We start from the raw sequence: 57,671 nt of genomic DNA on the forward strand, positions 1-57,671 counted from the left end.
GGTTCTGGCCTACAACCTCAAGCGAGCAATCAAGATCCTCGGCGCAAGTACCCTGATTGCAGAGATGAAGTCGTAGGAGCCGACTCGCGTCTTGTCGAGACGGCCGAGAATTCCGGTAGGAACTGAGTCCGCCGGTCCAACGGATCTTGCGCGCCCCTTCAATGCAGCTGTTTCCACACAGCCTCGACTGACAGCGGCCATCCCGACCGGCGCGATCCAGCATTGCTGCCAGAATCTGTGCACAGACTGCGGCCCAACTGCGGCATCGCGATCTCATGAGAGAGAAAACGAGGACATGACCCAAGAAGACGCCGCGCCCCTGCGTGCTCCGCTAAAGCTGCCAAAGCTGACCTTGGCCGATGGCCGCTACGTCACGCGGGGTGCGCCTCGCAACGGCGGCCTCGCCGTCGTCTATCTAGCCAGTGACACAGAAACGGGCGAGAGCGTGGCCGTGAAGGTGTTCCGGAGCACCGGTGCGCCCGATGACGTCATCGAAGAATCGTTTCGGCGGGAAGTGCAGGCGCTCTCGGAGCTGAAGCACCCCCACGTCATCCGCATCCATGATTTTGGGCACGACAAGGGCCAGGGCTTGCACTACTTGGTCATGGACTGGGTCGCACAGGATCTCAAGGCACGCTTTCTTTCCCACGATCCCCACGAGCCTGCATTCGCCGACTGGGACAGCTACTACGAGGCGGTGGGCCGACCGGTCCTAGAGGCGCTGGCCTTTGCCCACTCCCGGGGCGTCGCCCATCGCGACGTTAAGCCCAGCAACATCCTCGTGACACCCGAGGGCCAGGTCAGGTTGTGCGACTTTGGGATCTCAAAGATACGCAACTTCCTGGCGCCCGGCGTCACGCTGGCCCATTTTGCGTCTGAGCCGTTTTCTCCTCCGGAGCCAGATGACGGCAGCCACAGCTATAGCCGCGACGTCTACGGCTTTGCGGTTCTGAGCCTGTGCCTTCTGGCCACGACGCCTCTCAAGACCAGCGCCGATGTGCAGCGGGCCATCGACACCATTGCGCTCGCCCCAGATGTACGGGAAGTGCTTCGCAGCTGCCTCCATCAAGATGACCCCGCCGAACGGCCACCCATGGCATCGGTACTGCTGGCCCAACTGCTCAAGGCGGCGCCTGTACCGGTGCGACCTTCCCCTGTGGTGCTGCTTTCCATCACGCGAGCCGTGAGAATGACCCTGGAGCATGACTTAGGTCTGACAGGGAATAGTGCGGAGGCCTTTGTCCTCGAGGATTTGGCGCAGGCCACCGGCGAACAGGAGCCAGATCACGCAGAGCGGCCGGAGTGGGGCATGCGGCTGTATGGGGCGAAGTACGGCTACATCGGACGCATGGACGAACTTCGCACAAGGATCGTCCTTGTAAGCGCGCGCGACTACTCCGCATCTGAGCTCGAACGCAAATCGAAGCAAGCTTTCGACCTCGGGGTGCGTTTGGGCTTCGCCGGCGCTTCCACCCACAGTTCTGGCCTTGCTTTCGACTCAATGCGTGAGCAGCTCGCGTCAGCCCAGGAGTTGCGCAAACATCGACTGCTCGAAGAGCAGGAGCGCAAGCTGTTCAACAAATGGCTGGACCTACTGTCCGCGAAGTCGGACCTGGAGAAACAGAGGCGCGTTGCCCTGCGCTACGACAAGCGCGAGGAACATCAGGAGTTCCTCCGCCTGACCTTGCAGGACGGGCAGGAGGCCGCGGCGCTGGCAGACCAGCCAGTGGTCATCAGCGTGGGCAAGCGCGAGGAGTTCCAGGGCATGGTCGTCCGCGCCCTCGACCACATGCTGCTGATTCGCCCAGCCGAGCGCAACCGAGTAAGCATTGCATCATTGCCGGAACAAGGCTCCGTCGAGACTGACTCGACCCGCACGGACATGGCCTTAGATCGCCAGCGCTCCGCGGTGGAGGCCGTTCGCCATGGCCGTTCGGTCAATCCAGAGCTCGGTCAACTGATCGCAAATCCGACAGGGACAACGGTACCACCGCTTCCGGAAGTGGACTTCATTCAGAAGGACATGGATGAAGACAAGCAAGACGCCGTCCGCGCCGCCCTGTCCGCGCCGGACTTGCTGGTGGTAGAGGGGCCGCCTGGCACCGGTAAGACGACCTTCATCACCGAACTGGTGCTGCAGACGCTGCGCGCGCAACCTAATGCGAGGGTGTTGCTGACCTCTCAGACACATGTGGCACTGGACAACTCGCTTGAGCGCATCGTGGCGCGCTCTGGTGGCACGGTTGAAGCGATCCGCATTGGCCAGCGCGAAGATGAGCGGATCGCGGCCTCTACGCGGCGCCTGCTGCTCGACGAGCAATTGCCCGCATGGCGCGAGCAGGCCCTCGCATCGGGCGTCGAGTTTCTTCAGCGCCGCGCCGCGGACGCAGGTGTGCCGCTGCGCGAGATCCAACGCTCTTTGGCGCTGGACGCATTCTTCAGCCTGAAGGTGCGGCTTGAAGCCGTAGTCGTGCGCAGCGAGGACGCCCTGGCCTTGCTGGAGAGCCCGGTAAACAGCCCGCTTTCCGAAGAAGTAGTTCGCCAGTATCGAGAAGAGCTGACTGGCTTAGCTGCTGAACAACGCGAGCTGGAACAGAGCTTGGTGAAGGCGCGCAAGGAGCTGGCGGTGCATTTGTCAGCCGACACAGTGGCCGAGCTCCTCAAGTGCGACCCCGAGGATCTGCCCCACTGGCTCGAGATGTTCGACAGCGGTTCGCCGGCGGCGCCGCAGTTGAAGGAGCTGCTACGCATTCATGCGGACTGGTCGGCCGAGTTCGGACGCAGCATCGAGTTCAAGGCGGCGCTGGTCGCCTCTGCGCAGGTGGTGGCCGGCACCTGCCTGGGCGTTGCGAGCGTGCCGGGGAAGAACGAGCTGACCTACGACCTGTGCATCGTGGACGAGGCCTCGATCGCAACACCGACCGAGGTCCTAGTTCCAATGGCGCGGTCACACCGAATCATCCTGGTGGGCGACAACAACCAGCTCTCGCCGTTCCAGGACCGCGAGCTTGAGCAGAAGGGTTTGCTGGAGACTTACGGCCTCACGCCGCAGGATCAGAAGCTGACGCTCTTCCAGCGACTAACCGATGAGCTGCCCGCCGACCTCCATAAGACACTCACGACGCAACACCGCATGTTGCCCGCAATGGGCAAGCTCGTGTCCGACTGCTTCTACGATGGACAACTCAACAGCGTTGCGCGCGAGCCTGCGGCTCATCTGCACGGCGTGTGGCAACGGCCCGTGATGTGGTTTTCGACCTCCCGTCTGGCGCGGCGTCAGTCGCAGACCTGGGGAACTTCGCACTATAACGACACGGAGGTTGAGGTCATCTTGCGACAACTGGTGCTTCTGGACCAGGCGATCCAGCGCGGCGCGCACAAGGACAACCGGGTCAGCGTCGCGCTCCTGACCGGTTATGGCGAGCAACGCCAGCGTCTGGAGCGCAGCGTACAGACTCGCCGTCATGAGTGGCGCAGCTTCAGCGACATCTACGTCAATGTGGTGGACGCCTTCCAGGGGCGCGAAGCCGACGTCGTGCTGTTTTCGGTCACGCGCTCCGGTGTGGAGCATCTCGGCTTTCTGAAGGAGATGGAGCGCATCAACGTCGCCTTGTCACGCGGCAAGGAGCTATTAGGCATCGTGGGTGACCTGCACTATTGCCAGACCGTGCAGGGCGCAGTAAATCCGCTCAAGGGGGTCATTGACCATATGCGACGCAATCCTGCCGATTGCCATGTCCAGGAGCTGACAGCATGACACTGCAAACGATGCTCAACGAAGCCGCGCGCAGTCGTGCGGGCCAACAGCTTGCCTATTTCAAAGAAGCTGGCCTGCCGGTCTACGTCCTGCAAGTGCGCGTGCTTGTCAAAGAAACGCGCCCATTGCCTCCGATCGAGACAGCCGTGCTGCGCGCGGTCCGCGCGGGCCTGAGCACGCCCGCCGAGATTTACGGTTTCCTGGGCATGTCTGAGCGCGCCCTGGTGCCGGTGCTGGCCGAGCTTAACAAGAAGGAGTTCATACAGTACAGCAAGGCGGCTGGGGATGAGCAGGCTTCGCTCAAGCTGACTGGCCCCGGCCGAAATGCGGTGGCCGAGGCCTGCGCCGTCACTCCGATCGAGCGCACAGTTCCGATCTGCTGGGACGCACTCACGCGCAAGATCATCACGGTGCCGCCCGAGCATTTGAACCGGTCCAGGGACATGACCGAGCTGGGACGTTTCGAGGTGCCCGGCGCGCGTGCGCGCAATTTGCAGCCCTCGGACATCAGCCTGGACGTGCTGCATGGAATCATCGAGCGCCACAAGTCTGCCGCCATCATTCGGCAAGAACTGGTCGCAATCAAAAGCATCGAGCGGCGCGAGCTCAGGTTTCTCGACTGCCTGATGCTGTTCTTCCGCCGCGCGGCGGAGCCAGCGGTCGTAGACGTTGCGTTCTGGCGAGAGGACGGCGCCTCGATGGCGCACGAGCAGGCCTTTCGTCATGCCGGCGGTCCAGATCGTGTGGGGGCGCGGTTGCTGGCGGCAGTTGACCCCGTGCCCCTCACGTCGCCTACATCGTTCCTGAACATGATCGCGGACAAGGCTGCAGAGCAGCAAGTTGCGGCCCCCCAACCAGGGCTCGAGCCGGACGCGGCGGCGGACGACACACTTGAATCACTGCTGTGCCATCAACACCCCGACATCCTTCGCGGAGCGCTTCAGCAGGCCCGTAAGAGGCTGCTGATCATCTCGCCTTGGATCCGCCACCACGTCGTGGACGCTCTCTTCCTGCGCGACCTCGAGGCAGCGTTGCATCGAGGCGTGAATGTGCACATTGGCTACGGCATCGATGACGGCGATCAGCGCAAACCAGGGGCGCCAGCGCCGGCGCCGGCGGGTCAGAATAAGCCGGCGATATCCAAACCGGCGAAACTCGCACTCGATGCGCTGGCCAGACGCTATCGCAATTTCAAGTTTGTCTACATCGGCAATACGCACCGCAAGCTGCTCGTCTGCGATGACACCTTCTCAGTCATCACGAGCTTCAACTGGCTATCCTTTCGCGGGGACCCGAAAGACAAGCCACGTGACGAGTATGGTCAGCTGGTGCGAAAGCGTTACTACGTTGACAAGCACTATGCGGAGGGACTCGCCCTTATCGAGAAGGGCTACAGCGGCGCCGCCAAAACAGCCGAGTCACTGCTGTCCGGTCCACCCGCCCGGCGAGGCCAGCCCACCCCTAGGCCCTGAGCGAATTTCCTGAGTGCGTTGGTGAGGCGAGTCGACTGACAGCCAATGGCTGGCTTAGGGATTTCCGCGCCGGTTGAAGCAGTCCTCGAAGAGGACTTGAGCCGGTGTGCGGAAGCCCAAGGTTTTGCGTGGGCGGGTGTTCAAACCCCAGGCGATGTGATCGAGATGGCGCTGAGAGTGGACGCTCAGGTCTGTTCCTTTGGGCAGGTATCGGACCCTGAAGACCGCCACGTGCTGGCGGCTGCGATCTCTGGGCACGTGGATGCGATCGTGACGTGGAACGAAAAGGACTTTCCCAGGGAAGTGCTGGACCCGTTCGGCATCGAGGTACAGACCCCTGACGAATTCGTCCTCAACCAGTTGATGCTGGAGAAGCTCACCGCCCTTGCGGCTTTGAAGCGAATGCGCAAGCGCTAGGCCCGGCCGCAGCACGACGCGATCGCGTTGGTCGCCCTGCTCGAAAAGCGCGGGTTGCCCCAGACTGCGGCGCACCTGCGCGATGTCGTGGCACTCATCTAGCTGGCTTGGCAGGCGCGCGCGGACTTGGCGCTATGTCATCTGGCGCGGCTTCAAGGGAATCGCGTCGGCACCGATGCGCAGCTTGTCGAGGTAGTCCGCCCAGTGCTGCATCATTTCCCGGCGCGCGGGGAGATGTGCGGTGCGGTTGTACGCACGACCGTTGGCATCCTTGACCGTGTGGGAGAGCTGGTGCTCTATGAAGTCCACGCGCTCGCCGAGCACCTCATCCATGATCGTCCGCGCGGTTGCTCTGAAGCCATGGGCCGTGTGGACTTCGGCGCTGTAGCCCATCCCACGCAGAGCGGCATTGATGGTGTTCTCGCTCATGGGGCGTTCACCCGTCCGTATGCTGGGAAACACAAACCGTCCATGCCCTGTGATCGGGTGGAGGTTGCGCAGGATCTCCACCGCTTGGGCTGCCAGCGGCACGATGTGATCGACCTTCATTTTCATCTTCGGGCCGGCGATGCGCCACTCGGCCGAGTCCAGGTCGATCTCAGCCCATTCCGCGGTGCGCAACTCGCCAGGCCGGACAAACAGCAGAGGGGAAAGCTTCAGCGCGGCAACGGTAGTGGGGTGGCCGCTATAGGCGTGGATCGAGCGCATCAGGTCTCCGACCCGCTTGGGCTCGGTGATGGCGGCGAAGTGCTTGGTGGCTTTCGAGGCCAGAGCTTCGCTCAGATCGGCGGTTACGTCCCTCTCTGCCAGTCCTGACACCACTGCGAAGCGAAACACCTGCCCGCAAAGCTGCTTGACGCGATGGGCGGTATCGATCGCGCCGCGTGCTTCCAGCTTGCGCACAACTCGCTCCAGAATGTCGCGCGGACCGATGGTGGAGATGGGCATCTTGCCGATGAAGGGGAACACGTCCTTCTCGAGCCAGGTCTTGACCTTGAGCTGCGTTCCACTGGCTCGTTTGGCCGCAGTCTTTCCCAGCCACTCGCGCGCAACCGCCTCGAGCGTATTCGCCGCTGCGTCGGCCCGGGCTCTCTTTTCTTCGCGCTTGGCCGCGCTCGGGTCAGTCCCGTCTGCCAGCAGCTCGCGGGCGGCGGCGCGGCGATCCCGAGCTTTGGCCAGCGAGACCTCTGGGTAGGTTCCCAGCGCCAGCGTTTTCCGCTTGCCGGCGAAGGTGTAGTCCATTCGCCAGTATTTCCCAGCAGTCTTCACCAACAGGTACATGCCGGCGCCGTCGGCATATTTGTCGCCGATGACCTTCCCGGTGGGCTTCACCTGCCTAACAAACGTGTCTGTCAGTGCCATCTCCACTCCTTAACGGTATCTCGTCACGGGGATTCCCGGGATACCGGCAAAAGTAACGGTATTTCTGTGCGAAGGGATGCTACGCCGCGCATCGTCGCGAGGCAAAGAAAAACCCGCTACCCTGGGGAAACGTGCGGGTTTTGATGCTTGGTGAGACGCCGTGATTCGGGTCTTTGGTGCCTTCGACAGGAATCGAACCTGTATCTGAGTCTTAGGAGGACCCCGTTCTATCCATTGAACTACGAAGACGGATTGAGGCGAGAGGAGAGGAGACCCCGCTGCGCGCCGCGATTTTATAGGCTTGGCGATGACAGGACGCGCAGGGCCCGCCAGCGCGGGCTAACCCGGATACGAAATCTGCGAAAAGTTGACCGCGATCAAGCAGGCGTGAATCAGTGGCGCGCACCATCGTGCCGGTCCGTATCTCTGCTCAGATCCAAGAACAAAAAAGAGCGAAACACTACACAGGAGACAACCTGATGAAGAAGATCGCTTCGCTCGTTCTGGGCCGTACGAAGGTCGTTGCCGCGGCCGTCCTGGCGCTGGCAGCCGCCACGCCCGCCCTCGCATGGGAACCCACCAAGCCGGTGGAGTTCGTGATTCCCGCCGGCACCGGCGGAGGCGCCGACCAGATGGGGCGCCTGCTGCAGGGCATCGTCATCAAATACAAGCTGATGAAGGAGCCTCTGATCGTCGTCAACAAGTCGGGCGGCGCGGGCGCCGAGGGCTTTCTGGCGGTGAAGGAAGCCAAGGGCGATCCGCACAAGATCGTCATCTCGCTGTCGAACCTGTTCACCACGCCGATGGCTACGGGCGTGCCTTTCAACTGGAAGGACATGACACCGGTCGCCATGCTGGCGCTCGACCAGTTCGTGCTGTGGACCAACGCGACCGAGCCCTACAAGAACGCCGGCGAGTACATCACCGCGGTGAAGACCGCGGGGCCGAGCAAGTTCAAGATGGCCGGCACGGGCTCGAAGCAGGAAGACCAGATCATCACGGTCGCGCTCGAGAAAGCCACCGGCACCAAGTTCATCTACGTGCCGTTCAAGGGCGGCGGCGAGGTGGCGGTTCAGCTGGTGGGCGGCCATGTGAATTCGACGGTGAACAACCCGATCGAGGCGGTGGCGCAGTGGCGCGCGGGCAAGCTGCGCGCGCTGTGCGTGTTCGACGACGAGCGCATGCCGTTCAAGGCCAAGGTCACGGACACGCAGTCGTGGAACGACATCCCCACCTGCAAGGAAGCGGGCGTGCCCACCAAGTACACGATGCTGCGCGGCATCTTCATGCCGCCCGGCGTGACGCCCGACCAGCTCGCGTTCTACAAGGACCTGCTGGTCAAGGTCGCCGCCACGCCGGAGTGGAAGGAGTACATGGAGAAGGGGGCCTTCAACCCGACCTTCATGACCGGCGACGCCTTCGCGAAATGGCTCACCGAGGCCGAGGCCACGCACCGCACGCTGATGGCTGACGCGGGCTTCCTCGCAAGCAACAAGTAGCCGACAGGTCGCGACGGCGGCGCGCGGCACCGCCGGAGTGCCGGCGGCCCGACGGACGGCGTGCGCGCCGCATCTGTCCCTTCTTTCTTTCTCACACACAACCACGATGGGGGCTCCATGGAGCACGACGAAACATCCGAGGGCCCGGCGCGTTCGGGCATCTCCACCCACCTGGTCGAAGCGGCGGTGGCATTGGCGCTGCTGGTGATCGGCCTGGTGGTGGTCTTCGAGGCGCGCAAGCTGGGCGCGGGGTGGACCACCGACGGCCCCGGCGCGGGCTACTTTCCGTTCTTCATCGGCGTGATCATCACGATCTCGGGCGCCGGCATCCTCTACCAGGCACTGCTCGGCAAGAGCCGCAACACCGCGGTGTTCGTCGATTCGGTGCAGCTCAAGCGCGTGCTGTCGGTGCTGGTGCCGGCCACGGTCTACGTGCTGGCGATCACCTTCCTCGGCATCTACCTGGCTTCGGCGATCTACATCGCGCTGTTCATGGTGGTGCTGGGCAAGTACGCGTGGTTCAAGAGCGTGCTTGCCGCGCTGGCGGTCAACACGCTGTTCTTCTTCATGTTCGAGGTCTGGTTCAAGGTGCCGCTGTTCAAGGGCACTCTCGATCCGCTTCGATTCCTCGGCTACTGAACCTACTCACGGAGCACAAGCGAAATGGAAGAAATCAGTGCCCTGATGCAGGGCTTTTCAGTGATCCTCACGCCGATGAACATCGGCCTGATGTTCGTCGGCATCATCCTCGGCGTGTTGATCGGCGTGCTGCCAGGCCTCGGCGGCGCCAACGGCGTGGCCATCCTGCTGCCGCTCACCTTCACGATGTCGCCGACCTCGGCCATCATCATGCTGTCGTGCATCTACTGGGGGGCGCTGTTCGGCGGGGCCATCACCTCGATCCTGTTCAACATACCGGGCGAGCCTTGGTCGGTGGCCACCACATTCGACGGCTATCCGATGGCGCAGAACGGGCAGGCCGGCGCGGCACTCACGACGGCCTTCACCTCGTCGTTCGTGGGCGCCTTTCTCGCGGTGGTGATGATCACCTTCCTCGCGCCGCTGGTCGCCAAGTTCGCGCTCAAGTTCGGCTCGCCCGAATTCTTCGCGGTGTACTTGCTGACCTTCTGCAGCTTCGTCGGCATGGGCAAGGGCTCGCCCTTCAAGATCCTGGCGTCGATGGCGCTGGGCTTCGCACTTGCGAGCGTGGGCATGGACACCGTGACCGGCCAGCTGCGCCTGACCTTCGGCCAGCCCGAGTTGATGCGCGGCTTCGACTTCCTGATTGCGGTGATCGGCCTGTTCGGCATCGGCGAAATTCTGCTGTCGATGGAAGAGGGCCTTAAGTTCTCCGGCAAGAGCGCGAAGATCGATCCCAAGGTGGTGTGGCAAACGTGGAAGCAGCTGCCCAAATACTGGGTGACCTCGATCCGCAGCTCGCTCATCGGCATCTGGATGGGCATCACGCCCGGCGGCGCAACGCCGGCCTCGTTCATGAGCTACGGACTTGCCAAGAAGATGTCGAAGAAGGGTGCCAAGTTCGGCACCGGCGAAATGGAAGGCGTGGTCGCACCCGAGACCGCCGCGCACGCCGCCGGCACCAGCGCACTGCTGCCCATGCTGGCGCTGGGCATCCCTGGTTCGCCTACCGCTGCCGTGTTGCTGGGTGGCCTGCTGATCTGGGGCCTGCAGCCCGGGCCGCTGCTGTTCGTCGAGCAGAAAGACTTCGTCTGGGGCCTGATCGCCAGCATGTACCTCGGCAACATCGTCGGCCTGATCGTGGTGCTCAGCACCGTGCCGCTGTTCGCGTCCATCCTGCGCATCCCGTTCTCGATCATCGCGCCGGTGATCATCGTGATCTGCGCGATCGGCGCCTACACCGTGCACAACGCGATGCTCGACATCTGGTTCATGCTCGGCTTCGGCGTGATGGGCTATCTCTTCAAGAAGCTCGACTTTCCGCTCGCGCCGCTGGTGCTTGCGCTGGTGCTCGGCGACAAGGCCGAAGACTCCTTCCGCCAGGCCATGCTGGTGTCGCAGGGCGACGTGATGGTGATGTTCTCGAACCCGCTGGTCGGCGGCATCACCACGCTGGCGCTGGTGCTGCTGTTCTGGCCGCTGATCTCGAAGGCGCTGGCGCTGCTCAACAGAAAGCCGAAGAAGCCCGACGAGTTCGCGGTCGAACGGCCGGTGGACTGAAACACAACGAGGAGCCAAAGACATGCCTGTGATCGCACTGACCCAGGAGATGGGTTCCCTCGCGAAAGACGTTTCGCTGAAACTCGCCGAGGCCCTCGGCCTCGCCGTGATGCGCCATGAAGTCATCGAGCACGTGGCAGACCGCATGCAGGTCTCCACGAGCCTGATCGGCCGGCTGCGCGGCGGCAAGGCCGGCCTGGTGGAGCGCCTGACCACCGACTCGCGCAGCGTGGCGCTCTACACGGCCGAGGAACTGTTCGCGCTGGCCGACCGTGGCAATGTGGTGCTGCGCGGCTGGGGTGCCACCTGCCTGCTGCGGCCGGTGCCGCACGTGGTGTGCGTGCGCATCACGCGCTCGCTGAAGAAGCGCGTCGAGTGGCTGATGAGCGACCTCGAAACCGACGACGCCGAATTTGCCGAAGCCGAGATCCGCCGCAGCGACCAGGCCCATGCCGCGCGCATGCACGCGCAGTTCGGCGTGACCTGGGGCGACCCGGTGCTCTACGACCTGGTGCTCAACACCGACCGCCTGTCGGTCGAGAGCTGCGTCGAGCAGATCCGCCTGATGGTGAACCGCCCCGAGTTCGCAGAAACGCCGGCGTCGCGTGCGCTGCTTGCCAACATGGCGCTGGAAGCGCGTGTGCGCGCCGCGCTGAAGGAGCATGAGGCCACGCGCGACATCAACGTGACGATCACTGCGAACCAGGGCGAGGTGATGCTGCGCGGCATCGTGCTCAACTCCGACGAGCGGGCGCAGGCCGAGGCGGTTGCTGCGGAGGTGTCAGGCGTCAGTGGTGTCCACAACCAGCTCAGGTTGATGGCCAGTACGAGGCGCTTTGCTTCGGCGAAGCAGACGTAGATTTCCTTCGGGGCGCGATCACGCCGACGGGGTGCCTTGCTCCGCGAATGTCTCCCGGCCTGCGGCCTCCTCCTTTATTTCGCTGCGCAAGGCACCCCATCGGCGTGATCGTTCAGCGCAGCGTTTGATCGGCCCGCACAACGACTGCGTCCATGTGTGAATGGCATCGGGTGCTCCCCGCAGCGAAATAAAGGAGGAGGCCGCAGGCCGGGGGACATTCGCGGAGGGGAGTACCCGGTGTCATTCGCACGCACCCCGAACAAACCCGAACGAACGAAAGAAGCTAAATCTTCCCGCGCTTCCTCAACCGACTAAGGGTTTCTGCTGAGAGATTCAGATACGAAGCCAGCTCCTTGCTCGGAATCCGGTCCTCGAGCTCCGGATGCTTTCGGATGAACCGATGCACGCGCCCTGCCGCATCGAGCAAATGCAGCGTGATCGTGTGCGCCATGATCTCGCTCATGCCCCGCATCACCAGGAACTCGAACAGTTCCTTGGTTTCCGCATGCCGGTTCAGAAAGGCGATCCATTCCTTCAGCGGAAGGCTCGCAACCCGCGCCTTCGTCACGCAGACGATGCCGTAAGGCGTGGGCGTGCCCAGCCGCAGCGCGGCATAGCTCGTTTCCATGTCGTTCTCGTCGGCGAAGCGAAGGATCATTTCCTTGCCCTCCGGGTTGCTCACCACCCGCTTGAGGATGCCGTCGAGGATGAAGTATTGCTCCATCTCCCGCACGCCCTGATGCAACAGGAATTCGCCCTTGTTGCCGTCCACGATGACGAGATGGGTTTCCAGTTCGGCGCGGTCGGCTTCGCTCAGGTCCTTGAGAAGGATGTTCTGCCGGAGCTGGGCACGAATGATGTTTTTCTCCGGGTGGTTTTCCAACAACGTCATGGTCACCGTCTTGCTCGATTTTTTCGCTGCCGGCGCCATTCATCGGGGCGCGCCGTTTTCGGGAAAGTTGACCGAGGTCAACGGCCGAAAGCTTGAGCCCGAATCATAGTCTTGGCTCGGGCCTTGGCCATTCACCCATGCAGAAGGAGAGACATGTCTTCAGTCAGAACAGAGAAAGAGGCAACCACCACGCTGGACGATGCCCTCAAGCCCGTGAAAACCCGCGATGCCGATGGCGAACAAGTGGTTCGCGCCATCAAGAGCTTGACGGAAGACGCGCCGGCCGCCGAGACCATCGACGGCTTCCATCTTGTCATCGATGCGCTCAAGCTCAACGACATCGACACCATCTTCGGCCTGCCCGGCATCCCGATCACCGACCTCACGCGCATGGCCCAGGCCGAAGGCCTGCGCGTCATCTCGTTCCGCCACGAGCAGCACGCCGGCAACGCCGCAGCAGCTGCAGGCTTCCTCACGCAGAAGCCCGGCATCTGCCTGACCGTGTCGGCCCCCGGTTTTCTCAACGGCCTCACCGCGCTGGCCAACGCCACCACCAACTGCTTTCCGATGATCCTCATCAGCGGCTCCAGCGAGCGCGAGATCGTCGACCTGCAGCAAGGCGACTACGAGGAAATGGACCAGCTCGCCATCGCCAAGCCGCTGTGCAAGGCCGCCTTCCGCGTGCTGCATGCTGAAGACATCGGCGTGGGCATTGCGCGCGCCATCCGCGCTGCGCTGTCGGGCCGTCCGGGCGGTGTGTACCTCGACCTGCCCGCCAAGCTGTTCGCGCAGACCATGGACGCAGCAGCCGGCAAGAAGTCGCTCATCAAGGTCGTCGACCCCGCGCCGCGCCAGATTCCCGCGCCCGACGCCGTCAAGCGCGCGCTCGACCTGCTCAAGGGCGCAAAGCGCCCGCTGATCCTGCTCGGCAAGGGCGCCGCCTATGCACAGGCCGATGCCGACATCCGTGCATTCATCGAGAAGACCGGCATTCCCTACCTGCCGATGTCGATGGCCAAGGGCCTGCTGCCCGACACCCACGTGCAGTCGGCCGCGGCCGCGCGCTCCTACGTGCTGCAGGAAGCCGACGTGGTGCTGCTGGTCGGCGCGCGCCTGAACTGGCTGCTCTCGCACGGCAAGGGCAAGACCTGGGCGCAGGAAAAGGGCGCCAAGCAATTCATCCAGATCGACATCGCGCCGACCGAGATCGACAGCAACGTCGCCATCGAAGCACCCGTGATCGGCGACATCGGCTCCTGCGTTGCCGCGCTGCTGGCCGGCATCGATGCCAAGTGGGCCAAGCCGCCGGCCGATTGGACCGGTGCCATTGCCGAGCGCAAGGACAAGAACCTGTCGAAGATGGCCGTCACGCTGGCCGCGCGGCCCTCGCCGATGAACTTCCACAGCGCGCTCAGCGTGATCCGCGACCAGGTGAAGGCGCGGCCCGATGCCATCGTCGTCAACGAAGGCGCCAACACGCTCGACTTCGCGCGCAGCATCGTCGACATGTACGAGCCGCGCAAGCGCCTGGACGTGGGCACCTGGGGGATCATGGGCATCGGCATGGGCTTCTCGGTGGCCGCGGCCGTGGTCACCGGCAAGCCGGTGATCGCCATCGAGGGCGACAGCGCCTTCGGCTTCAGCGGCATGGAGGTGGAAACCATCTGCCGCTACAGCCTGCCCATCTGCGTCATCGTCTTCAACAACAACGGCGTCTACCGCGGCACCGACGTGAACGCCAGCGGCACACCCGACGTGGCGCCCACCGTGTTCGTCAAGAACGCGCGCTACGACAAGCTGATGGAAGCCTTCGGCGGCGTCGGCGTGCATGCCACCACTGCCGATGAACTCCAGAAGGCCCTGGCCGAGGCCGTCGCCTCGGGCCGGCCGACCCTGATCAATGCCGTCATCGATGAGACCGCGGGCACCGAAAGCGGCCGCATCACAAGCCTGAACCCCAGCACGGCGAAGAAGAAGTAACCCGAGTTCCATCATTCAAGGAGATATCCAAATGAGCAGCAGCAACAACAAACCACTCAGCGGCATCAAGATCATCGACTTCACGCACGTGCAAGCCGGTCCCGCCTGCACGCAGATGCTGGCCTGGTTCGGCGCCGACGTCATCAAGGTCGAGCGCCCCGGCGCCGGCGACGTCACGCGTTCGCAGCTGCGCGACATTCCCGATGTCGATGCGCTGTACTTCACCATGCTCAACAGCAACAAGCGCTCGCTGACGCTGGACACCAAGCAGCCCGAAGGCAAGGTCGTGCTGGAGAAGCTGATCCGCGAATCCGACGTGCTGGTCGAGAACTTCGGCCCAGGTGCGCTCGACCGCATGGGCTTCACCTGGGAACGCATCCAGGAACTCAATCCGAAGATGATCGTCGCCTCGGTCAAGGGCTTCAGCGACGGCCACCACTACGACGACCTGAAGGTGTACGAGAACGTCGCGCAGTGCGCAGGCGGCGCTGCCTCGACCACCGGCTTCTGGGACGGCCCGCCCACCGTGAGCGCTGCCGCCCTTGGCGACAGCAACACCGGCATGCACCTGGCCATCGGCATCCTCACGGCCATCATCGGCCGCCAGCAGACCGGCAAGGGCCAGCGCGTGGCCTGCGCGATGCAGGACGCAGTGCTCAACCTGTGCCGCGTGAAGATGCGCGACCAGCTGCGCCTCGACAAACTTGGCTACCTGGAGGAATACCCGCAGTACCCGCACGGCACCTTCAGCGACGTGGTGCCGCGCGGCGGCAACGCCGGCGGCGGCGGCCAGCCGGGCTGGGTGCTCAAGTGCAAGGGCTGGGAGACCGACCCGAACGCCTACATCTACTTCACGGTGCAGGGCCATGCCTGGGCTCCGATCTGCGACGCCATCGGCAAGCCCGAGTGGAAGACCGACCCCGACTACATGACACCGAAGGCACGCCAGCCGCACATCACCGACATCTTCGCGACCATCGAAGGCTGGCTGGCCGACAAGACCAAGTTCGAGGCGGTCGACATCCTGCGCAAGTTCGACATTCCCTGCGCGCCGGTGCTGACGATGAAGGAACTGCTGCACGACCCGTCGCTGCGCGCCAGCGGCTCCATCGTCGAAGTGCCGCACAAGGAGCGCGGCAGCTACTTCACCGTGGGCAGCCCGATCAAGTTCTCGGACCTCAAGCCCGAGATCACTGGCTCGCCGCTGCTTGGCGAGCACACCGACGAAGTGCTGGCGGAGCTGGGCTACAGCAAGGACCAGATCTCCAACCTGCGCGAAGCCAAGGCTGTGTAGGCCGGGTTCGCTGCGGGGGGCTTCACCCCCTGCAGTGAACGACGACATGTAGACAGGTAGCGCCGGGAGGCACGTATGCAAACGAACCTGGATTTCAAGCAGCTCGTCGAAGGCGCCGGCGACGCGATCATGGTGTGCGATGCGGCAGGCGCGATCACGTTGTGGAACCGTGCCTCCGAGCGCATCTTCGGCTTCACCGAAGTCGAGGCGCTCGGCAAGTCGCTCGACCTGATCATTCCCCAGCGCCAACGCCAGCGGCACTGGGACGGCTACAACAAGACGATGGAAACCGGCGTCACCAAGTACGGCGCCGACCTGCTGCGCGTACCGGCGCTGCACAAGGACGGGCACACGCTGTCGATCGCCTTCACGGTGTCGATGCTGTTCTCCGCCGATCACGAGGTCACGGGCATCGTTGCCATCGTTCGCGACGAGACCGCCCGCTTTGCCGAGGAGCGCAAATTGCGCGCCCGTCTGGTAGAAGTCGAAGCCACGATGATCAAAGAAGGAGACAGTCAATGAGCAAAGCACTCGAGGGCGTTCGAATCCTCGATTTCACCCATGTGCAGTCCGGCCCCACCTGCACCCAACTGCTGGCCTGGTTCGGTGCCGACGTCATCAAGGTCGAGCGTGCAGGCGAAGGCGACGCAACGCGCGGCCAGCTGCGCGACATTCCCGGTGCGGACAGCCTCTACTTCACGATGCTGAACCACAACAAGCGCTCGATCACGCTGGACACCAAGAAGCCCAAGGGCAAGGAAGTTCTCGACAGCCTGATCAAGACCTGCGACGTGCTGGTCGAGAACTTCGCGCCTGGCGCACTCGACCGCATGGGCATTACCTGGGCCCACATCCAGAAGCTCAACCCTCGCATGATCGTGGCTTCGGTCAAGGGCTTCGGCCCCGGCAAGTACGAGCACTGCAAGGTCTACGAGAACGTGGCCCAGTGCGCCGGCGGCGCGGCATCGACTACCGGTTTCGAGGACGGCCCGCCGCTCGTGACTGGCGCGCAGATCGGCGACAGCGGCACCGGCCTGCACCTGGCGCTCGGCATCCTCGCCGCGCTGTTCCAGCGCAACAGCACCGGGCGCGGCCAGCAGGTGCTCGCGCCCATGCAGGACGCCGTGCTCAACCTGTGTCGCGTGAAGATGCGCGACCAGCAGCGCCTGGAACGCACCGGCACCATGCACGAGTACCCGCAGTACCCCGACGGCAAGTTCGGCGACGCGGTGCCGCGCGCCGGCAATGCATCGGGCGGCGGCCAGCCCGGCTCGATTCTCAAGTGCAAGGGCTGGGAGACCGACCCCAACGCATACATCTACTTCATCACGCAGGCGGCCGTGTGGCCTGCGGTGTGCAAGGTCATCGGCGAAGAGGGCTGGATCAACGACGAGGCCTACGCCACGCCGGCCGCGCGCCTGCTGCACCTGAAGCCGATCTTCGCGCGCATCGAGCAATGGACCATGACCAAGACCAAGTTCGAGGCCATGGACATCCTCAACGAGTACGACATTCCCTGCGGGCCGATCCTCTCGATGAAGGAGATCGCCGCGGACGAATCGCTGCGCGAGACCGGCACCATCGTCGAGGTCGACCACCCGGTGCGCGGCAAGTACCTGACGGTGGGCAACCCCATCAAGATGTCCGACAGCCCGACGGTGGTGACGCGTTCGCCGCTGCTCGGCGAACACACCGAGGAAGTGCTGCGGCAGCTCGGCTACGGCGCGGACGAGCTGGAGACATTGCGGGCCGAACGCGTGATCTGAGGCACGGCGGGCGCAGACCCGCCCGCCTGCCATCGTGAGTTGAAAGAAAAAGCGCTGCCTGCGGGTGGCGCGGAAGGCCCTTGGGCGCGTGGATTTGGCGCCTTCCATGCATAACTCATGGCGAATGGTTTTTATAAATTCATTTAATTTTTATTTATTGTCCATCGACCCTACATTTTGAACTCGCCGGGATTTTTCATCCGATTCATCAATTCGGCATTCATTCAAGGAGAAGGTCATGGAAAACCATTCACCCATTCAGTACTGGCGCGACGAAATCGAGCGCAATGCCTATAACGCAGCATTCTTCGAATTGGGGCTGCGCTGGCATTGGGACGGCGAAACCTACGACCGCCTGATGGGCCTGAGCCAGAGCGCCAACGAGCGGATCGGCCACTACCTGAAGACCCATCAGCCGCATCTGCTGAAGGCCTACGACGCCGAATTCCTGGCCGAGGCAATCGAGCAGAAGAAGGAATTGCACAGAAAGCGGGAAATGGCTTCGTCGAGCTATTTCAATTGGGCGGAAAGCCACGGCGTCGAGCTCGGTGCCTGAAATTCCTTGCAAATAAACAGCCTGCTGCGACCATGAACATCCACGAATACCAAGGCAAGGACGTGCTGCGCCAATACGGCGTGGCGACACCCCGTGGATTCGTCTGCCGTTCGCCCGACGAGGCGGCAGACGCCGCCACCCGTCTCGGTGGCCGGGCCTGGGTGGTCAAGGCGCAGATTCATGCGGGCGGCCGCGGCAAGGGCGGCGGCGTGAAGCCCGCGTGGTCCGTCGCCGAAGTGCGGCGGCACGCGGACCAGATGCTCGGCATGACGCTGAAGACACCGCAGACCGGCCCCGAAGGCCGCGTGGTGAAGCGGCTGCTGGTCGAGGAGAGCGTCGAGATCGACAAGGAGCTGTACCTCGGCTTCGTGGTCGACCGTAATTCGCAGCGCGTGGCGCTGATGGCGTCGAGCGAAGGCGGCACGGACATCGAGGAGGTGGCCGCACGCACGCCCGAGAAGATTCACAAGCTCTTCATCGATCCGGACACCGGCCTGCGGATTGCCGATGCAGACGGCATCGCGCGCCGCATCGGCATTGCCGAGCGCTCGGTGGTGCAGGCGCGCGTGTTCATGCAGAACCTCTACCAGGCCTTCGATGGCAGCGACGCTTCGCTGGCCGAGATCAATCCGCTGGTGCTCACACGCGACGGCCGAGTGATTGCGCTCGACGCCAAGTTCGACTTCGACGCCAACGCGCTGTTCCGCCAGCCGGAGATTGCCGCGATGCGCGACTTCGACGAGGAAGATCCGGTGGAGGTCGAGGCCTCGAAGTTCGATCTTTCATACATCGCGCTCGACGGCGACATCGGCTGCCTGGTCAACGGCGCCGGCCTTGCGATGGCGACGATGGACGCAATCAAGCTCTACGGCGGTTCGCCCGCCAACTTCCTCGACGTGGGCGGCGGTGCAACGGCGGAGAAGGTGACAGAGGCCTTCAAGCTGATGCTGCGCAATCCGAAGCTCAAGGCAGTGCTCGTCAACATCTTCGGCGGCATCATGAAGTGCGACGTGATCGCGCACGGCGTGGTCACTGCAGCGCGCGAGACCGGCCTCACCGTGCCGCTCATCGTGCGCATGAAGGGCACCAACGAGGACCTGGGAAGGACCATCCTCGCGCAGTCCGGACTGTCGATCATCAACACAGACGACATGGCCGAGGCTGCACAGCGGGCCATTGGTGCGGCTCGGAACTGGATGCGCTAGGTATGAAAGCCTGCTCCCTCATTCGCTGCGTCGTTTCGGGGCACGATCACGCCGACGGGGTGCCTTGCTCCGCGAATGTCCCCCGGCCTTCGGCCTCCTCCTTTATTTCGCTGCGCAAGGCGCCCCATCGGCGTGATCGTTCAGAGCACTGGTTGATCGGCCAGCACAACAGCCGCGTCCATGTGCGAATGGCATCGGGTGCTTCCCGCAGCGAAATAAAGGAGGAGCCGAAGGCGGGGGACATTCGCGGAGGGGAGTACCCGGTGTCATTCGCACCCACCCCGAACAAACGCACGCAGCACAAAACACGATGGAGCAAATGAAATGTCCATCCTGATCAACAAGCACACCCGCGTCATCACGCAGGGCATCACCGGCAAGACCGGCAGCTTCCACACACAGGCCTGCCTCGAATACGGCAACGGCAAACACTGCTTCGTAGCAGGCGTGAATCCGCTGAAAGCAGGCGGCTCGCTGGCCGGCATCCCGATCTTCGGCACCGTGAAAGAGGCAAAGGCCGAGACAGGCGCCACCGTCTCCGTGATCTACGTGCCACCAGCCTTCGCAGCAGCGGCAATCGACGAGGCGGTCGATGCTGAACTCGACCTCGTCATCTGCATCACCGAAGGCATCCCGGTGCGCGACATGATCCGCACCCGCCACCGCATGCAGGGCCGCAAGACGTTGCTGCTCGGACCCAACTGCCCAGGGCTCATCACGCCCGGCGAAATCAAGATCGGCATCATGCCGGGCCACATCCACCAGCGCGGTCGCATCGGTGTCGTCTCGCGCTCGGGCACGCTGACCTACGAGGCCGCGAGCCAGCTCGCGAGCTTTGGCATCGGGCAGTCGACCGTGGTCGGCATCGGCGGCGACCCGGTCGGCGGGCTGCGGCACATCGACGTGCTGAAGATGTTCAACGACGACCCGCGCACCGACGCCGTGATCATGGTCGGCGAGATCGGCGGCGATGCTGAAGAGGAGTGCGCGCGCTGGATTCGCGACCACATGCGCAAGCCCGTGGTCGGCTTCATCGCAGGCGCCAGCGCACCGCCCGGCAAGCGCATGGGCCATGCGGGCGCCATCATTTCCGGCGGCCGCGGCACCGCCGAGGAAAAGCTCGCTGTGATGAAGGAATGCGGCATCCACGTGACGCGCAATCCGGCCGAGATGGGAAAGCTGCTCGCCTCGCTCGTCATCCCCGACTACCTCCCGTTCGACTGACTGACGGTAGGCCGCTCCGAATTTCATCAATCCAGAAAGCAGATAACAACATGGAACAGCAGCAGAAGAAATGGGTCCGCTTCGAGCATGCCGGTGGCATCGGCTTCGGCACACTGGAAGGCGATGCGGTGCACGAGCGCCAGGGCGACATGTTCGGCAGCTCGGAGCTCACGGGCCGCGTGTTCGCGCTGGCCGGGCTGCAACTGCTCACGCCCACCGAGCCGACCAAGGTCATTGCGCTGTGGAACAACTTCCACGCATTGGGCGCGAAGCTGAGCCTGCCGGTGCCGGCCGAGCCGCTGTACCTGCTGAAGACGCCCAATTCATATCTCGCCCCCGGCGCACCCATCCGCAAGCCGCTGTGCGACGGCAAGGTGGTTTTCGAAGGCGAGCTCGGCATCGTGATCGGCAAGACCGCCACCGCCGTCTCCGAAGCCGATGCGCTCGATCACGTGTTCGGCTACACCTGCGCCAACGACGTGACCGTGGCCGACATCCTCAATCGCGACGCATCGTTCGCGCAATGGGTGCGCGCCAAGGGCTTCGACACCTTCTGCCCGATGGGCCCGGTGGTTGCCACCGGCCTCGATCCCGCAACGCTCACCGTGACCACGCTGCTCAACGGCGAGGTGCGACAGAACTACCCGATCAGCGACATGCGATTTTCGGTGCAGCAACTTGTGAGCCTCATCTCGCAGGACATGACGCTGCACCGTGGCGACGTGATCCTCTGCGGCACCTCGGTCGGCGTCGGCTCCATGAAGCCTGGCAGCCTCGTGGAGATCGAGATCGACGGCATCGGCAAGCTCAGCAACCGCTTCGGCTGACACATCGCCGAAGGGTCGCGCAACGAATTCAACTCTTGGGGATCGACATGAAGATTGCAATCATCGGCGCGGGCGCCATCGGCGGACTGGTCGGCGCGAAGCTCGCGCTGGCCGGCGAAGACGTGACGTTCATCGTGCGCGGCGCCAACCTCGATGCCATTGGCAAGAACGGCATCAAGCTGATCTCGGCCGAAGGCGAGGAGCAGGTGGCGCGCAACGTCAAGGCCACCGACCGCTATGACGAAGCCGGCCCGCAGGACATCGTCGTCCTCGCGATGAAGGCCCACCAGGTCGAGGCGGTGGCCAACGACGTGCCCAAGCTCTTCGGGCCCGACACTGCCGTCGTGACGATGCAGAACGGCATCCCGTACTGGTACTTCCACCAGCACGGGGGCGCGCTCGCGGGTACGCCGGTGCGCAGCGTCGATCCCTCGGGGCTCGTTGCCACGAAGATCCCCGCGCAGCGCGTGATCGGCTGCGTGGTGTATCCGGCATCGGAGCTGATCGCGCCTGGCGTGGTCAAGCACATCGAAGGCGACCGCTTCCCTGTTGGCGAGCTCGATGGCTCGGCGAGCGAGCGTGTGAACCGTGTCTCTGCCTGCTTCACCGGCGCAGGCTTCAAGGCACCCGTGCTCGACAACATCCGCGCCGAGATCTGGCTCAAGCTGTGGGGCAACCTGACCTTCAACCCGATCAGCAGCCTCTCGCATTCGACCCTGGTCGACATCTGCCAGTACCCGCCTTCGCGCGAACTTGCCGCCGCGATGATGCGCGAGGCCCAGGCCGTTGCGCACAAGCTCGGCATCGAGTTCCGCGTGACGCTCGAAAAGCGCATTGCGGGCGCGGAGAAGGTCGGCAAGCACAAGACCTCGATGCTGCAGGACGTGGAAGCAGGGCGCGCACCGGAGATCGACGCGCTGGTGGGTGCAGTGGTCGAGCTGGCCCGTCTCACCGAAACCCCGACGCCGCACATCGACACCGTCTACAGCCTGGTCAAGCTGCTCGCGCGCACCATGGAAGACCAGCGTGGCCGCGTCAAGCTCCATGAAATGACAGCAGCATGAGACGCACACGCAGCGCAAAGATCGTCGCCACGCTCGGCCCGGCCACCACCGACGAGCCGGCCATCCGCGCGCTGTTCGAGCGTGGCGTGGACGTGTTTCGGCTCAACTTCAGCCACGGCACGCAGCACGACCACGCGCGGCGTCTGGAAACCATCCGCCGCCTCGAGAAGGAATTCAACCGGCCCATCGGCATCCTGCTCGACCTGCAGGGGCCGAAGCTGCGGCTGGGCACTTTCGAAGGCGGTCGCGCGCAGCTCGACGCGGGCGCGCGCTTCCGGCTCGACATGGACAAGACCAGCGGCAGTGCACGCCGCGCGCCGCTGCCGCATCCGGAAATCTTCGCCGCGCTGCAGGACGGCACCGAGCTGCTGCTCGACGATGGCAAGCTGCGGCTGCGCGTGGACAGCCACGGCGCCGACTTCGCAGAGACCACGGTGCTGGTCGGCGGGCCTATCTCCGACCGCAAGGGCGTGAACGTGCCGAGCGTGCTGCTGCCGATCTCGCCGCTGACGCCGAAGGACCGCGACGACCTCGACTTCGGCCTGTCGATGGGCGTCGACTGGGTTGCGCTCTCGTTCGTGCAACGGCCGGAGGACATCGAGGAGGCGCGCGCCATCATCGGCACGCGCGCCTGGATCATGGCCAAGCTGGAGAAGCCCGCGGCCATCGAGCATCTGGATGCGATCGTCGCGCTGTGCGATGGCCTGATGGTGGCGCGCGGCGACCTCGGCGTGGAACTGCCGCCCGAGCAGGTGCCCGAGCTGCAGCGCCTGATCGTGCGCGCCTGCCGCAAGGGCGGCAAGCCGGTGGTGGTGGCGACGCAGATGCTCGAATCGATGATTGCCTCGCCGGTGCCCACGCGCGCCGAGGTGTCGGACGTTGCAACCGCCATCTACGACGGCGTCGATGCGGTGATGCTCTCGGCCGAATCGGCTTCGGGCAAGTACCCGCTCGAAGCGGTCGCGATGATGGACCGCATCATCGTGCGCGTGGAGGCCGATCCTTCCTACCGCGCGGGCATCGACGCCACGCACGATGCGGCGCTGTCGACCACGGCAGATGCTGTCTGCGCCTCGCTGCGCCAGGTGGCCGCGCTGCTCGCGCCGGCCGCCACCGTGACGTACACCTCCTCGGGCTTCACCAGCCTGCGCGCGGCGCGAGAGCGCCCGGCGGTGCCGATATTGAGCCTCACGCCCGACACCGTCGCGGCGCGCCGCATGGCGATGGTCTGGGGCGTGCATGCGGTGCTGGTCGACGACGTGCACGACGTGGGCGAGATGATCGAATGCGCCTGCCGCACGGCACGCGCCGAGGGCTTCGCGAAGGCGGGCGACGACGTGGTGGTGGTCGCGGGCCTGCCCTTCGGGCAATCGGGCACCACCAACCTGCTGCACGTCGCGCGAATACCGGACTGAAGCGGACTGAAGCGGACTGAGCGCGCGGCGCCAGCGCAGGCGTTGTCGCGCTGTACGATGCCGCTCGACTGCAGCCACCCTCTTTCCCGATGAAGCATGCGACCCTGCGCCAGTTGAAAGTCTTCGAGGCAGTGGCGCGGCTGCTGAGTTTTTCGCGCGCGGCCGAGGAGCTTCACCTCACGCAGCCCGCCGTCTCCACGCAGGTGCGCAAGCTCGAGGAGCACGCGGGCAATGCGTTGTTCGAGCAGTTCGGCAAGAAGATCTATCTCACGCCTGCGGGCACCGAGCTGCTGCAGATCAGCCGCGCGATCATCCAGCAGTTCGAAGCGGCCGAGAACGCGATGATGCAGTTCAAGGGCGTCTCGGGCGGCAAGCTCAACGTGGGTGTGATCAGCGCGGGCGACTACTTCTTTCCGCGCCTGCTGGTCGAGTTCGCGAGCCGGCACCAGGGCGTGACGTTGAACTTCACGGTGCACAACCGGGCGGGGCTGCTGACCCACATCGCAGAGAACCTCACGGACCTCGCGATCATGGTGCGGCCGCCGACCGACCTGGACACCGTCAACCAGCCCTTCGCGCCGCACCCTTACGTGATCGTCGCGGCGCCGAGCCATCGGCTGGTGGGTGTGAAGAAGATCCCGATGGCACGGCTGATGCGCGAGCCCTTCGTGGTGCGCGAGAAAGCATCGGACACCTGGCATTCGATGGAAGACGGCTTTGGCGGCGATCTGAGCGGCATCAACATCGCGATGGAGATCCGCAGCACCGAAACCATCAAGCAGGCGGTGATCGCGGGCATGGGCGTGAGCTTCGTGTCGGCCCACACGGTGAGCCAGGAGATGCGCGCGGGCAGTCTCTGCGTGCTCGACGTCGAAGGCTTTCCGCTGATGCTCAACTGGTACGTGGTGCACCGCCGAAGCAAGCGCCTGCCGCCGGTGGCGCAGGCCTTCAAGGACTTTCTGCTGAGCGACGGGCCGTCGCTGATCTCGCAGATCGTGCCGTTCGGGAACCACAAAGAAAAAGAGCGCGGCGAGTAACTCGCGCGCGCTCTTTGTGGGGGAGGGGTCCGGTGCGGCGGCTCAACGCTGCACGGCCGCCCTGCGGCGTTGCATCAGCGCGGCACGTGCGGCCTTGTAGAAGATCACGATGGGCATTGCGGCGAACAGTTCGCGCATTGCGTCGTTGGCGGTGGACGACGAGGCCGGGGTACGGAGGCTGCTGGAATTCAGTGTGGTGTGGCTCATTGAGGGCTCCAAAGGATTGAATCTAAAAGACCGAAGGGATTACCCTGAATTTTAGGGTTTACCCTAGACGAGAGCAAACGCCATTTTCGCGTTTCTTGACCTAGGTCAATTTTTTCGGAGGCAGACAGGTTCTTGCGTAGGCCTGCAACCCGTCTGCAGGAGCGCTTCCGGAGCACATGAGCGAGCGCGCAACGCGCATCGCAAATTCACGAAGCCCATCGCACTGGCCATCGAAAGTTCGCGCGAAGACTTCCGCTATTTTTTCTTCATCGCACCATGCCGCCGCAATGTCGCTGCAATGCCGTCGCATCGCGCGACGCACATCGCATGCAGCGCGATGCACACACGCATCGCGGTGTGTTTCGACCGGCATCGACACACACAAAGTGCGCACGCAACGAGGCCTCGTGCTAGGGATATCACGGGGGTCCCACGAGGGCGCGATTCGTGTGAACTTGACTGAGGTCAAGAGTTTTTGAGTCGCTCAGTCCGACAGTCATTCACGCGCAGAAAACTGGTGATCCCAATGCCGTGTAGCGATGCCAAGGAAACCTCGTCGCCTTTCGATGCGCACCGATCGCTCGACTGATTGCTCTGTATTCGCAGCCTGTCGGATTTAAACGAAAACACCAAGGACAACTCCATGACTCGGCCCACCTCCACGACCGCGGGTTCCAACCCCGCGATGTATCCCCCGTCCGAAACCTATGGCGCGACCGCGACGCGATCCGAGGCTTACCGATGGGGGCAGTTGCTGATCGGCATCGTCTGCATGGCGATGATCGCCAACCTGCAGTACGGATGGACGCTCTTCGTCAATCCGATCGCAGACAAGCACGGCTGGAGCCGCGCCGCGATCCAGGTCGCGTTCACCATCTTCGTGCTCACCGAGACATGGCTCGTGCCCATCGAAGGCTACCTGGTCGACCGCTTCGGCCCGCGTCCCGTGGTGCTGGTGGGCGGCGTGCTGTGCGGCCTGGGCTGGGTGCTCAACTCGGTGGCCGACTCGCTGCCGCTGCTGTACATCGCGGCGGCCGTTGGCGGCATTGGCGCCGGTGCTGTCTACGGCACCTGCGTGGGCAATGCGCTCAAGTGGTTCCCCGATCGCCGGGGGCTTGCCGCGGGCATGACCGCAGCGGGCTTCGGTGCTGGCTCGGCCCTCACGATCATCCCGATCTCCGCGATGATCAAGTCGAGCGGCTACGAATCTGCGTTTCTGTATTTTGGGATCGGGCAGGGACTCATCGTGTTCCTGCTCGCATGGATGCTGACCCGCGCGCCAAGCCACTCCAAGGCGTCGAACAGCCGCAACGTGCAGCAGGCTGGCCGCGACTACGCGCCGTCCGAGGTGCTGCGCTCGCCCGTGTTCTGGGTGATGTACGCGATGTTCGTGATGGTGGCCGCCGGCGGCCTGATGGCCACGGCGCAGCTTGCGCCCATCGCCAAGGACTTCAAGATCATGGACGTGCCGGTCAACATCATGGGCCTGGTGCTGCCCGCGCTGACCTTCGCGCTCGCCATCGACCGCGTGCTCAACGGCCTCACGCGGCCCTTCTTCGGCTGGGTGTCCGACAAGATCGGCCGCGAGCAGACCATGTTCATCGCCTTCGCGATGGAGTCGGTCGGCATCCTGATGCTCTACCACTACGGCCAGAACCCGATCCTCTTCGTGATCCTGACCGGCATCGTGTTCTTCGCCTGGGGCGAGATCTACAGCCTGTTCCCGTCGACCTGCGCCGACACCTTCGGATCGAAGTACGCGGCGTCGAACGCAGGCATGCTCTACACCGCGAAGGGCACGGCCTCGCTGCTGGTGCCGCTGTCGAGCGTGCTCGCGGCTGCCACCGGCAGCTGGCAGGCGGTCTTCATCGTGGCCAGCGCGGTCAATGCGCTCGCGGCGCTGATGGCGTGGTTCGTGTTGCGGCCGATGCGCCGCAAGCACATCGAGGCGAGCCGCGTCGTCGAATAAATAGACCACCATCGGCTTTCCGTCAGCCGGTACCATCCGGCTTTCTTCCGCCCACGCAGCCCTGCCATGAAGATGGCAGGGCTTTTCGCCGATGCACAGGAGCCCGCAGTGACGATCTACCGACTTGACGCGCATGAACCGGTCATCGACGCCAGCGCCCGCGTGGCCGAGAGCGCCAGCGTGATCGGACAGGTCGTGCTCGCAGCCGGCAGCCGCGTCGGCGCGAATGCGGTGCTGCGCGGCGACAACGAGCCCATCACCATCGGCCGCGGCAGCCATGTGCAGGCCGGCGTGATGCTGCATGCCGACCCGGGCTATCCACTGACCATCGGCGACGACGTGACGGTGGAGCCGCACGTGATGCTCCATGGCTGCACCGTCGGCGACGGTGCCGTGGTCGGCGAGCACACCATCGCGCTCAACGGCTCGGTGGTCGGCCGTGCGTGCATCGTCGAGTCCGGCTCGCTGCTGACCGAGGGCAAGGTCTTTCCCGACCGCTCGCGCATCGCGGGCAGGCCCGCGAAGGTCACGGGCGAGGTCGACGACGCCGAGGCCGAGGCGCTTCTGATCAGGGCGCGCGGCAGCGCCGGTCCCTTCGCCCGCTAGGGCCTTTCCGCACCCTCCCGAAACCCTGCCCGCCCGCAGGGTTTGTGCGCATTGGCACCGTGCTTGTTTCGGCGGAAATTGACTTGCGTCAAGGCCCCCGGCGCCCGATTCATCGACATTGATCCTCAAGCGGATGGCCGCGGGATTCACGTCGAATTTCATGACGTTGGTCCCGCGACAGAACCACGATGAAAACAGCTCCGCTTGCAAGCAGACAGCAATGCAGCAGCGGCGCCGGAAACGGACCAGATCGGACGGGATCATGAAACTACAACAAGCGCAGCAGGGGCACGAGGTACCGCATCCGGCCTCCGGCCCCACCGACAAGGAAGACGAACTCGTCGCCGTGCATCGCAGCCTGCTGCAGCATGCGGACGAACCAGGCGCGCTGCTGCCGATCCTGCACGACGTGCAGGACGCGCTGGGCTACATCCCCGCGCACACGGTGCCGGTGATTGCCGACGCGCTGAACCTCTCGCGTGCGGAGGTCCATGGCGTCGTCACCTACTACCACCACTTCCGTGCCGAGCCGGCTGGCCGGCACGTGATCCAGATCTGCCGCGCCGAGGCCTGCCAGGCGATGGGCGCCGACGCCTTGCTCGCCCACGCCGAACTGCGCCTGGGATGCAATGCGCACGGCACCTCGAAAGATGGCGCCTTCACGCTGGAGCCCGCGTTCTGCCTCGGCCTGTGCGCCTCGTCGCCCGCGATGACGCTCGACGACCAGCCGCATGCGCGCATGACGGCCAAGAGCTTCGATGCATTGGTCGCGCAGACCAGCGGAGGCCGCGCATGAGCACCATCACCGTCTACGTGCCGCGAGATTCGGCCGCGCTCGCGGCGGGCGCGGATCGCGTGGCCCGATGCATCGCGAAGGAAGCTGCGGCGCGCGGCCTCATGCTCGAACTCGTGCGCAACGGTTCGCGCGGCATGTTCTGGCTCGAACCGCTGGTCGAGGTGAACACACCGAGCGGCCGCATCGCCTACGGACCTGTGACGCCCGACGACGTGGCCGGCCTGTTCGATGCCGGCTTCCTCACCGGCGGCAAGCACCCGCTGGCTCTCGGACTGACCGAAGACATTTCCTACCTGAAGAAGCAGGAGCGCCTGACCTTCGCGCGCATGGGCATTACCGACCCGGTGTCGCTGACCGACTACCAGGCCTACGAAGGCTTTGCCGGCCTGCGCCGCGCGCTGGCCCTCGCACCCGAGGAAATCGTGCAGCAGGTGCTCGACTCGGGCCTGCGCGGTCGCGGCGGCGCGGCCTTTCCGGCCGGCATCAAGTGGAAGACGGTGCTGGGCACGGCGGCGGCGCAGAAGTACATCGTCTGCAATGCCGACGAGGGCGACTCGGGCACCTACTCCGACCGCATGACGATGGAGGGCGACCCCTTCATGCTGATCGAGGGTATGACCATCGCCGGCCTCGCCACCGGCGCCACGCAGGGCTACATCTACGTGCGTTCGGAATACCCGCACGCGATAGCGACGCTGAACGAGGCCATCCGCATTGCCGAGGCAGCGGGCTTTCTCGGCGACAACATCCTGCGTTCAGGCAAGCGCTTCTCGCTCGCGGTGCGCAAGGGCGCGGGCTCGTATGTGTGCGGCGAGGAAACGGCGCTGCTCGAAAGCCTCGAAGGCAAGCGCGGCATCGTGCGCGCCAAGCCGCCGCTGCCGGCCATCGAAGGCCTGTTCGGGCAGCCCACGCTGATCAACAACGTCATCACGCTGGCCAGCGTGCCGCTGATCCTGGCGCGCGGCGCGGCCTTCTACCGCGACTATGGCGTGGGCCGTTCGCGCGGTACGCTGCCGATGCAACTGGCCGGCAACATCAAGTACGGCGGCCTGGTCGAGAAGGCCTTCGGCGTCACGCTGCGCGAGCTGCTGTACGACTACGGCGGCGGCTCGGCCTCGGGCCGGCCGATCAAGGCGGTGCAGGTCGGCGGGCCGCTGGGTGCCTACCTGCCCGAATCGCAATGGGACCTGCCGCTCGACTACGAGGCCTACGCGGCCGTCGGCGGCACGGTGGGCCACGGCGGCATCGTGGTGCACGACGACACGGCCGACCTGTCGAAGCTCGCGCGCTATGCCATGGAGTTCTGCGCGCTCGAGTCGTGCGGCAAGTGCACGCCCTGCCGCATCGGATCGACGCGCGGCGTCGAGGTGATCGACAAGATCCGCAACAACCAGAACCGTCCGCAGCAGGTGATCTTGCTGCGCGACCTGTGCAACACGATGGTCCACGGCTCGCTGTGCGCCATGGGCGGCATGACGCCGTTCCCGGTGCTCTCGGCACTCGACCACTTCCCGCAGGACTTCGGTCTCGTGGTTCCCGATCGCGAAGCTGCCTAGGCGGTTGCGGCGCAGCAGCAGGAGTAAGAAAGACATGTTGGACCATCTCAAGGAAACCGATTACGGCACCCCCAAGCGCGAATCCACGCGCGAGGTGACGCTGGAGATCGACGGCAACGAAGTGACGGTGCCCGCGGGCACTTCGCTGATGCGCGCGGCTGTGGATGCGGGCATCCAGGTGCCCAAGCTCTGCGCCACCGACAGCCTGGAGCCCTTCGGCTCCTGCCGGCTGTGCCTGGTCGAGATCGAAGGCCGCAAGGGCTTTCCGGCCTCTTGCACCACGCCTGCAGAAGCCGGCATGAAGGTGCGCACCCAGACGCCCAAGCTGCAGGACCTGCGCAAGGGCGTGATGGAGCTCTACATCTCCGACCATCCGCTGGACTGCCTCACCTGCTCGGCCAACGGCAATTGCGAGCTGCAGGACATGGCGGGCGTTACCGGCCTGCGCAACGTGCGCTACGGCTTCGACGGCGCCAACCACCTGAAGAGCGAGAAGGACGAGTCGAACCCGTACTTCAGCTACGACCCGTCGAAGTGCATCGTGTGCAACCGCTGCGTGCGTGCCTGCGAGGAAACGCAGGGCACCTTCGCGCTGACCATCAGCGGCCGCGGCTTCGAGTCGCGCGTGTCGCCGGGCCAGGACGAGGCCTTCATGGATTCGGAGTGCGTGAGCTGCGGTGCCTGCGTCGAAGCCTGCCCCACCGCCACCCTGCAGGAAAAGTCGGTGATCTGGCTCGGCCAGCCCGAGCACAGCGTGATCACCACCTGCGCCTACTGCGGCGTGGGCTGCGCCTTCAAGGCCGAGATGAAGGGCAACGAGGTCGTGCGCATGGTGCCGTGGAAAGACGGCAAGGCCAATGAAGGCCACTCCTGCGTCAAGGGCCGCTTCGCCTGGGGCTATGCGACGCACCAGGACCGCATGCTCAAGCCGATGATCCGCAAGAACATCACCGACCCGTGGCAGGAAGTGAGCTGGGACACCGCACTCAACTACGCCGCGAGCGAGTTCAAGCGCCTGCAGGCCAAGTACGGCAAGGACTCCATCGGCGGCATCACCTCGTCGCGCTGCACCAACGAGGAAACCTACCTGGTCCAGAAGCTGGTGCGTGCCGCCTTCGGCAACAACAACGTCGACACCTGCGCACGCGTGTGCCACTCGCCCACGGGCTACGGCCTGAAGCAGACGCTGGGCGAATCGGCCGGCACGCAGACCTTTGCCTCGGTCGACAAGGCCGACGTCATCATGGTGATCGGCGCCAATCCGACCGACGGGCACCCGGTGTTCGCATCGCGCATGAAGAAGCGGCTGCGCCAGGGCGCGAAGCTGATCGTGGTCGATCCGCGCCGCATCGACATCGTGAAGTCGCCTCATGTAAAGGCTTCGCACCACCTGCAGCTCAAGCCCGGCACCAACGTGGCCGTGGTGACGGCGCTGGCCCACGTCATCGTCACCGAAGGGCTTATGGCCGACGACTTCGTGGCCGAGCGCTGCGACACGGTTTCGTTCAAGGAGTGGAAGTCGTACGTCGAGCAGCCCGAGCAATCGCCCGAAGCCACTGAAAAGGCGACCGGCGTGCCGGCGGCCGAGCTGCGCGCCGCTGCGCGTCTGTTCGCCACGGCCGGCAACGGCGCCATCTACTACGGCCTGGGCGTGACCGAACACAGCCAGGGCTCGACGACGGTGATGGGCATCGCCAACCTCGCGATGGTCACCGGCAACGTCGGGCGCGAAGGCGTGGGCGTCAACCCGCTGCGCGGCCAGAACAACGTGCAGGGCGCGTGCGACATGGGCTCGTTCCCGCACGAACTGCCGGGCTACCGCCATGTGTCGGACAGCACCACGCGCGCCTCGTTCGAGGCTGCCTGGGGCGTGCAGATCAACCCCGAGCCGGGTCTGCGCATTCCCAACATGTTCGACGCCGCCATCGGCGGCAGCTTCAAGGGCCTGTACTGCGAAGGCGAGGACATCGTGCAGTCCGACCCGAACACGCAGCACGTGGCGGCCGCGATGATGGGCATGGAGTGCGTGGTGGTGCAGGACATGTTCCTCAACGAAACCGCCAAGTACGCCCACGTGTTCCTGCCGGGCTCCTCGTTCCTCGAGAAGGACGGCACCTTCACCAACGCCGAGCGCCGCATCTCGCGCGTTCGCAAGGTGATGCCGCCCAAAGCCGGCTATGCCGACTGGGAAGTGACCGTGAAGCTGGCGCAGGCCCTCGGCTATCCGATGGACTACAAGAGCCCCGAAGAAATCATGGACGAGATTGCCGCGCTGACGCCGACCTTCCACGGCGTGAGCTACAAGCGCATCGACGAGCTCGGCAGCATCCAGTGGCCCTGCAACGACGAGGCGCCCGACGGCACGCCCACGATGCACATCGACCACTTCGTGCGCGGCAAGGGCAAGTTCATCGTCACGCAGTACGTGGCGACGGACGAGAAGGTCACGCGCAAGTTCCCGCTGCTGCTGACCACCGGGCGCATCCTCTCGCAGTACAACGTGGGCGCGCAGACGCGCCGCACCGACAACAACCAGTGGCACAGCGAAGACCGGCTGGAGATCCATCCGCACGACGCCGAGGAACGCGGCGTGAGCGACGGCGACTGGGTGGGCATCCAGAGCCGCGCGGGCGAGACGGTGCTGCGCGCCACGGTGTCAGAGCGCATGCAGCCGGGCGTGGTGTACACCACCTTCCACTTTCCCGAGTCGGGCGCCAACGTCATCACCACCGACAACTCCGACTGGGCCACCAACTGCCCCGAGTACAAGGTCACGGCAGTGCAGGTGATGCCGGTGATGCAGCCTTCGGCCTGGCAGCAGGAGTACAGCCGCTTCAACCAGACGCAGCAGGACTTGCTTGCCGCCGCATCGGCGCAGCAAAGCGGCGAGACGGTACCGGCAAAGTGAGAGTGCTCGCCGCATGAACCTGGTTACCGACGCCGTTCAGTTCTGCGAAGGCGCGCAGCTGCTGCCCGTGCGCGGAGTGCGCGGCGGCCGGCCGTTCGACGTGCAGGACTGGGTGGCCGAGGAAGTGCCCGTGGCGCTCGAATACAACGGCATCTCGCATGCGGTGATGCTCGCGACGCCGCTCGACCTGGAAGACTTCGCGCTCGGCTTCTCGCTCAGCGAGGGCATCCTCGAAGCGGCGCACGAGCTTTACTCGGTGGAAGCCGAGCCGTCGGCGCTCGGCGTCACGGTGCATCTGCAGGTGTCGAGCGCGGCCTTTGCGCGCCTCAAGCTGCGCCGCCGCTCGATGGCCGGGCGCACCGGCTGCGGCCTGTGCGGCACCGAGAGCCTGACGCAGGTGTCGCGCGAGCTGCCGGTGCTGCGCAGCGATGCTGCCGCGCAGTTCGACCGCGAGGCCATTGGCCGTGCGATGTCGCAGCTGCCATCGCAGCAGACGCTGCAAGAGGCTACCGGTGCCGTGCACGCGGCCGCCTGGTGCTCGGCGGAAGGCGAAGTGATGTGGCTGCGCGAGGACGTGGGCCGCCACAACGCGCTCGACAAGCTGGTGGGCGCGCTCGCGGCCAACGATGTCGATGCTTCCACCGGCTTCATCGCAGTGACCAGCCGCGCGAGTTTCGAGATGGTGCAGAAGGCCGCGATGGCCGGCGCACCGCTGCTCGCCGCGGTGTCGGCGCCGACCTCGTTCGCGGTGGCCACGGCGCAGCGCGCGGGCCTCACGCTGGTGGGCTTCGTGCGGCAGCAGGACCTGGGCGTCTACAGCCATCCGCAGCGGCTGCGCACGGCAGACCCGCAACGCGTGCGCTGACGCTTCATCAACAAACAACTCATTTTCTCGAAGGCCCCATGGAGCACGATCATTCGGCACAGCTGGTCAAGATGGCCAATCAGATCGGCACCTTCTTCCAGGCGCAATCGCCGAGCGATGCCGGCGCTGCCACGCAGGCGATTGCTGGGCACCTGAAGTCGTTCTGGGCGCCGAGCATGCGCATCCAGCTGATACGCGACTTCGACGCCGGCAAGACGCCGCTGCTGATGCCTATCGTGGCATCAGCGATTCGCGGCCATCGGGCGACGCTGCTGCCTGCTGCGCCATGAGCAGCGACTCGTAGTACAGGCACAGCGGCATCGCGACGAACACCATGCCCGCGACGTAGATCACGAGGCTGGTGACCGGGAACTGCATCTCCTCCCAGTACGGTATGGAAGCCACCGCCGCGATGACGGCGATCAGCGTGATCACGCCGCGCAGCGTGCCGCGCATGAGCGCGATGCGCGAGAGCCCCGGTGGGGCGTATGTCCGAGGGCCTTGAGCAAAGCTCTGAAGGCCCTCGCCCTTGTCTCCATCTTTTTTCATCGTCGTCGCTCCTCGGTGAAGGCGAAGACGGTTCTTATCACGCGCGCAAGACGCGGGTCAAGACCGAAGTCCGGCTACTGCGGGACAACCCCGCGCTCAGTCGTACTTCACGGTGTAGATCAGGTCGAGCCCGCTCGTCTGCCCCGCCTGCCCGCGCAGCGTGAGCCGCGTCGTCAGGTCGTAGAAGATGAAGATCGTGCCGAAGGTGCCGCCCAGGCTGCGTTCGTAGGTGAGGTAGAAATCTTTCGACAGCCGCTTGCCCAGCGTGACCGCCGACTCGCGCAGGTCGCCGCCGCTGCCCGGCCCCTTGAAGCCGAGTTCGTCCAGCCCGAAGCGGCTGGCCAGGCTGCCGCCGCTGCCACTGCCGCCGATCCTGCCGAGCAGCGAGAGCGCGGCCTGCTGCAGCAGCGCAGACTCGCCGCCGCTGGTGGCTGAGGCGCGGCCCAGGATCACCCATGACAGCGTTTCGGCATCGGACAGCGCGGGCTCCGAATAGAGCTTCACGCGTGGTGATTGCGCGGTGCCGGTGATCTGCACGCCCGCGCGCTGCGACAGGTTCGGGCGGATCGCCAGGACGTCCAGCGCCGGGTTGTCGAACGGCCCGTTGAAACGCGCCACGCCGGTTTCCACGTCGAGCTGCTGGCCGTAGGCGCGGTACTGGCCTTTCACGGTCTTCACCTCGCCGGTGATGCGCGGCGGGGCATTCAGCCTCGTGCTGCGGATCTCCAGGTCGCCTTCGAGCCGCGTGGTGATGCCGCGGCCCTGCACCGCGAAGTCGTCGCCAAGGTCGAAGTTGATGACGATATCCGGCGGCTTGGCGGTCTGCGGCTTGGCAGCCTGCGCGTCGGCCTGGGCGGATTCGCGCTGCGCCGTCTCGGTGGCCTCGCGGTCCTTGGCGGCGGAGCGCACGACGACGTCGCTGCCCAGGCTGGGCGCGGTCTCGTCGGGCAGGATGATGACAGCGCGGTCGGTCTTGAGCTTGCCGCGCACGTTGAACTGGCCGTTGTCGAGCCGGGCCTGCACATCGCCCGAGAGCGTGACCTGCCGGTCGGTGCGCACCAGCACGCGCAACGCGCGCAACTGGCCCTGCAGGGCCATGCGGATGCCCGAGGCCGTGCCGCTGGCGGGGCCCCAGCTGAGGTCGCCGCTGGCCGAGAGCGTGCCGCCGTCGCTGCGGGCCTCGCTGGCCGAGGTGCTGCGGTTGCCGCTCTGGCCGGCGATGCGCGTGGAGCTGCCAGTGCCGCCCTTGAGCGTGAATTCGGTGATCTCGATGCGCTCGCCGCTGAGCGTGGCGCGCAGGCGGCCATCGCGCAGGTCCAGCCCTTCGACCGGTGCGCGCAGCGCGAGCTTGTCGGCGCCCAGCGTGCCGTTCCAGCGCGGCACGGCGCGGTTGCCCGACAGCGTGGCCCCGGCGTCGAGCGTGCCGGCAATGCGCCAGCCCGGCGGCGCGAGCATCGACCACACGCCGAGGTTCGGCAGCGCGGCCTTGATGGTGCCGCCCAGCGGTGCGTCGGGCGCCCACTGCCAGCCGCCGGCGCGCTGCTGCACGCGGGTGTTGATGTCGGCGTCGATCTTGCCGGCGCGTTCGCTGTCCCACGCGAGCACGGCGTGCACCGCGTCGCCTTCGGCATCGAGCCGCAGTTCGGCCTGGCGCAGGCCGGCCGGCGTGCTGGGCGCGTCGCCGTTCCCGGAGGAGGAGTTCATCGTGCGTTCGCTCGCAGTGCCCGTTCCGGTGCTGGTGATGCGCGTGACGAGCGCGGCCTCGCCGGCCTGCACGCGGATGTCGCCGCTCTGGCGCCCGATGCGGGCCTTGGCGCGCAGCGTGTCGCCGGCGTCGATGTCCCAGTCGCCGTTGAACATCAAGTCGCCGCTGATGCCGTATTCGCCCAGCGTGGTATTGGCGCCGAACGCGCCGGCCCAGGCCATCGGCAGGCCCTGCAGCTGGCCCTTGGACTGCACGCGGAACACGCGGTTGGGCGCCGCGCCGCTCTGGCTGAAGCGCAGCGGCTGCCAGTCGATGCGCACGGTGCCGGGCACGGGGCCGCGCAAGGTGGCCGCGGCGGCGGACGCTTCGACGTCGAGGCGGGGTGCATTGCCGCTGGTGGTGCGGATGGTTGCGGTGACTTCGCGGCTCAGCTCCAGCACCCACGGGTCGCCGGGGCGGGCGCTGTCCTGTGCCTGCAGCTTCAGGCTGGCCAGCGCCGCGCGCCATTGGCCGGCGCCGGCGATGCCACCGCTGGCGCGGGTGTCGATGTTGAACTTCTGCGTGCCGGTGGTGGCTTCGCCCTTCAGCGTGAGCGAGGCCTGTGCGAGGCTGCCTTCGAGATCGGCGCGCAGGTCGCGCAGTTGCACAGCGGTTGCCGTACCGCCAGGTGTGGCCGAGGGCAGGCTCAGGTCGAGCCGCGGCACGCCGAGCACGGCCTTGAGGCTGGGCTCGGCGCCGCGCTGCGCGGGCGCGTTGGCGTTCTGCAGCCGGCGCTGGATGGTCTGCCAGCCACCTTGCCAGCTGGCGTCGAGCTTCGCCGAGCCCTTTGCGCTGGCGTTCGCGAATACGCCGGACAGTCCCGGCAGGCTTTGCACCCAGCGCTGTACGACGTCGGCATCGTCGATGCTGGCTCTGATGTCGCCACCGCCCGCAGACGGTGCAATGCGGCCATCGACCTGCGCGCTGCCGCCCGGCAGCACGAGGTTGAGCTTGCCGCTGGCGGCCTGCTCGGCCACGCGCACCTGCAGCCGGCCATCGACGCTGGCGCGCTGGGCCTCGATGCGCAGCGTGCGCAGGTCGAGCACCTGGTCTTTCCACTGTCCCTGGGCCAGCGCGCGGTCGAGCGCGAAGCCGGGCAGGGCCTTGCTGCCGGCGCCGCGGCCTTCGGCACGCAGCGCGGCGTCGAAGGTGATGGTGCTTTCCTTCTGTTCGGCCTTGATCTGGCCGCTGACGGGCGCACCCGAGAGTTCGGTGTACAGCGCGCCGGGCCGCACGCCGCGCACCGTGGCCTGCGCCTGCCACGGCGACGGCGCGGGGCTCCATTTGCCGGCCGCGTCGATGCGTCCGCCGCCCGCGCGCACGGTGGCTTCGGGAACGCTCCAGCTCGTGCCGTCGAAGCCGACCTTGGCCTGCACCTGTTCGAGCGGCAGTTTCTCTTTGTCCCACGGGCCGGGCACGGCGTTGCGGATGTCGGCCGAGGCCTTCCATGCGGTGGGCCCGGTATCGGCGTCGGGCTGCAGTTCGACCGTGCCGGTGAGCTGCGTCTGGGGTGCGCCGGGCCACAGGCTCGACGCATCGACGTTGCGCAGGTCGGCCTTCGCGTCGATCACCGGCTGGGGCAGCCAGGGCGCGATCTGTGCCTGCAGGCTGGCTTCCATCGGCGCATCGGCGTTTTCTTCGGCCGGCTTCAGCTCGGCCGCGACCTGCAGCCGCGCGGCGGTGCCGGCGAGCGTGCCCTTCACGGTGGCGGTGGCCAGCACGTCGATGTTGTGGTCCTCGGCCAACGGCGCCTTCACGCGGCCGTCGAGCGATGCGTCGATGGCCATCGGCGCGGGGCCTTGCAGTTTCACGCGGGTGCTGTAGTGGCCGTCGGCGATGTCCACGCCCTTGACCTCGAGCACATGCTCGGCGGCCTTGTAGCTGTAGCTGCCCGAGAGGTTGAGCGCCTGCAGAGCGGGCGGGCCGGCCCAGCGCACTTCGTCGATGCGGAAGGGCAGCTCGACCTCGATCGGCAGCGCGAGCTGTTCGAGCGGCTCGGTGGGCTTGTCGCTGGGCGGGCCGCGCTTTTCGATGAGCACCTGCTTCGCGTGCACCTCGCCGAGCTGCACCTTGCGTTGCAGCAGCGGCGCGAGCTGCCAGCCGATGGTGGCCTCGTTCACTTCGACGGCGATGCTTTCGCTCTGGTACTTGAGCCAGCCGATGTGGCCGCCGGTGCGCAGCGAGCCGCTCACGTCGCGGCTTTCGAGCGTCTGCCCGGCCGGCAGCCGCTGCGCCGCCTGCGCGATCGCGAAGGCGAGCGAGGTGTTCGAGCCCAGCCACCACCACGCACCCGCGACCAGCAGCACCACGGCGAGCAGCAGGCCGGCCACGGTCCAGGCCAGGGCGCGCATTGCCCGGCGCGCGCGCGAGCGGCGGGGGGCGAGGGGCGTTGGCGTGGGGTCTGCGTCGGTCTGCATCGAAAAAAATCAGAAGGTGAAGCCGAGGCGGAAGTGCAGGCGGAATTTCTTCGAGTCCACGCCGTAGGCCAGGTCGGCCTGCACCGGCCCCACGGGGCTGCGCCAGCGCGCGCCCACGCCCACGCCCACCTTGGGCTTGAGCTCGCCGGGCTTGTCGGCCACGGCGCCGGCATCGGCGAACACCACGCTCTCCCATTCGGTGAGCTTGCCGTTGTAGACGAAGGGGCGCTGCCACTCCACGCTGGCCACGCCGAGGTAGCGGCCGGCAACGGTCTGGCCGTCGGCGCGCACGGTGCCGATCTGCTTGTAGCTGTAGCCGCGCACGGTGGTGTCGCCGCCGGTCAGGAACATCAGCGTGGACGGGATCTGCGCGCTGTCTTTTGCCGACACCGCGCCGGCCTCCACGCGCAGCTGCAGGCGGCTGCGGCGCGCGCGTGCTTCCTTGTCGTCCGCTGCGCCCAGCGGCAGCACGCCGAGCCAGCGTGCGTAGGTGCGCGTGAAGGGCGTCTGCTCGCCGGTGAGCGTGTAGCCCGCGGCCACTTCGAGTGCGAGACCGAAGCCGCGCGAGGGCGACGCGTTGTCGTCGAAATAGCGGCCGGTCCAGCCCCAGTTGGCCGTCACGGCAGAGGCCGAGGGCGGTGCGTTGATGCCGCGGTTCTGCGCGTAGTCGTACTGCAGGAAGTAGCTGCGGTCGATGTGGTCGCCCGACTTGCTGCGCCCGCCTCGCAGGCGTCCGCTGTCGACCACGTAGCTGCCCGATTGCTCGCTCTTCAGTTCGGCGCCCGAGAACCATTGCCAGCCCCGGTCGTCGGGAATCGCCTTCCACTCGGTGCCGAGCGACTTGATGTCGTTGTCGACCGACAGCCGCGAGACGGAGCGCCAGCCCAGCAGCGGAATCTGGTTGTGGATGTGGTCGATCGACAGGCGCGGGCCGTTGTCGGTGGTGAAGCCCACGCCCATCACCACCTTCTGCAGCGGTGCCTCGCGCAGCTGCGCGATCACCGGCGCGGCCAGCGGGTTGCCGCTCTCGGTGTCGAGCGTGAGGAACACCGAGTCGTAGTAGCCGCTGCTGGCCAGGCGCTGCTGGGCATCGAGCAGCTTCTGCTGGTCGTAGTCGGTGCCGCTGGGCAGGCGGGCGATGCGGCGCGCGCCGTCGGGGTCGTAGCGCTGGATGCCGTGCAGCAGGAGCGGACCGAACTTGTAGGCCGGGCCCGACTGGTAGGTGACGCTGAGGCGGGCCTCGCTGCGGTCTGCGTCCACTTCGGCGCGGCTGATCTCGATGCTGCCGGTGGGAAAGCGCTTGGCCGTCAGGCTGCGCAACGCGGTGGTCTTCGCATCGTCCCAGGCCTGCTGGGTGAAGGGTTGGCCGGCGCGCAGGGCCCAGTTGGTGCGGATCGAATCGCGCTGCGCCTCGGCGGTTGCGTCGTTTGCGATCGGGCCGCCGTAGCTGATCTGCACGTTGCTCACCTTGGTGCTCTCGCCGGGCGAGACGGTGATGACGATTTCGCGCGGGGCCTTGGTGCTTTCGGGTGTCTCGTTGAGTTCGAGCGTCAGCGTGGGCGAGAAGTAGCCCATGGTGCCGAGCAGCTCGCGTGCATTGGCTTCGGCGGCCACCATGAGGCGGGAGATTTCGGTGGCGCCGAGGTCGTCGAGCTCGCGGTAGCGCTGGATCTCGAGGTGCAGCTTGAGGTAGTCGCGCACGGCCTCGGGGCCGCGCACATCGACGGTGAAGGCGTCGCGCTTGTCGGTTTTTTTCTTGTCGTCGTCCTTGCCGTCGTCAGTGGCGGCAATGCTGTCGGCAGCACCGCTGCGCACGAGGCCGGCCGCGGGCTTGTTGTCTTCGGGCGCCTCTTTCTTCGGCAGCAGGCTGCAGCCTTGCAAGAGCAGGACGCCGGAAAAAAGCAAAGCCGGCCACCATGCCGGCGAAGAAACTGAAACCACCCTGACCATGGGCGGATTCTGACAGCAAGATTCGCCGGTTCCTGAAGCGTCCGGATACAGATGGCTTCGTCCTACTTGGACAGCATGCGCATCGCGTCTTCGAGGCCTCGCAGGGTCAGGGGGTACATGCGGTTGGACATGAGCTGCTGCATCACCGCGATGCTCTGGCGGTACTGCCATACGCCTTGCGGCTCGGGGTTGATCCACGCGAACTTCGGAAAGGTGTGCGTCAGGCGCTGGATCCACTCGGCGCCGGCCTCTTCGTTGTTGTATTCGACGCTGCCGCCGGGCTGCAATATCTCGTAAGGGCTCATCGTGGCGTCGCCGACGAAGATGAGCTTGTAGTCCTTGTTGTACTTGCGCAGGATGTCCCAGGTCGCGAACTTCTCGGAGAAGCGGCGCTTGTTGTTCTTCCACATGAAGTCGTACACGCAGTTGTGGAAGTAGAAGAATTCGAGGTGCTTGAACTCGGTCTTCACGGCCGAGAACAGCTCTTCCACGCGCTGGATGTGCTCGTCCATCGTGCCGCCCACGTCCATCAGCAGCAGCACCTTGACGTTGTTGTGGCGCTCGGGCCGCATCTTGATGTCGAGGTAGCCGGCATTGGCCGCGGTCGAGTGGATGGTGTCGTCGAGGTCCAGCTCTTCGTCGTGGCCTTCGCGCGCGAACTTGCGCAGCCGGCGCAGCGCAACCTTGATGTTGCGCGTGCCAAGCTCCTGCGTGTCGTCATAGTCCTTGTAGGCGCGCTGGTCCCACACCTTCACTGCGCTCTTGTTCTTGCCGGCCCCACCAATGCGGATGCCTTGCGGGTTGTAGCCGCCGTTGCCGAAGGGCGAGGTGCCACCGGTGCCGATCCACTTGCTGCCGCCCTCGTGGCGTTCCTTCTGCTCCTCGAAGCGCTTCTTGAGCGTTTCCATGAGCTCGTCCCAGCCCATCTTCTCGATCTTGGCTTTTTCCTCGGCGGTGAACTCACGTTCGAGCGTTTTCTTGAGCCAGTCGAGCGGCACTTCCTTCGTGAAGTCGGTCAGCATCTCCACGCCCTTGAAGTAGGCGGCGAAGGCGCGGTCGAACTTGTCGTAGTGCTTCTCGTCCTTCACGAGCGCGGTGCGCGAGAGGTAGTAGAAGTCGTCGATGCCGTAGGCGCCGTCGGAGTTGGGGCCCACCACGTCGGCCTGCAGGGCCTCCAGCAGCGTGAGGTATTCCTTGACCGACACCGGCAGCTTGGCCGAGCGCAGGGTGTAGAAGAAGTCGATGAGCATGGGGCGGGTCCTAATTTCGTCTTCGGAGTTGCCTTGGAACGCAAGTCAACGTGCGGCGAAGTGCATCTGTGCCAGCACGGGGTTCTGAAGATGTCTCACGCATGGAAAGGTGTAGGCGCCTATGACGGATTCGTCATCCCACCTCGACCAACGAAACGGGCCGAACTTTGCATCGGCTTCTTTGATGACTGAGAGTTTTCTTGAGTCAATTTTCGATTCAATCAGCGCGACTGTGGCTGCGTCAACATTGGCGCCTTGACTCTTGGCGCCTAGAAACCAGTAATAGGCGGCAATGAAATCATTCTCGGTGGCAGCCTTGCGAAACAGTCGTTCGGCGAGTTGCAGCTGTGCCCCCTGATGGCCGTGTGCCGCCGCAAACTCCAGCCACCACGTATTCTTGGACTCTGATTTCGGTATCCCGAGGCCTTGGTCGTACATCTCAGCTACCAGCTTGACCGCATGAGGGTTTGCCCGCCGGGCGGACAGTTCCAGCCATGGCAGGCTTTTCTCGTAGCTTTGGGGAACGCCGTCGCCAAAATAGTACGCAATGCCGATGAGCCATGGCGCGGGGGCAGATCCCCGTTCGCTCAACTGGCGAAGCAATTCGAAAGCGCGCTGCGTATCTTTCGGACGCTCATCGCCGCAGTACAGAAGCATGGCGAGGTTGCCGATGGCTTCCTCTTTCCCCTTTTCCACGGCCCTTTCATACCAAGCCTCCTTTTGCGCAGTGCTCGGCGCAGTCATGGCGTTCATGAACTGGCTTCTTGCGATGCCCGCGTTTCCCATGATCTGGTGGTACTGCGTGGCAATGTCTGGAGACAGGCTCTGTGCAAGCGCGTACTGCGAAAACATCCAGCCGAAGGCAAACGCCAGAAGACATCGCTTGAGATTGGCGTAGCGGAATGGGTTCAGCATGAGGACGGTCGTGCGGAAAATTGGCGGAGAAAAACTGCTACGGATCAAAGCGACTCCATTACGGTCGCATCCTCTTTAGCTTCGCGGCTTGTCGAGCAGGTACAGCAGCTGGGCCTTCACTTCGGGCCATTCGCCCGCGCGCAGGCTGTACATGACGGTGTCGCGGATGGTGCCGTCGCGGCGCATCACGTGGCCGCGGATCACGCCGTCTTTCTTCGCGCCCAGGCGCTCGATGGCGCGCTGCGAGGCGAAGTTGAAGTTGTCGGTGCGCCAGCCCACGGTGTTGCAGCCGAGTGCGTCGAAGGCATGCGTGAGCATCAGCAGCTTGCAGGTGGTGTTGACGTGCGTGCGCTGGCAGCGCGCGGCGTACCACGTGTAGCCGATCTCCACGCGCTTCACGCCCGGCAGGATGTCGTGGAAGCTGGTGCTGCCGAGCACGGTGCCGGTGGCCTCGTCGGTCACTGCGAAGGCGAAGCGGTCGGCGGTCTTCAGCGCGGTCTCGATGTAGGCGCGCGTGTCCTGCGGCTCGGGCACTGAGGTGACGCGCAGCTTCCACAGTTCGCCGTCGGCGGCCGCGGCGCGCAGGCCTTCTTCATGAGCCAGCGACAGCGGCACCAGCGCGATGCCGCGGGCCTTCAGCGTGACGGGTTCGACGAACGCCATTTCAAACTCTCTTGTGTTTTCAGCCTTTGGGATCGCCATACTTGCGCACGTACCAGGCGCGCGCCAGTTGCACCCCGCCACCGCCGCCCAGGCCGATCAGCAGGATCCCGAAGATTTCCTTGTTGCCGTAGCCGGCGGCGCCGAAGGCATCGAGGCCCAGCAGCAGCCCCAGCCCGCGGCCGAGCAGCGCACCCAGCACGAACAGCACTGCCTGGGCAATGCCCAGCTTCATCAGCTGCCCCGTGGGATGCGGCGTCTGGCTCATGGACTCAGCGGTTGTTGCGTTGCATGAAGACGAGCTTCTCGAACAGCGTCACGTCCTGCTCGTTTTTGAGCAGCGCGCCCACCAGCGGCGGCACGGCGACCTTGTCGTCCTTGCTCTGCAGCGCTTCGAGCGGAATGTCTTCGGCCACCAGCAGCTTGAGCCAGTCGAGCAGCTCGGAGGTCGAGGGCTTCTTCTTCAGGCCGGGCAGGTTGCGCACGTCGTAGAAGGTCTTCATCGCGGCCGTGAGCAGCTCTTGCTTCAGGCCAGGGAAGTGCACGGCGACGATGTGCTTCATCGTCTCGGCATCGGGGAACTTGATGTAGTGGAAGAAGCAGCGGCGCAGGAAGGCGTCGGGCAGTTCCTTCTCGTTGTTCGAGGTGATGAACACCACGGGGCGGTGCTTGGCGCGGATGAGTTCGCGCGTCTCGTAGCAGTAGAACTCCATGCGGTCGATTTCGCGCAGCAGGTCGTTCGGGAATTCGATGTCGGCCTTGTCGATCTCGTCGATGAGCAATGCCACCGGCTGGTCGGCCGTGAAGGCCTGCCAGAGCACGCCCTTGATGATGTAGTTCTGGATGTCCTTGACGCGCTCGCCGCCGTCGACGTCCTTCAGTTGCGAGTCGCGCAGGCGGCTCACGGCGTCGTATTCATACAGGCCCTGCTGCGCCTTGGTGGTCGACTTGATGTGCCACTGCAGCAGCGGCAGGCCGAGCGACTGGGCCACTTCCTCGGCCAGCATGGTCTTGCCCGTGCCGGGCTCGCCCTTGACGAGCAGCGGGCGCTTGAGAGTGATGGCCGCATTGACCGCGAGCATCAGGTCCTGCGTGGCGACGTAATTGTCTGAGCCCTGGAATTTCATGAGTGAGATGAGTGAGACGGAGGCTGGGGTGGAGAAAAGAACACACTCGACACGCGTTGTGCAGCCTCAGGGTTGGCCTGCACAGGGTTCCAGGGGACCCCTGCATATAATCGAATGTTGATTCGAAAAACTGTACTCTCCACGAGATTGTGCGCGCAAAATGAACAAGTTGTTGACCACGATGTTTGCCCTTGCTGTCGCTTGCGTGACGGTCTCGGCTGAAGCCCAGCAAGTCACTGGCAAGGCCCAGGACGGAGCAAAGAAGGTTGCGATGTGCGTGGGCTGCCACGGCATCATTGGCTATCAGGCCAGCTTCCCGGAGATCCACAAGGTGCCGATGATCGCCGGCCAGAGCGCCACGTACATCACGGCCGCGCTCACCGCGTACAAGGGCGGCGACCGCAAGCATCCCACCATGCGTGCCATTGCCGACACGCTCACCGACCAGGACATCGCCGACCTCGCTGCCTACTACAGCCAGTTGGGCCTGAAGGACGGCAGTGCACCGCCGGCCACGCTGGCCAAGGCCACGCCCTCGAATGTCGAGGCGCTCATCACCCGCAACGCCGACAACAACTGCACCAAGTGCCACGGCGCCAACTTCAACACGCCGAACGACGGCACCGTGCCCAAGCTGGCCGGCCAGCATGCCGACTATCTGTTCGTCGCGCTCAAGTCGTACCGCGTGAAGAACAACCCGCACCTCGGCCGCTCGAATGCGGTGATGGGCCAGCAGGTCGAAGACAAGAAGTTCACCAACGCCGAGCTCAAGACGCTGGCCAGCTACATCAGCTCGTTGCCCGGCGAACTGAAGACGGTGCCCGAATCGCGCATTCACCACGGCGCCGAATAAGCGCTTCGCTCATAACAAAAAAGCCCGCTGCGAGCGGGCTTTTTTGCGTCCGGGATTTCCCTGAGATCAGACGTCGAAGAAGGCAGTCTCGTCAGTGCCCTGCATGCGGATGTCGAAGCGATACGTCACTGCGCCGCCTTGCTCCACGCGCTCGGCGATCAGCGTGTGGCGGCGATCGGCCGGCACGCTCTGCAGCACTGCGTCTTTCGCGTTGGCTTCGGCTTCGTCGCTGAAGTACACGCGCGTGAACGCATGCAGCAGCAGGCCGCGCATCAGCACGATCACGTTGATGTGCGGTGCTTCGCCGGGCGATTCGGCGCCGGGCTTCACGGTGTGGAACACGAAGCGGTTGCCTTCACCAGTGCCTGTGCCGACGCGGCCGAAGGCGCGAAAGCCCATGGCGCGCGCCTCGTCGGGCGTCTGCGGGTAGCGGCCTTCGCCGTCGGGCTGGCTGATCTCGACCAGCGCGTCGTTGATCGGGTTGCCGTCGCCGTCGATCACCCGGCCTTCGAGGCGGATGCGCTGGCCTGTGGCCTTGTCGAGCGCCAGCACGGCGTCGAAGGGCTGGTCGAAGTCGTAGCCGTACTGCGTGGCGGTGAGGCCGTAGGCGAAGTAGGGGCCCACGGTTTGCGAGGGGGTCTGGCCGAAGTCGGCTTCCTGTGCGGTCATCAACATGGTGTGTGTCTCCTGGCTCAGCGGTTCTCGAAAGGCGTTTCGTCTGCGCCGCGCAGCACGATGTCGAACTGGTAGCCCAGTGCGTAGCCCTCTTCGGTGATGTCGAGGCTGAAATCGGCGATGAGACGGTTGCGGTAGCGCTCGGGCGTGCCGGTGATCATCGGGTCGTACTGCATCAGCGGGTCGCCGGGGAAGTACATCTGCGTGACCAGGCGGCTCGCGAAGCTCTGGCCGAACAGCGACAGGTGGATGTGCTGCGGGCGCCATGCGTTCGGGTGATTGCCCCAGGGGTAGGCGCCGGGCTTGATGGTGAGAAAGCGGTAGCGGCCTTCGCTGTCGGTCAGGCAGCGGCCCGCGCCCAGGAAGTTCGGATCCAGCGGCGCGTCGTGCTGGTCGACCTTGTGCACGTAGCGGCCGGCGGCATTGGCCTGCCACAACTCGACCAGCGTGTTGGCCACCGGGCGGCGGCGCTCGTCGAGCACCTGGCCGGTGAGGATCATGCGTTCGCCCAGCGGTTCGCCGTTGCGGCGCGCGTTGCGCGTGAGGTCGTTGTCGAACTCGCCGATGCTGTCGTGGCCGTACACCGGCTGCTGCAGTTCGCCGAGCGAGGCCTTCAGCGGAATCAGCGGCTTCTGCGGGCCGCGCTTCACGGTCGACTTGTAGCCGGGGTAGACATAACTGGGGTGGGCTTCCCAGTCGCGCGGGGTGAGGATGGGCGAGGGGCCCTTGGTCTTGGTCAACATGTACGTTGTCTCCTGTCGTGGGACGAATCCGGAAGCCGCCACTTTAGAAGCGGCATCCGATGATGTAAATTGAAGATTGCTCCGTTCTCAATAACCAGAAGGCATTGAAAGACTCCGCCGATCTTCGCCAGGACTTCGTGCGCAATGTGCAGTTGCGGCACCTGCGCTGCCTCGTTGCCGTAGCGCAGGAGCGCCACCTCGCGCGCGCGGCCGAACGGCTGGCGCTGAGCCAGCCGGCCGTGTCGAAGACGCTCTCCGAGCTGGAGTCCATCGTCGGCACGCGGCTGGTCGAGCGCAGCAAGGCCGGCCGGCGCGGCGTGCAGGGTCTCACGGCCGCCGGCGAGCAACTGCTCGCGCATGCGCTGCGCGTGCTCGAAGCGCTCGATGCCAGCGCGCAGGCCGTGGCGCCGGCGGCAGGCGGGCGCGTCGAGCGCTTGCGCATCGGCGCGCTGCCGAGCGTGGCGCCGGCCCTGCTGCCGATGGCGCTCGCACGGCTGCGCGACAGCCGGCCCTCGGTGCAGATCGTGGTGAAGAGCGCCGCCAACCCCACGCTGCTCGACGAGCTGCGCGCCGGCGAGCTCGACCTGGTGGTCGGCCGCATGAGCGATCCGCGCTTGATGGGCGGCCTGAGCTTCGAGCTGCTGTACACCGAGCCGCTGGTGTTCGCCGTGCGCGCGGGCCATCCGCTGGCGCTGAAGGCGGCGTCGGTGCAGGCGGTGCTGGCTTATCCGCTGGTGGTGTACGGCGAGGGCACGATCCCGCGCCACAACACCGAGAGCTTCCTGTCAGCGCGCGGCCTCGTGTTGCCGGCTAACGCATTGCAGACGCTCGACGTGGCGGTGGCGCGCGCGCTGGTGGCGGTGTCCGATGCGGTGTGGATCACGCCGCTGGGCGCCGCGCGCGGCGAGCTGGCGGACGGTCGCCTCGTGCGGTTGCGCATCGAGACGGCTGGCACCGAAGAGCCGGTCGGGCTGCTGCAGCGCAGCGATGCCGAGCCTTCGGCGCTGCGCGGCGCCATGGCAACGCTGCTGCGCGAGGCTGCGAAGCAGCAGGGCGCGGTGCCGCAGCGGCCCAGGAAAACGTCCCGCGGCTAACTGACTAGTCTTTCGTGGCCCTGCGCTGTACGCAGGCCACGTAGCCCTCGCCATCCGGCGGCCTGCCCGCGCGCTGGCTCTCCCACATCATCTGGCCCAGGCAGTCCATCGCCTCGTGATGCGCATGCAGCAGCGAGCCGCGGCGCGCTGCCAGCAGCTCGACGGCCTGGCGAATGCCGCGCGGCTGGTCGATGGAGCACTGCTCGCTGATCGACAGATGCATCGACAGATGAAGGAACGGGTTCTCGCGCCCGTTCGATCCGTCGTAGACACGCGCCACCGCCGCGTCGGCATCGACGAGGTCCTCGTGGTACTCGGGGTGCTCGTCGATCCAGCCGGCCGCGATGGTCTCTAGCGCTTCCATCGGCAGGCCCTGCCGGTGCTTGGCGTACACGTCGCAGAAGAAGCGGCGCACGTCTTCCTGGGAGGGGTTGAACATATATATAGATAGATAGAGCAGAAGAAAAAGAGGGATGGGAGCCGTGTGTGGGGGCCGTGTGTGCGAGCCGTTTCGCAGGCGGCTTCGGGAGCTTGGGATGTGTCGGATGTTCCGGGTACAGGGCGTTACATCGTTACGTAACGAATCGCCAAATGACCTTCTTACGAGCTGTTTCCATACCCTGGTGGAAACCCCCGCTTAAAGAAAAATCTCCATACAAATCAACAGGTTGCATTGCCATGGACCGCTTTGGCATGGGGCGCGAAAAAAGCGGCACGCTAGTTGCCCCTTAGTAGGCATCTTTTGTCACAGAGGCTGCCATGACCGCTCAACAAGCATCGACCAATTCGACCGAAGGACTTGCCGCCGCTGGCGTCGCTCCTGTGGTCATTGCCCAGGCCACCGTCACTCCGCTGGGCGCTCCTGCCTCGCTGGGTTCGGCGGCGCCCGCCGCAGCTGCTGGCCCGTCCAGCATCGGCACATTATCGAATGCCACGCCGGGTGTCGCAGTGATGCGCGACGGTGTCAGCATTCCCGTCGATGGCAATCAGACTCTGATGGCCGGCGACCGCGTGATCGTTCCGCAGGACGGCCACGCCAATGTTCTCTTCCCCGGATCGGCCACCAACAAGGCCCCGCTGGCCGGTGTGTTCACCGGCGGCACCGACGCCACCATCGGCTCGACCAAGCTGCCGGGCGGCCTCGAACAAGTGAATGTGGATGTCGCCTCGGGCGACCTGCAAGTGACCCCGCCGGACAGCGACGCAGATGCCGCGGCCCTGGCCGTGACCAAGAAGCTCGCTGCCGGCAGCGGCATCGGGCTGGGTGAATTCGCTCTCGGCGCCCTGGGCGCCGCAGCGCTTGGCGCCGCCCTCAGCGGTGGTGGCGGCGGCAGCGACAGCGTTGTTCCGCTGCTCGTCGGCTCGGGCAATCCGACCACGCCCACCACGCCGGGCGACTCCGACGCGGATGCCGACTCGGATGCAGATGCCGACGCCGACGCGGATGCGGACGGTGATGCGGATGCCGATGCCGATGCTGATGCTGATGCTGATGCTGATGCCGATGCCGATGCCGATGCAGACGCAGATGCAGACGCAGATGCCGACGCAGATGCAGATGCCGACGCAGACGCAGATGCAGATGCAGATGCAGATGCCGATGCCGATGCCGATGCCGATGCCGACGCTGACGCTGACGCTGACGCCGACGCCGACGCCGACGCCGACGCTGATGCCGATGCCGACGCCGACGCTGATGCCGATGCCGATGCCGATGCCGATGCCGATGCCGATGCCGATGCCGATGCCGACGCAGACGCCGACGCCGACGCAGACGCAGACGCAGACGCAGACGCAGACCACCTCCTCGATCCAGGCGATGGCGCCGTCGGTCACGTCACCGACAGCCTCGGCAATGCGCTCGGCCTTGGCGACTCGCTCACGCCGGTCAACAACGTGGTCGACGGCCTGACCGACACGCTCGACGACGTGCTGGCTCCGGTGCTCGGCAGCGAGTTCACGCCGAACGATCCCAACCAGTTCGACCCTATCGACAACACCGTCGGCAGCGTGACCGGCCTGCTGGGCGACTCCCTGAGCCCGACGCTCGACAACCTGCTGGGCGAGGGCGCCACGACCGCCATCCTCGGCACGGTGCTGGGCCAGGTCGACTACCTGACCGACGCGCTGGACAACGGCCTGACCAACCTGATCGGTGACCACGGCATCATCAGCGGCCTGACCGACGCCCTCGGCCTCGGCGGCCTCACCGACCAGCTGGTGGGCGACGACGGCCTCCTGGGCGGCGTGCTCGGCAACGTGCTCGGCGACGGCAGCCTGGTGTCAGGCCTGCTGGCTGAAGATGGCCTTGTCGGTGGCCTGCTCGGTGAAGACGGCCTTGTCGGCGGCCTGCTGGGCGAAGACGGCGCCGTGGGTGGCCTGCTCGGCAATGTGCTGGGCAGCGACGGTCTCGTGGGCGGCCTGCTCGGCGACGGCGCGGTGGGCAGCCTGACCGGCGGCCTGCTGGGTGACGAGGGCCTGCTGGGTGGCCTGCTCGGCGACGGCAGCGCACTGGGCGGTGTTCTGGGCGACGACGGCCTCGTGGGCGGTCTGCTCGGCGGCGACGGCGCCCTCTCGGGTCTGTTGGGCAGCAGCGGCCTCACCGGCGAGCTGCTGGGCCACGGTGGCCTGGTCGACAGCCTGCTCGGCCAGGACGGCGCGATCTCCGGCCTCATCTCCGACAGCCCGCTGGGCGGCCTGCTCGGTGGCGAAGGCGGTCTCCTGGGCGGCGCGCTCGACGGCCTGCTCGCTGACGACGGTCTGGTCGGCGGCTTGCTGGGTGACGATGGCCTCGTCGGCGGTCTGCTCGGCGGCGATGGACTCCTGGGCGGCGTGCTGGGCGGCGACGGCCTGCTGGGCGGTGTGCTCGGCGACGACGGCCTGCTCGGCGGCGTGCTGGGCGACGATGGTCTGGTGGGTGGCCTGCTCGGTGGCGATGGCCTTCTGGGCGGCGTGCTGGGCGATGACGGTCTGGTCGGCGGCCTGCTGGGCGGCGACGGCATCGTGGGCGGCCTGCTCGGTGACGACGGTCTGGTGGGTGGTCTGCTGGGCGACGATGGCCTGCTGGGCGGCGTGCTCGGCGGCGACGGCCTCGCTGGCGGCCTGCTCGGGCCGGATGGCCTGGTCGGCGGCCTGCTTGGCGAAGACGGTCCGGTCGGTGGCCTGCTGGGTGATGACGGCCTGCTTGGCGGTCTGCTCGGCGATGTGCTGGGTGGCATCGGCGGTGGCGGCACCCCGGGCACCGGCGCGGCGCTGCTCGACCCGGCCGACGGCGTGCTCGGCAACCTGGCCGACGGCCTGAACACCGGCCTGCTGGGCGGGCTCGGCCTGGGCAACGTACTCGGGCCGGTTGTCGGCGTCGCGGACGGCCTGACCGACACGGTCGACGGCCTGCTGGGCCCGGTGCTCGGCACCAGCTTCACGGAGAACGACCCCAACGTGCTCGACCCGGTCGACGGCCTCGTTGGCCAGGTTGCGGGCGGCGTGAGCGGCCTGCTGAGCCCGCTGACAGATCAACTGCTCGGCGCGAACACGACAGCCGCGCTGCTGAACGGTGTCACGGCTCAAGTCGACTACCTGACGGACGGCGTGGCCAACCTGCTGGGGGGCGATGGCCTGCTCGGCGGCGTCTTGGGTGACGACGGCCTGTTGGGTGGCGTCCTCGGCGGTGACGGCGGCCTCCTTGGCGGCGTCCTGGGTGATGACGGCCTGCTGGGCGGTGTGCTCGGCGGCGACGGTGGCCTGCTCGGCGGCGACGGCGGCCTCCTTGGCGGCGTCCTGGGTGACGACGGCCTGCTGGGCGGCGTGCTCGGCGGCGACGGCGGTCTCCTCGGTGGCGTCCTGGGCGACGACGGCTTGCTGGGCGGCGTACTCGGCGGCGACGGCGGCCTCCTTGGCGGTGTCCTGGGTGACGATGGCCTGCTGGGCGGCGTGCTCGGCGGCGACGGTGGCCTGCTCGGCGGTGTCCTGGGTGACGATGGCCTGCTGGGCGGTGTGCTCGGCGGCGACGGCGGCCTCCTTGGCGGTGTCCTGGGTGACGACGGCCTGCTGGGTGGCGTGCTCGGCGGTGTTACCGGCGGCGACGGCGGCCTGCTCGGCGGCATCCTCGGCGACGACGGCTTGCTGGGTGGTGTGCTCGGCGGCGTGACCGGTGGCGACGGCGGTCTTCTCGGCGGCATCCTCGGTGACGACGGCTTGCTGGGTGGCGTACTCGGCGGCGTGACCGGTGGCGACGGTGGCCTGCTCGGCGGCATCCTCGGTGACGACGGTCTGCTGGGTGGCGTACTCGGCGGTGTGACCGGTGGCGACGGTGGCCTGCTCGGCGGCATCCTCGGTGACGACGGCTTGCTGGGTGGCGTACTCGGCGGTGTGACCGGTGGCGACGGCGGCGTGCTCGGCGGCATCCTCGGTGACGACGGCCTGCTGGGCGGCGTGCTCGGCGGCGTGACCGGTGGCGACACCGGTGGCCTGCTCGGCGGCATCCTCGGTGACGACGGCCTGCTGGGCGGCGTACTCGGCGGTGTGACCGGTGGCGACACCGGTGGCCTGCTCGGCGGCATCCTTGGCGACGACGGTCTGGTGGGTGGCCTGCTTGGCGGCGTGACCGGTGGCGACGCCGGTGGCCTGCTCGGCGGCGTACTCGGCAACGATGGCCTGGTAGGCGGTCTGCTCGGCAACGACGGCCTCGTCGGCAGCCTCCTGGGTCAGGACGGTCTGGTGGGTGGCCTGCTCGGCGGCCTGACCGGCGCCGACAGCCCGGTGGCCAACATCCTGCAGCCGGTGACCTCGGTCGCCAGCGGCCTGACCGACACCGTGGCCCCGATCGTCTCGAACGCGACGAGCGCGGTGCACGACGTGACGGCTCCGGTGACCGACATCCTGGCCGGTGCCACGACGGCGACCGCTCCGGTGGCAGACGCTGTCAGCAGCGTGGTGAACGGTGTCGAACATGCAGTCACCCCGCTGGTGACCGATGTCGTGACCCCGATCACCAGCCTGGTCGAGCACGCCGCGTCGCCCGTGACGAACATCCTTCACGGTCTGCTGGGCTGATCACTAAAAGACAAAGAAGGAAGAGGGGCGAGGGAGCTAGTAGCTGCTGCAGCACCAGGGACAGGCCACCACCGGCCTGTCCCTCGAAAGGACCGATATGAAAAAGAATTTCCGCACACTGACCATCGTCGCCCTCGGCGCAGCCCTCGTGGGTTGCGCGGCCCCGAAAGCGGGCCGCGACGATGCAACGTACTACTACTCGAACAAGGCCGCCACCGCGGTGCCGAAGGTGGAGCCGGCACCGCCGCCGCCGCCGCAGAACGGACCGGTCGGCGTGCCGAAGATCGTCTACTTCGACTTCGACAAATACAACATCAGGCCGGGCGATCGCAACATCGTCGAGGCGCATGCGAGCTTCCTGCGCAACCGGCCGGCGAGCCGGGTCGTGATCGAAGGCCACACCGACCAGCGCGGCGGCCGCGAGTACAACCTCGCGCTGGGCCAGCGCCGTGCCGATTCGGTACAGCGCACGCTCACGCAGCTCGGCGTACCCGCCGAGCGCATCGAAGCCATCAGCTGGGGCCTGGAAAAACCAGCGTCGCTCGAAACCACCGAGGAGGGCTATCAGCTCAATCGCCGAGCCGAATTCAGCTACCGCTGAACCGGATCACCGCGATGACTTCGACGACGGCGGTTTCCGGCCCACGCACACGTCATCAAAGCGAGAGCAGATGACGGGCGCGGCCGGTCTCCCGCATTCGTCCGGAGCCGAATGATGTCCTTCCCAGACCAGCTCCACGCCTGCCACGAACGCCTGGTGTCGGTGTGCGCGGCGCTGCCTGCCCCGTACCCGGCGTTCACGCTGTTCTTCTCCGTGAGCGATGGCTCGCAGCGCGCACACGTCGTGCACGCGCGGGCCGCCGATTTCGAGACCGCCTGGCGCGAAGGCGCCGAGCATGCCGAGCGCTGGGTGCGCGAGCGCGGCATCGTGTCGCCGTGGCTGCGCATCGACTGGGTCGAGGGCGCGAGCCCGATGGACTGGGCCCAGTTCAAGACACAGCTCACCGCCGTCAAGCGCAACTACTTCCGCCTCGGCCTGGCCTTCGACAAAGACTTCGCGCTGGCCTTCACCGAGCAGGAGCTCAACGCCAACGCCATGCTGTGCGGCGATTCGACCATTCCGCATTCGGTGGTGAACGCGCGCAACTTCGAGGTCTACGGCCAGGCGCGTTTCCAGAGTTCGCCGCCGCTGGACATGCCCTCGGACCAGCCGGTCTACCTGCTCGCCACGGTGGGCGTGTTCTGCCAGCCCGACGGCGTGGTGCACAAGCTGGTGGGCACGGGGCTCGACGCGGGCCGGCGGCAGTTGCCGGCACTCAACCCGCAGTCGGTGCTCGACCTCGTGCGCAGCGGCTCGTCGTACCTGGCGCGCCAGGTGCAGAGCGACGGCCTCTTCGTGTACGGCTACTTTCCGTGCTTCGACCGCCGCATTCCGACCTACGACGCGATGCGCCATGCGAGCGCGCTCTACGCAATGATCGAAGCGTGGGAGCTCACGCGCGACGAAACGCTGCGCGCGGCCATCGACCGCTCGCTCGACCATCTCACGAGCTCGCTGATCCGCGACTACACGCTGCTGGACGGGCGCGCGGTGGCGTTCCTGGTAGACACCGGCGGGGAGATCAAGCTCGGCGGCAACGCGGCCTGCGTGCTCGCACTGGTGAAGTACTGCGAGCTGACGGACACGCGCCGCTGGCTGCCGCTGCTGGAAAAGCTCGCGCTCGGCATCGCCTCGCTGCAAGACCCGGCCACCGGCCGCTTCAACCACGTGCTGCATGCGGCCGACCTCACGGTCAAGCAGGCCTCGCGCATCATTTACTACGACGGCGAAGCGGCCTACGGCCTCATGCGCCTGTATGCCCTCACGCGCGACCCGCAATGGCTGGCCGTGGTCGAGAAGGCGTTCGATCATTTCATCTCCAGCCAGCACTGGCAGGCGCACGACCACTGGCTCAGCTGCTGCGTGTACGAACTCACGCACTGGAGCCCGCAGGAGAAGTACTTTCGCTTCGGCCTGCAGAACGTGGCGGGGTATCTGGACTTCGTGCTCGACCGGAAGACCACCTTCCCGACGCTGCTCGAACTCATGCTGGCCGCGCAGCAGATGCTCCAGCGGCTCGAGGGCATGCCCGCGATGCGGCACCTGCTCGACGAGCTCGACGTCGAGAAGTTCTACCGCGCGCTCGACTACCGCGCGCACTACCTGCTCAACGGTTTCTTCTGGCCCGAGATGGCGATGTACTTCCGGCGGCCTTCCACCGTCGTCGGCTCGTTCTTCATCCGCCATCACTCGTTCCGCGTGCGCATCGACGACGTCGAGCAGTACGTGTCGGGCTTCGTCGCCTATCACCGCTACCTGGTGGAGCGGCGCGCCTCGCCCGGAGCGGCCGGCACTGGCGGCGGCGGCAGCACCGGCGTGGGCGGCGCGCGCGACGACGGCGCCGTCTGGACTGCGAGCGAGATGGCACGCGTGACCGGCGGCGAATGGGTCGTCAAGCCCGAGGACGGCTGGCGCGCCACCGGCGTGGCGCAGCGCTCTTTCATGCGCAAGGGCCGCGTGGTGTTCGACCACCAGACGCGGCCGTCGAAGACACCGCTGGCGGCCGTCACGCTCAAGGGCGTGCTGCAACCGGCGGCAGCCGTGCTGTGCACCGACCCCAAGCCGCACCTCGACAAGCGCGTGCCCGTGCTCAAGGTGTCGAACGTGCTGCAGGCCGTGCTGGAGCTGGGCGACCATGCGCGCGCCGAGTTCACCGGCCGCGTGTGCGGCGTGCTCGGCAGCGGCGCGACGAACGGCGCGGCAAGCGGCACCGTCGCCGCCATGCTGGCCGGCGCGCTCACCGTGTGGGGCGAGGTCGGCCAGCCCGAGGGCAACGTCAGCCTGCCATCGGGCATTGCCTGGAACATGACCTGCATGCCGCGGCACGCGGCCTACTGGGTGCTGGAGATGGGCACCTCGCACATGCCGGCGTCGGCGCAGCTGGTGCGGCCTTCGCTGGTGGTGGTGACGGGGCTGTCGGCCGCGTCGCAGAAACACCGCGGCCCGTCGGAGGCCGCAGCGCGGCTCGACAGCCGGATCTTCCAGGCCATGGCCCCGGGCGACAGCGTGGTGCTCAACCGCGACATGCCCGAGTTCGCGACCTTCGCCGAAGCGGCGATGGCGCAGCAATTGCAGATCGTGACCTGCGGCGAGCACAAGGACGCCGACGTGCGCCTGCTCGCCTTCGACCATGGCGAAGTGCAGGCGCTGGTGGCGGGCGAGCCCTTTCAGCTGCGGCTCAATGCGCCGGGGCGCCACATGGGCGCGAGCGCCATCGCCGCGCTCGCGGCCCTGCAGGCCATGCGCCTGCCGCTGGCGGTCGCGGTCGAGCCCTTCGCGCATTTCGAGCCGCCGGGTGGACGCGGTGCGCTGCACACCATTCACATCGGCGGCGGCAGCTTCAAGCTGATCGACGAGACCTACGACGCCAACCCGAGCTCGATGCGCGCGGCGCTGGAGCTGCTGTCGCAGGCGCCCTGCGAGCCGTCGCGCCGCGTGGCGATCCTCGGCGACATGCAGGAGCTCGGCCCCGCCGCGCAACGCCACCACCTCGACCTCGAAGCCGAGTTGCTGGCCTCCCAGCCCGACCGCGTGCTGCTGTGCGGCCCGCTGATGCGGGCGCTGCACACGCGCATTCGCACCAAGGTGCGCTCGCACTGGTTCGTCGACGTGTCCGATCTGTCGACCGCGCTCGGCAGCCTGCTGCAGCCCGGCGACTGGGTGCTGGCGAAGAGTTCAGCGGGCGTCGGCCTGTCCCGGTTGGCCCGGGTTTTGAAAGCACTGCCATGAGATGGAACGTACTTGCGAATTCGCCCTTCGAACATGAGGTGCCGCTGCGTCGGCAGCCGTTGCGCCGCTGGTGGCTGGGCTGGCTGCAACTGCTGTGCGCATGGGTGCTTTGCATGCTGCTGTGCGCCAACATCGCATTGGTGTTCGCAGAGGGTTTGCCCCAATCAAACAGGGAGGCCAAAGCAGGGAGTCCGGCCGGTTGCGCGGTCAAGGGAAGCGCCGCGCAACCGGAGCCGGTTCATGGGAGGCGAAAGCTGTCGTGTTGATGTGCACGGCGAGTGAATTTTTGCCTTGTAACAGCCGGGTAACAGTTGATAATGACGCAGGCGTCATTGCACGACGGATCGGCTCTTTCCCATGATCAAGTTCCTCTTGCCCAGTCAATTGGTTGCCGACACGCCAGACGAACCTGGCGCCAGTCCCTATGCGGGCGCCTTGAACGCCGCATTCCGAGCGGCCTACCCGCTGGTGAAGAGCGCGGCATGGCGCTCGCTACCCATCAGCCTGTTCGGGCTGCTGCCCTCGATCTTCCTGCTGCAGGTGTATGACCGCGTGCTCTCGCGCAGCGGTACCTCGACGCTTGCCGCACTGGTCAGCGGCATTCTGTTTTTCCTGTGCATCGAGTTCTGGCTGCGCACGCGCCGCTCGCGGCTGCTGCGCAATGCGGGCGCCATCATCGACCACGGTGTGTCGGGCGCGCTGCTGAATTCGATGCTGGGCCGCCCGCTGCGCGCGCTCGAAGCACGGCCTGCTTCTGTGTGGCACCTGTACTTCCGCGACGTGGCCTCGGTGCGCGGCACCGTCACCGGCGGGCTCGCGCAATCGATCTTCGACCTGCCGATGGCCATCTTCGCGCTCATCGTCATCGGCATCGTCGCGCTGCCGGTGTTGCCGGTGGTGGCGCTGTTCCTGGCCATCATGTCTTTCCTCGCGTGGTGGTGGGCCGACGAAGTGCGCTCCGGCCGCGTCGAGGAAGTGCAGCGCGGCCGTGGCCTTGAGCGCGTCACGGCCGAGATCTGCAACGCGCGCGAAACCCTCAAGGCCCAGGCCAACGACGCGCCGACCATCGAGATGTGGCGCA

At 65.9% G+C, this 57,671-nt stretch carries 45 protein-coding genes and 1 tRNA gene (1 of these 46 running past the window's edge); 31 read left to right on the forward strand and 15 right to left on the reverse strand.

Going from position 1 to position 57,671, the window contains the following annotated elements:
• Positions 1-295: 295 nt before the first annotated feature.
• The 3 genes from BLV60_RS22450 to BLV60_RS22460 all read left to right on the forward strand — a co-directional run bounded on the left by BLV60_RS22450 (position 296) and on the right by BLV60_RS22460 (position 5,646).
• Positions 296-3,757: a serine/threonine-protein kinase gene (locus BLV60_RS22450; protein ID WP_093057504.1), complete on the forward strand. Its 3,462-nt coding sequence runs from the start codon at positions 296-298 to the stop codon at positions 3,755-3,757.
• Positions 3,754-5,229: a phospholipase D-like domain-containing protein gene (locus tag BLV60_RS22455; protein ID WP_093057505.1), complete on the forward strand. Its 1,476-nt coding sequence runs from the start codon at positions 3,754-3,756 to the stop codon at positions 5,227-5,229. Before BLV60_RS22450 ends, BLV60_RS22455 begins: the two co-directional genes overlap by 4 nt.
• Positions 5,230-5,394: 165 nt before the next feature.
• On the forward strand, positions 5,395-5,646 hold the full coding sequence (locus tag BLV60_RS22460; RefSeq protein ID WP_256329453.1) for a PIN domain-containing protein: 252 nt from the start codon (positions 5,395-5,397) through the stop codon (positions 5,644-5,646).
• Between the two features lie 132 nt (positions 5,647-5,778).
• On the opposite strand, the gene BLV60_RS22465 is transcribed toward BLV60_RS22460, so the two are convergent.
• Together BLV60_RS22465 and BLV60_RS22470 are read right to left on the reverse strand one after the other, a co-directional pair.
• Entirely contained in the window at positions 5,779-7,008 is a 1,230-nt protein-coding gene (locus tag BLV60_RS22465; RefSeq protein ID WP_093057506.1) for a tyrosine-type recombinase/integrase, read from the reverse strand.
• A 174-nt stretch (positions 7,009-7,182) separates the two neighbouring features.
• Positions 7,183-7,257, reverse strand: a tRNA-Arg gene (locus BLV60_RS22470).
• Between the two features lie 230 nt (positions 7,258-7,487).
• Between BLV60_RS22470 and BLV60_RS22475 the strand changes: the two genes are divergently transcribed.
• The 4 genes from BLV60_RS22475 (at position 7,488) to BLV60_RS22490 (ending at position 11,565) form a co-directional block, all read left to right on the forward strand.
• On the forward strand, positions 7,488-8,507 hold the full coding sequence (locus BLV60_RS22475; RefSeq protein ID WP_093057507.1) for a Bug family tripartite tricarboxylate transporter substrate binding protein: 1,020 nt from the start codon (positions 7,488-7,490) through the stop codon (positions 8,505-8,507).
• A 117-nt stretch (positions 8,508-8,624) separates the two neighbouring features.
• Positions 8,625-9,146, forward strand: coding sequence for a tripartite tricarboxylate transporter TctB family protein (locus BLV60_RS22480; RefSeq protein ID WP_093057508.1), 522 nt, complete (start codon positions 8,625-8,627; stop codon positions 9,144-9,146).
• A gap of 24 nt (positions 9,147-9,170) precedes the next feature.
• Positions 9,171-10,706, forward strand: a complete 1,536-nt coding sequence (locus BLV60_RS22485) for a tripartite tricarboxylate transporter permease (protein ID WP_093057509.1) — start codon at positions 9,171-9,173, stop codon at positions 10,704-10,706.
• 22 nt (positions 10,707-10,728) lie between these two features.
• Positions 10,729-11,565 carry a cytidylate kinase family protein gene (locus tag BLV60_RS22490; RefSeq protein ID WP_093057510.1) on the forward strand — a complete coding sequence of 279 codons (837 nt, stop codon included), beginning with the start codon at positions 10,729-10,731 and terminating at the stop codon, positions 11,563-11,565.
• 283 nt (positions 11,566-11,848) lie between these two features.
• Here BLV60_RS22490 and BLV60_RS22495 read toward each other — a convergent pair whose 3' ends face one another.
• Positions 11,849-12,457, reverse strand: coding sequence for a Crp/Fnr family transcriptional regulator (locus tag BLV60_RS22495; protein WP_093057638.1), 609 nt, complete (start codon positions 12,455-12,457; stop codon positions 11,849-11,851).
• 153 nt (positions 12,458-12,610) lie between these two features.
• Here BLV60_RS22495 and oxc point away from each other — a divergent pair, with 153 nt between their 5' ends.
• The 11 genes from oxc to BLV60_RS22550 all read left to right on the forward strand — a co-directional run bounded on the left by oxc (position 12,611) and on the right by BLV60_RS22550 (position 24,825).
• Positions 12,611-14,437 carry an oxalyl-CoA decarboxylase gene (oxc, locus tag BLV60_RS22500; RefSeq protein ID WP_093057511.1) on the forward strand — a complete coding sequence of 609 codons (1,827 nt, stop codon included), beginning with the start codon at positions 12,611-12,613 and terminating at the stop codon, positions 14,435-14,437.
• 31 nt (positions 14,438-14,468) lie between these two features.
• Complete coding sequence (frc, locus tag BLV60_RS22505; protein WP_093057512.1) at positions 14,469-15,731, forward strand: formyl-CoA transferase; 1,263 nt, start codon at positions 14,469-14,471, stop codon at positions 15,729-15,731.
• Between the two features lie 75 nt (positions 15,732-15,806).
• Complete coding sequence (locus tag BLV60_RS22510; RefSeq protein ID WP_093057513.1) at positions 15,807-16,253, forward strand: PAS domain-containing protein; 447 nt, start codon at positions 15,807-15,809, stop codon at positions 16,251-16,253.
• Positions 16,250-17,497, forward strand: a complete 1,248-nt coding sequence (gene frc, locus BLV60_RS22515) for a formyl-CoA transferase (protein ID WP_093057514.1) — start codon at positions 16,250-16,252, stop codon at positions 17,495-17,497. Before BLV60_RS22510 ends, frc (BLV60_RS22515) begins: the two co-directional genes overlap by 4 nt.
• A gap of 238 nt (positions 17,498-17,735) precedes the next feature.
• A complete protein-coding gene (locus tag BLV60_RS22520; protein WP_093057515.1) occupies positions 17,736-18,053 on the forward strand; it encodes an HAD family hydrolase in 318 nt (105 codons plus the stop codon).
• A gap of 32 nt (positions 18,054-18,085) precedes the next feature.
• The gene (gene sucC / locus BLV60_RS22525) at positions 18,086-19,258 is read left to right on the forward strand and encodes an ADP-forming succinate--CoA ligase subunit beta (RefSeq protein ID WP_093057516.1); all 1,173 of its coding nucleotides are present in this window, start codon (positions 18,086-18,088) and stop codon (positions 19,256-19,258) included.
• Positions 19,259-19,582: 324 nt separating this feature from the next.
• Positions 19,583-20,482 (forward strand): succinate--CoA ligase subunit alpha, encoded by a 900-nt coding sequence (gene sucD / locus BLV60_RS22530; protein ID WP_093057517.1) that lies wholly within the window; start codon positions 19,583-19,585, stop codon positions 20,480-20,482.
• Positions 20,483-20,532: 50 nt separating this feature from the next.
• Positions 20,533-21,309 carry a fumarylacetoacetate hydrolase family protein gene (locus BLV60_RS22535; RefSeq protein ID WP_093057518.1) on the forward strand — a complete coding sequence of 259 codons (777 nt, stop codon included), beginning with the start codon at positions 20,533-20,535 and terminating at the stop codon, positions 21,307-21,309.
• 47 nt (positions 21,310-21,356) lie between these two features.
• Positions 21,357-22,373, forward strand: coding sequence for a 2-dehydropantoate 2-reductase (locus tag BLV60_RS22540; protein ID WP_093057519.1), 1,017 nt, complete (start codon positions 21,357-21,359; stop codon positions 22,371-22,373).
• Positions 22,370-23,788, forward strand: coding sequence for a pyruvate kinase (gene pyk / locus BLV60_RS22545; protein WP_093057520.1), 1,419 nt, complete (start codon positions 22,370-22,372; stop codon positions 23,786-23,788). Before BLV60_RS22540 ends, pyk begins: the two co-directional genes overlap by 4 nt.
• Positions 23,789-23,877: 89 nt before the next feature.
• Positions 23,878-24,825 (forward strand): LysR family transcriptional regulator, encoded by a 948-nt coding sequence (locus BLV60_RS22550; RefSeq protein WP_093057521.1) that lies wholly within the window; start codon positions 23,878-23,880, stop codon positions 24,823-24,825.
• 42 nt (positions 24,826-24,867) lie between these two features.
• Here BLV60_RS22550 and BLV60_RS34470 read toward each other — a convergent pair whose 3' ends face one another.
• Positions 24,868-25,032: a hypothetical protein gene (locus BLV60_RS34470; RefSeq protein WP_176928890.1), complete on the reverse strand. Its 165-nt coding sequence runs from the start codon at positions 25,030-25,032 to the stop codon at positions 24,868-24,870.
• Between the two features lie 685 nt (positions 25,033-25,717).
• Here BLV60_RS34470 and oxlT point away from each other — a divergent pair.
• The 7 genes from oxlT (at position 25,718) to BLV60_RS22585 (ending at position 34,022) form a co-directional block, all read left to right on the forward strand.
• Entirely contained in the window at positions 25,718-27,001 is a 1,284-nt protein-coding gene (gene oxlT / locus BLV60_RS22555; RefSeq protein WP_371127396.1) for an oxalate/formate MFS antiporter, read from the forward strand.
• 66 nt (positions 27,002-27,067) lie between these two features.
• Positions 27,068-27,607 carry a gamma carbonic anhydrase family protein gene (locus BLV60_RS22560; RefSeq protein WP_256329454.1) on the forward strand — a complete coding sequence of 180 codons (540 nt, stop codon included), beginning with the start codon at positions 27,068-27,070 and terminating at the stop codon, positions 27,605-27,607.
• Positions 27,608-27,869: 262 nt separating this feature from the next.
• A complete protein-coding gene (locus BLV60_RS22565; protein WP_218132242.1) occupies positions 27,870-28,403 on the forward strand; it encodes a formate dehydrogenase subunit gamma in 534 nt (177 codons plus the stop codon).
• Positions 28,400-29,959, forward strand: a complete 1,560-nt coding sequence (locus BLV60_RS22570) for a formate dehydrogenase beta subunit (protein ID WP_093057523.1) — start codon at positions 28,400-28,402, stop codon at positions 29,957-29,959. Before BLV60_RS22565 ends, BLV60_RS22570 begins: the two co-directional genes overlap by 4 nt.
• Positions 29,960-29,993: 34 nt before the next feature.
• Positions 29,994-32,867 (forward strand): formate dehydrogenase subunit alpha, encoded by a 2,874-nt coding sequence (fdhF, locus tag BLV60_RS22575; RefSeq protein ID WP_093057524.1) that lies wholly within the window; start codon positions 29,994-29,996, stop codon positions 32,865-32,867.
• Positions 32,868-32,880: 13 nt separating this feature from the next.
• The gene (gene fdhD, locus BLV60_RS22580; RefSeq protein ID WP_093057525.1) at positions 32,881-33,732 is read left to right on the forward strand and encodes a formate dehydrogenase accessory sulfurtransferase FdhD; all 852 of its coding nucleotides are present in this window, start codon (positions 32,881-32,883) and stop codon (positions 33,730-33,732) included.
• A 38-nt stretch (positions 33,733-33,770) separates the two neighbouring features.
• Positions 33,771-34,022: a formate dehydrogenase subunit delta gene (locus BLV60_RS22585; RefSeq protein ID WP_093057526.1), complete on the forward strand. Its 252-nt coding sequence runs from the start codon at positions 33,771-33,773 to the stop codon at positions 34,020-34,022.
• Here BLV60_RS22585 and BLV60_RS22590 read toward each other — a convergent pair.
• The 8 genes from BLV60_RS22590 to BLV60_RS22625 form a co-directional block, all read right to left on the reverse strand.
• Positions 33,964-34,281, reverse strand: coding sequence for a hypothetical protein (locus tag BLV60_RS22590; protein ID WP_093057527.1), 318 nt, complete (start codon positions 34,279-34,281; stop codon positions 33,964-33,966). The two genes, BLV60_RS22585 and BLV60_RS22590, sit on opposite strands and share 59 nt — an antisense overlap.
• A 96-nt stretch (positions 34,282-34,377) precedes the next feature.
• On the reverse strand, positions 34,378-38,442 hold the full coding sequence (locus BLV60_RS22595; RefSeq protein ID WP_093057528.1) for a translocation/assembly module TamB domain-containing protein: 4,065 nt from the start codon (positions 38,440-38,442) through the stop codon (positions 34,378-34,380).
• Between the two features lie 9 nt (positions 38,443-38,451).
• The gene (locus tag BLV60_RS22600) at positions 38,452-40,392 is read right to left on the reverse strand and encodes an autotransporter assembly complex protein TamA (RefSeq protein WP_093057529.1); all 1,941 of its coding nucleotides are present in this window, start codon (positions 40,390-40,392) and stop codon (positions 38,452-38,454) included.
• Between the two features lie 62 nt (positions 40,393-40,454).
• Positions 40,455-41,642 carry a vWA domain-containing protein gene (locus BLV60_RS22605; RefSeq protein ID WP_093057530.1) on the reverse strand — a complete coding sequence of 396 codons (1,188 nt, stop codon included), beginning with the start codon at positions 41,640-41,642 and terminating at the stop codon, positions 40,455-40,457.
• Between the two features lie 45 nt (positions 41,643-41,687).
• Entirely contained in the window at positions 41,688-42,557 is an 870-nt protein-coding gene (locus BLV60_RS22610; protein WP_093057531.1) for a tetratricopeptide repeat protein, read from the reverse strand.
• A gap of 75 nt (positions 42,558-42,632) precedes the next feature.
• Positions 42,633-43,220, reverse strand: coding sequence for a GNAT family N-acetyltransferase (locus BLV60_RS22615; protein WP_093057532.1), 588 nt, complete (start codon positions 43,218-43,220; stop codon positions 42,633-42,635).
• A gap of 19 nt (positions 43,221-43,239) precedes the next feature.
• A complete protein-coding gene (locus tag BLV60_RS22620) occupies positions 43,240-43,485 on the reverse strand; it encodes a hypothetical protein (protein WP_093057533.1) in 246 nt (81 codons plus the stop codon).
• A 4-nt stretch (positions 43,486-43,489) separates the two neighbouring features.
• Positions 43,490-44,344, reverse strand: a complete 855-nt coding sequence (locus BLV60_RS22625) for an AAA family ATPase (RefSeq protein ID WP_093057534.1) — start codon at positions 44,342-44,344, stop codon at positions 43,490-43,492.
• A 160-nt stretch (positions 44,345-44,504) separates the two neighbouring features.
• On the opposite strand from BLV60_RS22625, the gene BLV60_RS22630 reads away from it, so the two are divergent.
• Positions 44,505-45,197, forward strand: a complete 693-nt coding sequence (locus BLV60_RS22630) for a c-type cytochrome (protein ID WP_093057535.1) — start codon at positions 44,505-44,507, stop codon at positions 45,195-45,197.
• Between the two features lie 66 nt (positions 45,198-45,263).
• Here BLV60_RS22630 and pcaG read toward each other — a convergent pair whose 3' ends face one another.
• The gene (gene pcaG / locus BLV60_RS22635) at positions 45,264-45,872 is read right to left on the reverse strand and encodes a protocatechuate 3,4-dioxygenase subunit alpha (protein WP_093057536.1); all 609 of its coding nucleotides are present in this window, start codon (positions 45,870-45,872) and stop codon (positions 45,264-45,266) included.
• A 17-nt stretch (positions 45,873-45,889) separates the two neighbouring features.
• Positions 45,890-46,615, reverse strand: coding sequence for a protocatechuate 3,4-dioxygenase subunit beta (pcaH, locus tag BLV60_RS22640; protein WP_093057537.1), 726 nt, complete (start codon positions 46,613-46,615; stop codon positions 45,890-45,892).
• 104 nt (positions 46,616-46,719) lie between these two features.
• Between pcaH and BLV60_RS22645 the strand changes: the two genes are divergently transcribed.
• The gene (locus tag BLV60_RS22645) at positions 46,720-47,709 is read left to right on the forward strand and encodes a LysR substrate-binding domain-containing protein (RefSeq protein WP_093057538.1); all 990 of its coding nucleotides are present in this window, start codon (positions 46,720-46,722) and stop codon (positions 47,707-47,709) included.
• A gap of 4 nt (positions 47,710-47,713) precedes the next feature.
• On the opposite strand, the gene BLV60_RS22650 is transcribed toward BLV60_RS22645, so the two are convergent.
• A complete protein-coding gene (locus tag BLV60_RS22650; RefSeq protein WP_093057539.1) occupies positions 47,714-48,148 on the reverse strand; it encodes a DUF1841 family protein in 435 nt (144 codons plus the stop codon).
• A 320-nt stretch (positions 48,149-48,468) separates the two neighbouring features.
• On the opposite strand from BLV60_RS22650, the gene BLV60_RS22655 reads away from it, so the two are divergent.
• The 4 genes from BLV60_RS22655 to BLV60_RS22675 all read left to right on the forward strand — a co-directional run.
• Positions 48,469-52,761 carry a hypothetical protein gene (locus tag BLV60_RS22655; protein ID WP_256329461.1) on the forward strand — a complete coding sequence of 1,431 codons (4,293 nt, stop codon included), beginning with the start codon at positions 48,469-48,471 and terminating at the stop codon, positions 52,759-52,761.
• Positions 52,762-52,858: 97 nt separating this feature from the next.
• Positions 52,859-53,362, forward strand: a complete 504-nt coding sequence (pal, locus tag BLV60_RS22660; RefSeq protein WP_093057541.1) for a peptidoglycan-associated lipoprotein Pal — start codon at positions 52,859-52,861, stop codon at positions 53,360-53,362.
• Positions 53,363-53,473: 111 nt separating this feature from the next.
• A complete protein-coding gene (locus BLV60_RS22665; protein WP_093057542.1) occupies positions 53,474-56,590 on the forward strand; it encodes a glutamate ligase domain-containing protein in 3,117 nt (1,038 codons plus the stop codon).
• A gap of 357 nt (positions 56,591-56,947) precedes the next feature.
• A protein-coding gene (locus BLV60_RS22675) for a peptidase domain-containing ABC transporter (protein WP_093057544.1) crosses the window boundary here: on the forward strand, positions 56,948-57,671 show its 5' end (the start). The gene runs 1,097 nt beyond the window's last position; only the first 724 of its 1,821 coding nucleotides appear in the window; its start codon is at positions 56,948-56,950; its stop codon lies off the right edge, out of view.

It is taken from the genome of Variovorax sp. YR634, from assembly GCF_900106655.1.
Taxonomy (GTDB): domain Bacteria; phylum Pseudomonadota; class Gammaproteobacteria; order Burkholderiales; family Burkholderiaceae_C; genus Variovorax.

Bases quoted from the DNA above. Each gene is read 5' to 3' on its own strand.
- BLV60_RS22585 (WP_093057526.1), top strand. From the start codon at position 33,771: ATGGAGCACGATCATTCGGCACAGCTGGTCAAGATGGCCAATCAGATC.
- BLV60_RS22465 (WP_093057506.1), bottom strand. From the start codon at position 7,008: ATGGCACTGACAGACACGTTTGTTAGGCAGGTGAAGCCCACCGGGAAG.
- BLV60_RS22490 (WP_093057510.1), top strand. From the start codon at position 10,729: ATGCCTGTGATCGCACTGACCCAGGAGATGGGTTCCCTCGCGAAAGAC.
- BLV60_RS22625 (WP_093057534.1), bottom strand. From the start codon at position 44,344: ATGAAATTCCAGGGCTCAGACAATTACGTCGCCACGCAGGACCTGATG.
- BLV60_RS22480 (WP_093057508.1), top strand. From the start codon at position 8,625: ATGGAGCACGACGAAACATCCGAGGGCCCGGCGCGTTCGGGCATCTCC.
- BLV60_RS22450 (WP_093057504.1), top strand. From the start codon at position 296: ATGACCCAAGAAGACGCCGCGCCCCTGCGTGCTCCGCTAAAGCTGCCA.
- oxc (WP_093057511.1), top strand. From the start codon at position 12,611: ATGTCTTCAGTCAGAACAGAGAAAGAGGCAACCACCACGCTGGACGAT.
- pyk (WP_093057520.1), top strand. From the start codon at position 22,370: ATGAGACGCACACGCAGCGCAAAGATCGTCGCCACGCTCGGCCCGGCC.
- pal (WP_093057541.1), top strand. From the start codon at position 52,859: ATGAAAAAGAATTTCCGCACACTGACCATCGTCGCCCTCGGCGCAGCC.
- BLV60_RS22455 (WP_093057505.1), top strand. From the start codon at position 3,754: ATGACACTGCAAACGATGCTCAACGAAGCCGCGCGCAGTCGTGCGGGC.
- BLV60_RS22535 (WP_093057518.1), top strand. From the start codon at position 20,533: ATGGAACAGCAGCAGAAGAAATGGGTCCGCTTCGAGCATGCCGGTGGC.
- BLV60_RS22630 (WP_093057535.1), top strand. From the start codon at position 44,505: ATGAACAAGTTGTTGACCACGATGTTTGCCCTTGCTGTCGCTTGCGTG.
- BLV60_RS22600 (WP_093057529.1), bottom strand. From the start codon at position 40,392: ATGGTCAGGGTGGTTTCAGTTTCTTCGCCGGCATGGTGGCCGGCTTTG.
- BLV60_RS22605 (WP_093057530.1), bottom strand. From the start codon at position 41,642: ATGCTCATCGACTTCTTCTACACCCTGCGCTCGGCCAAGCTGCCGGTG.
- BLV60_RS22565 (WP_218132242.1), top strand. From the start codon at position 27,870: ATGAAACTACAACAAGCGCAGCAGGGGCACGAGGTACCGCATCCGGCC.
- frc (WP_093057512.1), top strand. From the start codon at position 14,469: ATGAGCAGCAGCAACAACAAACCACTCAGCGGCATCAAGATCATCGAC.
- sucD (WP_093057517.1), top strand. From the start codon at position 19,583: ATGTCCATCCTGATCAACAAGCACACCCGCGTCATCACGCAGGGCATC.
- pcaH (WP_093057537.1), bottom strand. From the start codon at position 46,615: ATGTTGACCAAGACCAAGGGCCCCTCGCCCATCCTCACCCCGCGCGAC.
- BLV60_RS22610 (WP_093057531.1), bottom strand. From the start codon at position 42,557: ATGCTGAACCCATTCCGCTACGCCAATCTCAAGCGATGTCTTCTGGCG.
- sucC (WP_093057516.1), top strand. From the start codon at position 18,086: ATGAACATCCACGAATACCAAGGCAAGGACGTGCTGCGCCAATACGGC.
- BLV60_RS22590 (WP_093057527.1), bottom strand. From the start codon at position 34,281: ATGAAAAAAGATGGAGACAAGGGCGAGGGCCTTCAGAGCTTTGCTCAA.
- BLV60_RS22540 (WP_093057519.1), top strand. From the start codon at position 21,357: ATGAAGATTGCAATCATCGGCGCGGGCGCCATCGGCGGACTGGTCGGC.
- BLV60_RS22550 (WP_093057521.1), top strand. From the start codon at position 23,878: ATGAAGCATGCGACCCTGCGCCAGTTGAAAGTCTTCGAGGCAGTGGCG.
- frc (WP_093057514.1), top strand. From the start codon at position 16,250: ATGAGCAAAGCACTCGAGGGCGTTCGAATCCTCGATTTCACCCATGTG.
- oxlT (WP_371127396.1), top strand. From the start codon at position 25,718: ATGTATCCCCCGTCCGAAACCTATGGCGCGACCGCGACGCGATCCGAG.
- BLV60_RS22650 (WP_093057539.1), bottom strand. From the start codon at position 48,148: ATGTTCAACCCCTCCCAGGAAGACGTGCGCCGCTTCTTCTGCGACGTG.
- BLV60_RS22460 (WP_256329453.1), top strand. From the start codon at position 5,395: ATGGCGCTGAGAGTGGACGCTCAGGTCTGTTCCTTTGGGCAGGTATCG.
- BLV60_RS22495 (WP_093057638.1), bottom strand. From the start codon at position 12,457: ATGACGTTGTTGGAAAACCACCCGGAGAAAAACATCATTCGTGCCCAG.
- BLV60_RS22520 (WP_093057515.1), top strand. From the start codon at position 17,736: ATGGAAAACCATTCACCCATTCAGTACTGGCGCGACGAAATCGAGCGC.
- BLV60_RS22655 (WP_256329461.1), top strand. From the start codon at position 48,469: ATGACCGCTCAACAAGCATCGACCAATTCGACCGAAGGACTTGCCGCC.
- BLV60_RS22615 (WP_093057532.1), bottom strand. From the start codon at position 43,220: ATGGCGTTCGTCGAACCCGTCACGCTGAAGGCCCGCGGCATCGCGCTG.
- BLV60_RS22475 (WP_093057507.1), top strand. From the start codon at position 7,488: ATGAAGAAGATCGCTTCGCTCGTTCTGGGCCGTACGAAGGTCGTTGCC.
- BLV60_RS22665 (WP_093057542.1), top strand. From the start codon at position 53,474: ATGATGTCCTTCCCAGACCAGCTCCACGCCTGCCACGAACGCCTGGTG.
- pcaG (WP_093057536.1), bottom strand. From the start codon at position 45,872: ATGTTGATGACCGCACAGGAAGCCGACTTCGGCCAGACCCCCTCGCAA.
- BLV60_RS22560 (WP_256329454.1), top strand. From the start codon at position 27,068: ATGAAGATGGCAGGGCTTTTCGCCGATGCACAGGAGCCCGCAGTGACG.
- BLV60_RS34470 (WP_176928890.1), bottom strand. From the start codon at position 25,032: ATGAGCCACACCACACTGAATTCCAGCAGCCTCCGTACCCCGGCCTCG.
- fdhF (WP_093057524.1), top strand. From the start codon at position 29,994: ATGTTGGACCATCTCAAGGAAACCGATTACGGCACCCCCAAGCGCGAA.
- fdhD (WP_093057525.1), top strand. From the start codon at position 32,881: ATGAACCTGGTTACCGACGCCGTTCAGTTCTGCGAAGGCGCGCAGCTG.
- BLV60_RS22620 (WP_093057533.1), bottom strand. From the start codon at position 43,485: ATGAGCCAGACGCCGCATCCCACGGGGCAGCTGATGAAGCTGGGCATT.
- BLV60_RS22570 (WP_093057523.1), top strand. From the start codon at position 28,400: ATGAGCACCATCACCGTCTACGTGCCGCGAGATTCGGCCGCGCTCGCG.
- BLV60_RS22595 (WP_093057528.1), bottom strand. From the start codon at position 38,442: ATGCAGACCGACGCAGACCCCACGCCAACGCCCCTCGCCCCCCGCCGC.
- BLV60_RS22485 (WP_093057509.1), top strand. From the start codon at position 9,171: ATGGAAGAAATCAGTGCCCTGATGCAGGGCTTTTCAGTGATCCTCACG.
- BLV60_RS22510 (WP_093057513.1), top strand. From the start codon at position 15,807: ATGCAAACGAACCTGGATTTCAAGCAGCTCGTCGAAGGCGCCGGCGAC.